We start from the raw sequence: 54,284 nt of genomic DNA on the forward strand, positions 1-54,284 counted from the left end.
GGGGGCCCGCCCCCCCCCCGCGCGTCCCGCCCCCCCTTCCCCCGGGGGGGCCGGGGGCCCCCCCCCGGCGGGGGGCGCCCCCCCCGGGCCCCGGGGTCGGTCAGCGGCTCGCGTACGGCAGCAGGGCCATCTCGCGTGCGTTCTTGATCGCGGTGGCCAGCGCGCGCTGCTGCTGGGCGGTCACCCGGGTGACCCGGCGGCTGCGGATCTTGCCGCGGTCGGAGAGGAACTTCCTCAGCAGGTCGGTGTCCTTGTAGTCGATGTACGTGATCTTCGCCGCGTCGAGCGGGTTGGGGCGGGACTTGGCGGGCTGACGGGGGTCGGGGCGACGGGCCACGGCGGCTGCTCCTCGGGTGAACGGGTCTGGCGGTGCTGTGTGTTCGGCTGATCGGGTCGTGCGGTGGTGTCTCTCCGGCGAACCGGTCGTGCGGTGGTGTCTCTCCAGTGAACGGGTCGTGCGGTGCGGCCTCTTCCGGCGAACGGGTCGTGCGGTGCTGTGTCCTCGGCTGAACCGGTCGTGTGGCGCAGTCCTTTCAGGCGGCGTCGAGCAGGGAGTCGAAGGCCGCGGGCAGTCGCTTCCAGGCTTCGGGCCCCGACGCGTACTCCGCGTCGGTCAGCAGGCAGGAATCCAGGAGGTGTTCGAGGCCGTCCCGGTCGAGTCCGGGTGAGGTGAAGACGAGGTGCTGGCAGCAGTCGCCGTGTTCGGGGTGCCAGTCGAGCGCGGCGGCCGCCCTGCGTACGGGCGGCACCAGCTCCCACGCCGCGTCCGGCAGTGAAGCCAGCCAGGGCCCCGTGCTCTCCACGCACAGCGCCCCGCCCGCCGCGTCCCAGGCCAGCAGGGTGTCCGGCCGGTCGGCCAGCCAGAACCGGCCCCGGCTGCGGGCGGCCGCGCAGCACAGGTCCTCCAGGGCCTGGTAGAGCCTTTCGGGATGGAACGGCCGCCGGCGGTGCCAGACGAAGGTGGTCACACCGGCCTCGTCCGCGTCCTGCGGCAGCAGCGCGCACGCAGGGTGCTGGGCGGCCGCGGCGGCCTCCACGTCGAACCCCGCGAGCGCGGCCCTGGCCAGCTCGGCGGATCCTGCCGGCACCTGCCGGGCGGTCGGGTGCAACTGGGCGAGCAGCGCCCGGTCCTCGTCCGTCGCCTCCTCGCTGTCGACGACGGCGAGGACGGGGGCGTACTCCAGTTGCCTGGCCCAGGTGTCGCCGACCGTGCGCCGGTCGCTCGGGGCGGCGGCGAGACCGGCCTCGGCGAGGTCGTCCCCGTTGGCGAGGCAGGGCAGCACGAGCGCGGGATCGACGGCGGTGATCACGTTGGTCACGACCAGGCGGTCGCCGCCGTGTGCGGCGATGACCTCCACCATGGCCCTCGGTTCGACCGAGTCCCACAGTTCGACGACTGCCAACGAGGTCAGCCCGCTGTGCGCCATGCGTTCCAGCTCGGGCACGAGGTCCTCGCGAAGCGCGCAGCACGCGCAGTCGTTCACCAGCGGCGCCTCGCCGCTGGAGACGGGTCCCGAGGCGTCGCGTACGAGACGGTGCACGGTGCCCTCGGCCGCCGGGGCCAGGTCGTGGTGCAGTGCCACGCTGCGCGGGACGGTCCGCAGGAGACGGTCGACGACCTCCTTGCGGGCCTCGGCGTGCAGCCCGGCGACGATCACGACGGCGAGCTGCTCCTCGCGCCTCATCGGCGGGCTCCGTAGCGGCGCTCGAAGCGTTCGACGCGGCCTGCGGTGTCCATGACCCGGGCGGTGCCCGTGTAGAAGGGATGGCTCGCGGAGGAGATCTCCACGTCGACGACCGGGTACGTGTGGCCGTCCTCCCAGTCGACGGTCTTGTCGCTGGTCATCGTGGAGCGGGTCAGGAACGCGGTGCCGGAGGCCGAGTCGCGGAAGACGACGGGTCCGTAGGCGGGGTGGATGCCCGGCTTCATGGCGGGAACCTTTCGACGGTGGTGGCGTGGGCGGCGGATGGGATGCGGGGGGGTCAGCGCTCTTCGCGGAAGTCCGCGTGGCGGCGGGCCACGGGGTCGTACTTGCGCAGCACCAGCCGGTCGGGGCTGTTGCGGCGGTTCTTGCGGGTGACGTAGGTGAACCCGGTGCCCGCCGTGGAGCGGAGCTTGATGACCGGGCGGATCTCGTTGCGTGCCATGGGCGCTACTATATGGGAACGATTTTCATTTCCAACAACACCCCTGCCCAGAAAGGCGGCCCCACCCATGTCGGCCCACTGCCAACTGACCGGCGCCAAGCCGGGATTCGGCAATTCCATCTCCCACTCGCACCGGCGCACCTCCCGCCGCTTCGACCCCAACGTCCAGCGCAGGCGCTACTGGCTGCCCGGCGAGGGCCGGCACATCCGCCTCACGCTGAGCACCAAGGCGATCAAGACGGTGGACACGATCGGGATCGAGGCCGCCGTGGCCCGGATCCGCGCCCGGGGAGGAAAGGTCTGATGGCGAAGAAGAGCAAGATCGCGCGGAACGAGCAGCGCAAGGCGACCGTCGAGCGGTACGCGGCCCGGCGGGCCGAACTCAGGGAGATCGTCCGCTGCCCCTCGACCGCCCCGGCGGACCGGGCGGCCGCCCAGGAGGAGCTCCGCAAGCAGCCGCGCGACGCCAGCGCCACCCGCGTACGCAACCGCGACAGCGTCGACGGCCGCCCGCGCGGCTACCTGCGCAGGTTCGGACTCTCCCGCGTGAGCATGCGACAGCAGGCACACGCGGGCTTCCTGCCCGGAGTGACCAAGTCCTCCTGGTAGAGGCCGGGTTCGGGCCGTCGGCGCACTCGCGCGGCCGGCCCGGCACCCCCGCACCGCCCTCACCCCACCCCTCCCCCGGACCCAGGAGTTCTCGATGGCCGTTCCCAAGCGGAAGATGTCCCGCAGCAACACCCGCCACCGCCGTGCCCAGTGGAAGGCGACCACGCCCCAGTTGGTGCCCGTCACCGTGGACGGCACCGTCCACCAGGTCCCGCAGCGACTGGTGAAGGCGTACGAGCGCGGCCTCATCCGTCCCGAGGGCTGAGCACGTCACCGCGACACCGCGATGGTGCCCGGCGGCAAGCGTGCCGGGCACGATCGCGGCGCCCGGAGCCGGTGTGCGAAAGCCGGAGCCCGGTGTGCGAAAGCCGGAGCCCGGTACGCGAAAGCCGGAGCCCGGTACGCGAAAGCCGGAGCCCGGTACGCGAAAGCCGGAGCCGTTCCCGGCGCCGGGTCGGGATCTCAGAAGGCGCGGGGGGCCATCGGTGTCTCCGCGCCGTCGATCACGGCCGTGCAGCGGGGGGTGCCGAGGCCGGGGAGGCCGGGGACGACGTGGACGGTCACCGGCAGCGGCGGGTCCGTGGGCAGTTCCCCGGTGGCGGTCCTGGGGCCGTGGCCGGGGCCGTGCAGCGGCTGGCGGTGGATCTCCTTGCCGTCGACCAGCAGCTCGATGAGCCCCGGGCGGCCGCTGTGCACGTTCACGGTCACCGAGTGGCCTCTGACGTCGAGGTGGAAGTGGTGGCATCGCGTCATCACGCGCCTCCTGGGGAACTACGTCCTCCTCCCATCCTGCCTCCGTCCGTGCCCGTCCGCTCCGCGTGCCGCTCGGGGCGCGATGCCGGACACTCCTGTGTAGGGGCCCGCGGAGCGGGCCGGCGCATTCCCCGAGGGCCGTGAAGAGGTGTCCGGCGTGCTTGAGGTTCCGGTGTGGCTGTGGGTGGCGTTCGCCGCGACGGTGATCGTGTCGCTGGCGGTGGACCTGATGTCCCACCGCACCGCGCACGTCATCGGCTTCAAGGAGGCGGCCGGCTGGAGCGCCGCCTGGGTGAGCCTCGCCATGATCTTCGGCGCCGTCGTCTTCCTCGTACTCGGCTCGAACGCCGGCACCGAGTACACGACGGCGTGGCTGCTGGAGAAGAGCCTGTCGGTCGACAATCTCTTCGTCTTCGCGGTGATCTTCGCCTACTTCAAGGTGCCCCGCGCCTACCAGCACCGCGTGCTGTTCTTCGGCGTGATCGGCGCACTCGTGTTCCGCGGGATCTTCCTCTCCCTCGGCGTGGCCGTGGTCAGCCGGTTCACCGCGGTGCTGTTCGCCTTCGCGGCAGTGCTCTTCTACAGCGCCTACAAGCTCCTCAAGGACGAGGAGGAGAGCTTCGACCCGGGAAAGAGCTTCGCCGTACGGATGCTCCGGAAGGTCATCCCGGTGCGGGAGGAGTACGACGGGGCGAAGTTCTTCGTCAAGGAGGCCGGCAAGAGGGTGGCGACGCCGCTGCTCGCGGTGGTCGCGGCCATCGAGGCCGCCGACCTGATTTTCGCCGTCGACAGCGTTCCGGCCGTGCTCGCGGTCAGCGACGACGCGTTCATCGTCTACACCAGCAACGCGTTCGCCATCCTCGGCCTGCGGGCCCTGTACTTCCTGCTCGCCGGCCTCCTGGACCGCTTCCAGTACCTGAGCAAGGGCCTGGCGGTCATCCTGGCCTTCATCGGCGTGAAGCTCATCTTCCAGGCGTCCCACAAGATGATCAGCCCCAGCATCCCGGAGATCCCCTCCCCGGTCAGCCTCGGGGTCATCGTCGTCGTCCTGGCGGCTTCGGTCGTCCTCAGTCTGCGAAGGACCGCTCCGGGCGACGCGGAGGAGCGGACCGACGAGGGCCGGGACGTCTGACCCCGCCCGTGCCCCGGGGGGATGCGGCCCACTTCCCAGCAGGACAATACGGACTTATAGTAAAAACATGGTCAAACTTGAGCGTAAGCCAAAAGCGTACGTGTGTCCGGCCTGTCAGCAGTCGGTGCCGGCCGCGATCCACCGCCACAAGACCCTCGGTGTCTACGTCCCCGAGTGGGGACCCGGCGCCTGCCAGAACCGCGACTGCGACGACTTCCGGCTGGATCCCAAGGACAAGCACCACCCGGCGAAGTAGGTTCCCCGCCTACCGTCCGCCGTCACCGGCCGGTGCCGGGCGGTACGGTCCGCCGTCACCGGGCGGTGCCGGGCGGCCGCGGGCGGGCAGGGCGATCGCCGTGCAGAGCAGTCCGTCCTGGAGGTTCCAGCGTCCGCGCAGCCGACGGCCGGTGGGCCACGGGCCGCCGACCAGGAGCTCGGCCGTGAAGCCCCCCGACGTGGCGGCACTGCCGTCGGCCGGTGCCTCCCAGGTGATCCTCGCGTCCTCGAAGGTGAGGAACCGTTCGGTCAGCGGGAACCACGCCTTGTAGACGGACTCCTTCGCGCTGAACAGCAGCCGGTCCCAGCGGACCGCCGGGTGCGTGCGCCGCAGCGCGTGCACGGCCGCCTGTTCCTGCGGGAAGGCGATGGTCTCCAGGATTCCGTCCGGGAGCGGCCCGTTCTCCTCGGCGTCGATGCCGAGGGTCAGGAAGGCGTCCGCCGGAGCCACCGCCGCGGCCCGGTATCCCTCGCAGTGCGTCATGCTGCCGACCACGCCGTCCGGCCACCGTGGCGCGCCGCGCACCCCCGGCAGGATCGGTACCGAGGCGATACCGAGGGCGGCCAGCGCCTTGCGTGCGCAGGCGCGGGTCGTCGTGAACTCGCGGCGGCGGCTGTCGACGGACGGCGCGATGTACCGCTCCTCGCCCGGATGGAGCGGTACGTCCACAAGGTCGGTGCGGGAGTCGGCGTGGTGGACGCCGTCCGGGAGCGCGCCGCCGATCATCCGCGCTCCTGTTCCTGGAGCACCGGTCGCAGCAGCGGCTGCGGCAGGCCCCTCTTGCGCCACTCGCGGGGGTATCCGAGGGAGACCTCCTTGAAGGGCACCCCGTCGTACTCGGTGTCGCGCGGAATGTGCAGGTGTCCGTACACGGCGACGGCGGTACGGAACCGGCGGTGCCAGTCCGCCGTCAGCACGGTGCCGCACCACTGCGCGAAGTCGGGGAACCACAGGACCGACGTGGGTTTGCGTACCAGGGGGTAGTGGTTCACCAGCACCAGGGGGACGTCCGGATCGCAGGCGGCGAGCCGCCGCTCGGTGGCGTCGACCCGTTCCCGGCACCAGGCCTCGCGGCTCGGCAGCGGGTCCGGGTGCAGCATGAACTCGTCGGTGCAGACCACTCCGGCGTCGTACGCGCGGGCGAGTGCCTGTTCCTGGGTGAGGTCCGGAGCCCGGAAGGTGTAGTCGTACAGCAGGAACAGCGGGGCCACCGTCACGGGGCCGCCGGCTCCGCGCCAGACCGGGTAGGGGTCCTCGGGCGTGTGCACGCCCAGCGCGCGGCAGAGTGCGACCAGGTGGTCGTAGCGGAACTGTCCGCGCAGCTGGACCGGGTCGGCCGGAGGGGTCCACAGCTCGTGGTTCCCCGGTGCCCACACCACTTCGGCGAAGCGTTCGCTCAGCAGGGTCAGCGCCCACCCGATGTCCGTGGTCAGCTCGCCGATGTCGCCCGCGACGATCAGCCAGTCGTCCTCGGACTCCGGACGCAGGTCCTCGACGATGCGCCGGTTCTCCTCGTGCGAGACGTGCAGGTCGCTGACCGCGAGCAGTCGCCCCGGGCGCGGGCCGGTCCCCCCGGCCTCCAGCGGGCCGGGGCCGTTCGCGCCGGTCATGCCCGGGCCCCCGGGTGCGGGGCGAGGCCGCGCAGCCGTTCCGTGAGCTGGGCGAGTACGGCGCGCTGCTGCGTGGCCAGGTAGAAGTGGCCGCCGGGGTGCACCAGCAGTTCGAATCCGCCGCTGGTCTCCTCGGCCCAGGTCCGTGCCTCCTCGACCGTCACCCGCGGGTCGCTGTCGCCGGTCATCGCGACGACCGGGCAGCTCAGTCGCGGTCCCGGGGCGCGCCGGTACGTCTCCACGACCCGGTAGTCGGCGCGCAGCGACGGCAGGATCATCTCCCGCACCTCCGCGTCGTCCAGCAGGGTGGAGTCGGTGCCGTTGAGCTTCTTGATCTCTTCGATCAGTCCCGCGTCGTCGCGCAGGTGGACGGTTTCGGTGCGGGTGAGGGAGGGAGCACGGCGGCCGGAGGCAAAGAACACGGCGGGCGGACGCCCCGCGGCCTGAAGGCGGCGGGCGAGCTCGTAGCCGACGACGGCGCCCATGCTGTGGCCGAACAGGGCGAGCGGGGTCCCGTCGTCCGGGCCGAGTACCGCGAACAGCTCGTCGGCCAGGGCATCGACGGACTCGGCGAACGCGTCGAGCCACCGGTCCTGGCGGCCGGGGTACTGCACCGCGAGGACGTCCACCCCGGGAGAGAGGGCCGCCGAGAAGGGGAAGTAGAAGCCGGCGGAGCCTCCCGCGTGCGGCAGGCAGAGCAGGCGCGGCGTGCCGGGCGGCGACGGGTGGAAGTCGCGTATCCACAGGGCGCGGTCCGTGCTCGACCGATTCGCCATCAGATCCCCCTGGGTCAAAGACGTGCGGTGGGTTGCACCCCGGCCGCCTCGACCGGCGGTGCGTGGTGCGGACGATCGCGCAGGGCGTGGTGCGGACGGTCGCGCGGGCTGTGGTGCAGACGGTCGCGCGGGCCGTGGTCGGCACCGGTACGTCGAGGGCCGCAGAACCGGCGGAGGGACGCGACGCCCCCGGCGGTCCGAGGCCGGCGGGCGGTCAGCCCGGAAGGCGCTTCAGTTCTCGACCACGGCACTCGTCCGGCAGGCGGTTCAGCTCTCCACCACGGCACTCGTGATGATCACGGGCTCGGTCGGCACGTCCTGGAAGCCGCTGCGGCGGCCGGTGGGCACCGCAGCGATCCTGTCCACCACGTCGAGACCCTCGACGACCTTGCCGAACACCGTGTAGCCCCAGCCCTGCGGGGTGGGGGCGGTGTGGTTGAGGGATCCGTTGTTCGACGTGTTGATGAAGAACTGCGCCGACGCCGAGTGCGGGTCGGAGGTACGGGCCATCGCCACCGTGTAGCGGGTGTTCTGCAGGCCGTTGCGCGCCTCGTTCTCGACCGGGGCACGGGTCGGCTTCTGCGTCATGTCCTCGGTGAAACCGCCGCCCTGGATCATGAAGGTCTGGATGACACGGTGGAAGACGGTGTCGGTGTAGTGCCCGTCGTTGACATAGGCCAAGAAGTTCTCGACCGTCTTCGGTGCCTTCTCGGCGTCGAGCTTGAGCTTGATGGTCCCGAAGTTGGTGTGGAGCGCGACCTGCGTCATCTTCGCCTCTTCCGCGAGCTGCCAAAATTCCACTCACCCTATCCGATCGGCCTGTACCGGCCGGGGTTTCGGGCTCGCGGTCACGGGCTCGCGGTGGACACCGCGTACACCCAGGGGCGGTCGGGGACGGTGCGGTCCACGGTGATGTCCAGGGTGGGCAGCGGGTCCTTCTGCCGGTATGTCAGTCCGGACCACTTGCGGCGGGGGGTGAAGACCCAGCCGATGGTCTGCTGGTCGTGCGCGTTGATGGTGATGTCGCCGTCCTTGAGGGCGGCGGTGGAGGTGCCGATGTCCTTCAGGAAGGTGTCGAGGTCCGCGGGGGTGGTGGCGAACCGGACGTGCATCCGGCTGGTCTTCCAGTTGTTGGTCTCGTAGTACGCGAGGTTCTGGGCCATCAGCGGAATGGGCAGCTGGTAGATGCGCCGCTGCACCTGGGAGGGCCAGCCGACGGTGAGCCCGGCGGCGGACGCCTCGCGTTCCTTGTTGCGGCCGCTGTCGCGGCTCTGCTCGGCGGAGATGAGCAGGTAGCCGGCCGGGATGCCGATCAGCAGGACGATGGTGACCGCGGTGAGCGTGCGGCGCACTATCAGATGGCGACGGGTTTCCGGCGGCCGGTTCCCGCGGCCGTCGTGCGGAGGGGTCTGGCGGGGAATCGCTGACGTCATGGGGTGGTTCCCTGTGCGCCGTCGGCGCGGGTCGTACGGTCCGCGGCGCTGGTGCCTTCCGCGGGCTGGGTGGCGTGGGTGCGGTCGCTGTCGCCTGCGACGGGCGCGGCGGTGGCACTGGTCGTGCCGGACGGGTCCGAGTCGCTCGCTGTGCCGGACGAGTCCGACGCGCTCGATGTGCCGGGCGCGCCCGACGCGCTGGTGGTGACCGGCGAGTCCGGCCGGACGGGGGTGCCGGGCGTGCCGGGCGCTTCCGGTGTGCCCGGCGCTTCCCGTGTGCCCGGCGCGGAGTGATTCGCCGGGGCCGTGGCCTTCGCCGGGGCCTGCGCGGTGGCGTCCTGGAGTGCGGCGGGGATGGCCGCGGTGCGCAGGGCCTGCGCGTAGCGCTCGTACCGCTCGTGGCGTTCGACCCGGCGGCGGTTGGTGCGGCGGAAGCGGCGGGCGACCAGTCTGGCCAGGTCGGCGGCGCCGACCATGCCCGCTTCGGGGCCGAGCTGCGCCTTGGCGATCCGGGCCTCGGGGCGGTAGCCGCGCCCCGTGAGGTGGCGTCTGAAGGCGTCCCTCGCGGGGCCGATGAGCAGGTCGTCGGCGGCGCTGACGCCGCCGCCGATGACGAAGCAGGACGGGTCGAGTGCGGCCGCCAGGTTGGCGATGCCGATGCCGAGCCACTGCCCGATGTCCTGGAGGAGTTCCACGCACATGGCGTCGCCGTCGCGGGCCAGCTCGGTGATGAGCGGCCCGGTGATCTCGTGGATGTTCCCGCCGACGCGCTCGATGAGGTGGTACGCGACCGGGGAGTCGGCGGCGGCGAGTTCGCGGGCCTCGCGGACCAGCGCGTTGCCCGAGCTGTACTGCTCCCAGCAGCCGCGGTTGCCGCACGGGCAGCGGTGGCCGCCGGGTACGACCTGCATGTGGCCGAACTCGCCCGCCACTCCGTACTTCCCGCGCTTGACCTGGCCGTCCTCCAGGATGGCTCCCCCGATCCCGGTACCCAGGGTGATCATGACGAGGTGGTCCTCGCCGCGTCCCGCGCCGAACCGCCATTCGGCCCAGGCGGCCGTGTTGGCGTCGTTGTCGACCAGCACGGGGACCGCCAGGCGGGAGGAGATCGCATCGCGCAGGGGTTCGTTGCGCCAGGCGAGGTGGGGAGCGAAGAGGACCTTGTTGCGGTCGGCGTCGACCCAGCCGGCCGCGCCGATGCCCACCGCGTGCACGTCGTGCCGGTCGGAGAGGTCCAGGACCAGCTCGACGATGGTGTCCTCGACGACCTTGGGGCTCTTGGACTTGTCCGGGGTCTCCGTGCGGAGCGTCTCCAGGATGTGGCCGTCGGCGTCCACGACGCCCGCCATCACCTTCGTACCGCCGATGTCGATCCCGACGGTGGGCACCCTGGGCGCCGTCAGGTGGGAGCGGCGTTCACGGGGTCCGACGGTGCGCAGGACGGTGGCTCTGGCGGTGCCGCGCGTGGCGAGGTCTCGGTAGGTGTTGCTCATCGGCCGGGGCCTTCGGCGAGGGGCGCCGGCCCGGGGAACCGGGAGGGGCGGCGGGGGGAACGCACGACTCGGATCGTCCCTGCGGGTCTCGGGGAGCCGGCCCGGGCGGGCCGACGGCGGACGGCGCCCGCTCGCGCCGATTCTGCCACTCCTGCCTGTGCCGGACTTGTCCGGAGGGCGGGCGTCCGCCCGCGCCGCCCCCTTCGGGGTGCCGTAGGACTCGTGGAGCGGTGGATGCGGGAGCGGGGCGCCCGTGTGCGCATCGTGGCGTGTCTCACGCCGGCGCTCCCGGGCGGGGGCCGCGGTGATCGCGGAGCGGTGCCGCGCGCGGGGGCGCCCACGACCACGGGGCCGTCCAGGGCGGCGGGCCCCCGCGACCCGGGACCGCAGGACCGGGCGGGACACGAGGCCGCCACGATCGCGGGGCTGTCCCGCCCACGGGATCGCCGCGTCCGCGGAGCCTCCCGGGCAGCCCGCGCCGCCTCCGGGGCCGCGGGTGGGGGGCGGCACCGCCCACGACCGTGGGACGGCCCCCGCTCTGCTCTGCTGCCGCCCTACTCCCGCCCCGTCACGCCGTGGAGGTTCGGGGCCGGGGCCCGCTCCAGCTCGTGCCGCAGGTCCTCCAGCTCCGTGCCGCCCGCCATCTGGCGGGTCAGCTCGTCCAGGCTGATCTCCGCCTTGAGGTGGCTGCCGGACATCGCCCCGCGCTTGAGCAGGACGAACCGGTCGCCCACCAGGTACGCGTGGTGCGGGTTGTGCGTGATCAGCACCACCCCGAGCCCGGCGTCGCGGGCGGCCGCGACGTACTTCAGGACGACGCCCGACTGCTTGACGCCGAGCGCCGCCGTCGGTTCGTCGAGGACGAGGACCTTCGCGCCGAAGTGGACCGCGCGCGCGATCGCCACGCACTGCCGCTCACCGCCGGACAGGGTGCCGATCGGCTGGTCGACGTCCCGCAGGTCGATGCCCATCCGCAGCATCTCGGACCGGGTCGTCTCCCGCATGAGCTGGACGTCCAGCCTGCGGAACGGGCCGCGCCCCTTGGTCGGCTCGGATCCGAGGAAGAAGTTCCGCCACACCGGCATCAGGGGCACCACCGCCAGGTCCTGGTACACCGTCGCGATGCCCCGGTCCAGCGCGTCCCGCGGATTGACCAGGGTGGTCTCGGCGCCCTCGATCCGGAAGGTGCCCGCGTCGTGCTGGTGCAGCCCCGCGATGATCTTGATCAGAGTGGACTTGCCCGCACCGTTGTCGCCGAGCACACAGGTGATCTCGCCCGCGTGCACCTCCAGCGACACGTCCTGGAGCGCCTTGATGTTCCCGTAGAACTTGGCGACGTGGTCGAGCTCGACCAGTGCGCCCGTACCGTCCGTACCGCGGTCGGTGGTCATGACCTTGCCTCCGCACGCTTGCGTACCCATGCGTTCAGCAGGGTGGCCAGGAGGAGCATCGCTCCGAGGAAGAACTTGAACCAGTCCGGGTTCCACTCCGCGTAGACGATGCCCTTGCTCGTCATGCCGAAGATGAAGGCGCCCACCGCCGAGCCGATCGCGGAGCCGTATCCGCCGGTGATCAGACAGCCGCCGATCACGGCCGCGATGATGTAGATCAGCTCGTTGCCCACGCCCTCGCCGGACTGGACGACGTCGTAGCTGAACAGCAGGTGCTGGCCGGACACCCAGGCGGCGAAGGCGACGCCCATGTAGAGGCCGATGCGGGTCTTGTTCACCGGTACTCCGGTGGCCCGCGCCGCGTCCTTCTCGCCGCCCACCGCGAAGATCCAGTTGCCCGCGCGGGTGCGCAGCAGGATCCAGGTGGCCACCGCGATCAGCACGAACCACCACAGGACGGTGACCTTGAGGCTCACAGGGCCGAGGGTGAGCTGCGAGGCGAAGACGGCCTTGGCGGACGCGAAGCCCTCCATGTCGCCGATGCTCTTGGTGGAGACGGTGCCGCTGATGAGTTTGGTCAGGCCGAGGTTCAGACCGGTCAGCATCAGGAAGGTGCCCAGCGTGATGATGAAGCTGGGCAGTTTGGTGCGGGTCAGCATGAAGCCGTTGAAGACGCCGACGAGCAGGGTCACCAGCAGGGAGACGAGGACGCCGACCCAGATGTTGGCGGTCATCTGGTAGCTGAACATCGAGGAGATCAGCGCGGAGCTGGTCACCATGACGCCGGCCGACAGGTCGAACTCGCCGCCGATCATCAGGAGCGCCACCGGCACCGCCATGATGCCGATCGTGGACGCCGCGTACAGCACCGTCCCGAAGCTGGAGGCGCGCAGGAAGCTGTCGGCGGCGATCGAGAAGAACAGGAACACCGCCACGGCACCGACGATCGAGCCGAGCTCGGGGCGGCCCAGCAGCTTGCGCAGCGGCGAGGTGCGGATCAGCCGTTCGTCCTGCGCGGTGTCCGCTTCCGGTGCCGGCGCCGTCGCTGTCATCGGGTCCCCCGCTTCGTGTACGCCTTCAGCTCGGCAGCGCTGTCCTTGGTGATGATCTGCGGCCCGGTCAGGACGGGGCGGCCGCCGCCGAGCATGTCCGCGTTGTAGCGGTAGAGCCAGAGCAGGTCCACGGCCTCGTACCCCTGGAGGTAGGGCTGCTGGTCGACGGCGAAGCCGAGCGTGCCGGCGGCCAGCGAGTCGGCAACCTTGGCGTTCAGGTCGAAAGTGTCGATCTCGGCCTTGCTGCCGGCCTGCTCCTTGGCCTGGACGGCGGCGTCGGCGAAGGGTGCGCCGAGGGTGACGACGGAGTCGATGTCCTTGGAGGTCTGCAGCTTGGCCTCGATGGACGCCTGGACGTCGGGCATGTTGGTGCCGTCGACGTAGAGGTTCTCGACGCTGCCCCCGAAGGACTTCTTCACGCCGTCGCAGCGCTGCTCGTGGCCGACGTTGCCGCGCTCGTGCAGGACGCACAGCGCCTTCTTCCGGTCCCGCTTGCCGAGCTCCTCGCCGACCGCCTCGCCCGCGACGATTTCGTCCTGGCCGATGTGGGTCAGCGCGCCGAAGGCCTTGGACTCGGCCGTGCCCGAGTTGATCGTGATCACCGGGATGCCCGCCTTGACGGCCTTGGCGACGACGGCCTTCATGGCGTCCGGCTTGGCGAGGGTGACGATCAGGCCGTCGACCTTCTTGTCGATGTACGTGTCGACGAGCTGGGCCTGCTGCTGCGCCTCCGCGTTGTTTGCATACAGGAATTCGATGTTGTCCTTGACGGCGGCCTGCTTGGCCCCGTTCTGCACGATGTCCCAGAACGTGTCGCCTGCACCCGAGTGGGTGACCATGGCGAAGGTCCACTTGGGGGTGTTCACCGCGGCCCTGCCCTGCGCGGCGGCCGCGGCCGCCCGCTCCTCGGCGCGCTTGCCGCCCGTGCTGCTGCAACCGGTGAGGGAAGAAGCCCCGAGCACCGCCGCGAGCACGGCGCCCAGCGCGCGTACCCCTGTCCGAACCCTTGCCACGACGTCGTGCCCTTCTCGCTGTACTCCTCGGTGCGGCCGGGCGGTATTCAGCCAGACCCCGGCCGCCCAAGTATCGGGCATGGGGGGTCGCCGTGTGGTCAGCGGGTACGTCATCGGGTGCCGCGGGCGGTGTACTTCTCCAGGGCGGGGACGTCCTCGGCGGTGACGATCGCGGGGCCCGTGAGGACGGGTCTGCCGCCGCCCAGCACGTTGCCGTTGGTGCGGTTCAGCCAGATCTGGTCGATGGCGAGGTAGCCCTGGAGGTACGGCTGCTGGTCGACGGCGAAGCCGACCTCCCGCGACTTGAGACTCTTCACGACGGCCGCGTTCAGGTCGAAGGTGTCGACCTCCGCCCCGCTGCCCGCACCGGCCTTTGCTTTCACCGTCGCGTCCGCGAAGGGGGCGCCCAGGGTGACGACGGCGTCGATGTCCTTGGCGGTCTGCAGCTTGGCCTCGATGGAGGAGGTGGTGGCGGGCATGTTGGTGCCCTCCACATTGAGGTTCTCGACGCTTCCCCCAAAGGCCTTCTTCACGCCCGCGCAGCGCTCCTCCAGGGAGACGTTGCCCTGCTCGTGGATCACGCAGAGGGCCTTCTTCTTCCCCCGTTTGTTGAGCTCCTCGCCGACGCCCTCACCCGCGACGGCCTCGTCCTGGCCGATGTGGCCGAGCGCGCCAAGGGCCTTGGAGTGCGGGGCGCCCGAGTTGATGGTGACGACGGGGATGCCCGCGGCGACGGCCTTCTTCACGGCCGCTCCCACCGCTTCGGGCTTGGCCAGGGTGACCACGATGCCCTGGACCTTCTGGTCGATGGCCGCCTCGACGAGCTGGGCCTGTTCCTTGCCCTCCTTGTGGGCGGAGTAGAGGAACTCGACGTTGTCCTTGGCCGCGGCGGCCTTGGCGCCGCTCTGCACGATGTCCCAGAAGGTGTCGCCCTCGCCGGAGTGGGTGATCATCGCGATCTTGACGCGTGGCGTGCCGGCGGCCTTGCCGCCCTCGCCCCCGGTCTGCGCGGGTTTCTCCTCGGACCCCTTGCCGCCCGAACCGCTGCACCCGGTGAGGGTGAGGGCGGCGAGTGCGCAGGTGGCGGCCAGGAGTGCCGCGTGGCGAGCGTTGCGAGTGGTGGGCATGGTGTGAAGTCCGCCTCGTCTCCCCCGCCGCCCCGTTGACGGCTGGGGGTGTTCTAACGGGGCCGCCACGACGGCGTCAATGGTTTGTCCGGACATTCTTCAAGGGCGAACAAGCGCGCACCCCAAGGGAGTTGGACTCAGCGCGGCTTTCAGGCCCGTACGAGCAGCTGGAAGTCGAAGGTGTAACGGGACGCGCGGTAGAGGTGCGAGCCGAACTCGACCGCACGCCCCGTGCCGTCGTACGTACGCCGCTCCATGGTGAGCAGCGGGGCCCCGGCCGCCTCGCAGAGCAGCGTGCCCTCCTCGACTCCGGCCGCACGTGCCCCGACGGTCTGGCGGGCGCTGTGCAGGGTGATCCCGGCCGCGCGCATCAGCCGGTAGAGGCCGGTGGCCTCCAGGGCCGTGCTGTCGAGGGTCAGCAGCCCTGCGGGCAGGTGGTTGCGCAGAAAGGCGAGGGGTTCGCCGTGGGCGAGGCGCAGCCGGTCGATGCGGTGGACCTCGGTGCCCTCCGGGAGGCCGAGCGCGGCGGCGACCTGGGGGGCGGCCCGCTCGGGCGCGTGGTGCAGGACGCGGGTGGCGGGTTGCTGTCCGGCCGCCGCGAGGTCGTCGTACAGACTGCTCAGTTCGAGCGGGCGGCGGACCCGGCCGTGCACGACCTGGGTGCCGACGCCCCGGCGCCGCACCAGCAGCCCCTTGTCGACGAGGCACTGGATGGCCTGGCGGACGGTCGGCCGGGACAGGCCGATCCTGGCGGCGAGCTCGACCTCGTTGCCCAGCAGGCTGCCGGGCAGCAGTCCGCCGTTCTCGATGGCGGCTTCGAGCTGCTGGGCGAGCTGGAAGTAGAGCGGGACGGGGCTGCCGCGGTCCACACCGAGCCGCAGGGCGACAGTGGGGGCGGTCGCTTGTTTCGGCACGGCAGCGAGCGTAGCCCGACGGCGGCGGTCCGTCACCAACTCCCGTGTGCGACGGGGCCCGTTGCCGTCGCCGCCCGTTCTCCTGGTGTCCTGATGTCCGGACAGCTTCATGTCCTGACAGCTTCCTTGACAGCGCATCACGCCTGTTGTCGAGTGAGGGCATGCGCATCGGACTCATGGGCACGGGCCGCATCGGTTCCTTCCACGCGGAAGTACTCGCGCGTCATCCGGCGGTGGAGTCACTGGTCGTCGCGGACGCGGATGCCGGACGGGCAGCGGAGGTGGCCCGCCGTGTGGGGGCCGGGACGGTCCCGGCCGGGGACTTGTGGACGTCGGGGCTGGACGCGGTGGTCATCGCGTCGGCCACGGCCGCGCACGCGGAGCAGATCGGCCGGGCGGCGCGGGCGGGGCTGCCCGCCTTCTGCGAGAAGCCGATCGCCGTCGACCTGCCGGGCACCCTGAGGGCGCTGCGCGAGGTGGCGGCAGCCGGCACGGTGCTCCAGCTCGGCTTCATGCGCCGTTTCGACGCCGGGTACGCGGCGGCCCGGGCGCGGGTCCGCGCGGGCGAGCTGGGCCGGCTGCACACGGTCCGCACGGTCTCCTCCGACGCGGCCCCGCCCCCGGCCGCCTACCTTCCGCTCTCCGGGGGCCTCTACCGGGACTGTCTGGTGCACGACTTCGACATCCTGCGCTGGGTGACCGGGCGCGAGGTGGTGGAGGTGTACGCGGTCGGCTCGGCGGCGGGCGATCCGGTGTTCGCGGCGGCGGGCGATGTCTCGACGGCCGCGGTGGTGCTGACACTGGACGACGGGACGCTTGCCACGGCGACCGCGACGCGCTGCAACGGGGCCGGGTACGACGTTCGGATGGAGCTGGCCGGGGAACGCGGCCAGCTGGCGGTCGGCCTGGACGACCGCACCCCGCTCACCTCTACGGAGCCGATGGGACCTCCCGCTCCGGTCAAGCCGTGGGCCGGGTTCCTGGAGCGGTTCGCCCCGGCGTACGAGGCGGAGCTCGATGCGTTCCTCCAGCTCGTACGGGGCGAACGCGCGAACCCCTGCGACGGGCACGAGGCACTGCGGGCGCTGCGGGTGGCGGAGGCGTGCGAGGTGTCCCGGCGGGAGGGCAGGGCGGTCCGGGTGGCGGAGGTTGCCGGAGCCTGACCGGCCAGGTCCGGGTGGCGGAGGCCCTGGAGCCTGACCGGCCAGGTCCGGGTGGCGGAGGCCCCGGAGCCTGACCGGCTCCGGCCCAGGCCTGCCGGGACCGGGGCTGCCGCTCCTCATCCCGTTCCGCCGCGCCGTGTCCCGCCCGCCGGCCGGTGTCAGTAGCCGACCGTGAACCGCTCGCCCACGTGCTGCGGCCGCTCGATCTCGTCCACCAGCGCCACCGCGTAGTCCTCGGCGCTGATCCGGCTGTTGCCCTCCGCGTCGAGCACCAGGTTCTCGGTGTCCTTGCGGTACGTGCCGGTGCGCTCGCCGGGCTCGATCGTCGCGGCGGGGCTGAGGCTGGTCCAGTCGACGTCGGTCACGGTGCGGTAGTGGTCCAGGGCGTCGCCGTGCGCGTGCATGATCTGGAGCAGGAACTCGGGCAGCCCCTCGGCGTCCCACACCTGCTTGCCGTCCGGGGTGCGCAGCGAGCCCGCGCCGCCCACCGCGATCAGCCTCGGCGCCGGGGCGCCGGCTCCTCGTACCCCTTCCACCAGGGACTTCGCCGAGGGTGCGATCGTCGCGATGTGCCCGGGCCCGTCGCCACCGCCGACCGCGCTGACCACGACGTCCTGCCCCCTGGCGGCCTCGGCCACCGCGGCGGGGTCGAGAACGTCACCGGTGCGGACGGTGAGGTTCCGGTGGGACTGCCCGTCGAGCTTGGCGGGGTCGCGGACGACGGCGGTGACCTGGTGGCCGCGGTCGAGAGCCTCGCGCAGAATGCGGCTGCCGAGGGTGCCGGTGGCTCCGAAGAGGGTGATCCTGGCCATGGGAGAGTCCTTTAGGGGGTGGTGATTCTGGTGACGCGGTGCGGGGTGCGGTTCCGCCTCTCCTTCAACATAGGAGGTGAAAGCCGTGGATGCCGGGTACGCTCCGGACACATGGTGGTGAAAAAGCGACAACCGGGTGAATCCGAGTCCGCTTCGATTCCCGAGGTCAGGTTCCACGCGCCCAGCTCGGCCCCAGCCGGTGTCGAGGTGCTGACCCTCGCCGCGCTGCGCGGCAACAGCTGCGCGGGTTCGCTCTCGGTGCCGCACCGCCCGGACTTCCACCACCTCCTCGTCCTCGACCGCGGGACCCTGCCGCTGATGGTCGACTTCGCGTCGTACCGGTTGCGGGTGGGCGAGTGGCTGTGGGTGCGGCCGGGCCAGGTGCACCGCTGGGACGAGATGCACGGGGCGGAGGGCGTACTCGTCCTGTTCGAGGCGGGGTTCCCCGATCCCGCGACCAGCGCGGCGGCCCGGCTGGACGACCCCTTCGGGCCGACGGTACGTCGCCCCTCGCAGGCGGCGGGGGTTGCCGCGCGGCGCGCCCTGGACCATCTGGATCACGAGTTCCGGTCGCTGCGGGACGGCGGTCCGCTCCCCCTGGACACGCATGTCGCCGTGCTCCGGCACCTGCTCGCCGCCCTGCTGCTGCGCCTCGCGCCGGTCGGTGAGGAGGTGGTGACCTGCGACAACCCGGATACGTATCTGCGGTTCAGGGACGCGGTGGAGCGGGACTTCGCCCGGACGAGACGGGTGGAGGACTACGCTCGCGCGCTCGGTTACGCGCCGCGCACGCTCTCGCGGGCGACGCTCGCCGCGGCGGGGGTCGGGGCGAAGGAGTTCATCGACCGGCGAGTGGTGCTGGAGGCCAGGCGGCTGCTCGCGCACAGCGACCACAGTGCGGCGCGGGTCGCCGGTCTGCTGGGCTTTGGGGACGCGGCGAACTTCGGGAAGTTCTTCCACCAGCGCACCGGGACGAGCCCGTTGGCGTTCCGCGCCTCGGCCAGGGGAGACACCGCGCGGGCTGGTGAGGTCGCCTCCGTACGGGCTGCGGAGGTCGCCCCTGTACGGGCAGGGAAGGCCACCACCGCACCGGCCCGGGAGGCCCCCGCCGCACCGGCCGAGCAGGTCACCACCGCACCGGCAGCTTCCGCACCCCCCTGATCAGCAGGCCCGGCAGCCATTCCAGCGGGCCGCCGTCCGGGTCGAGCGTCAGGTCCGGGCAGCGTTCCAGCAGGCTGCGGAGGGCGATGCGGCCCTCCATGCGGGCCAGCGGGGCGCCCAGACAGAAGTGGATGCCGTGGCCGAAGGCGAGGTGGCCCTGGGTGGTGCGGCGGATGTCGAAGCGGTCGGGCTCGGGGTAGCGGGCCGGGTCCCGGTCACCGGCTGCCACGGCCACCAGTACGGCCTTGCCCGCCGGTACGGCGATGCCCCCGATCTCCAGGGGCTCGGCCGCGAAGCGGAAGGTGGAGGTCTCCACCGGTCCGTCGTACCGGAGCATCTCCTCCACCGCGCCGTCGATCAGCCCGTCGAAGTCGGCGCGCAGCGCGGCGAGTTGCTCCGGGTGGTTGAGCAGGGCCCGCACCCCGTTGGAGATGAGGTTGACGGTGGTCTCGTGGCCGGCCACGAGCAACAGGAAGGCCATCCCGATGAGTTCGTCCGAGGTGAGCTGGTCGCCGTCCTCGTCGCGGGTCCTGATGAGTCCGCTGAGCAGGTCGTCGCCGGGCGCCCGGCGCTTCTCCTCGATCAGTTCGGCGAGGTAGCCGCCCATCTCGTTCGCGGCCGTCGTGCTCTCGTCCGCGCCGGTCGGCGCGACGATCTCGTTGGACCAGACGCGGAACCGGTCCCGGTCCAGGTCGGGTACCCCGAGGAGCTCACAGATGACGGTCATCGGCAGCGGGAAGGCGAGCGCGTCGACCAGATCGGCCGAGGAACTCCCTTTCTCCGTCATCGAGTCGAGAAGGCGGTCGGTGATCTGCTGTACGCGCGGGCGCATCGCCTCGACCCGTCGCGCGGTGAACTCCCGGGTGACCAGCTTGCGCAGCCGGGTGTGGTGCGGCGGGTCGGCCTCCAGCATGTTGGCGCTCACCGCGCTCTCCGACTCACCCGCCCACATGTCGAAGTTGCGCCAGTTCTTGCTGAGCCGGGGGTCGGCGAGAGCCTGCCTGGCCTCCTCGTACCCGACGACCAGCAGCATCTCCTCGACGTCGGCGGTACGGACGAGGTGGGCGGGGCCGCTCTCCCGCAGCCGGGCGTAGAAGGGGTAGGGGTCCGCCGTGAACTCCTCGGTGTGCTCCCGCAGATCGACGACCGTCATGGTGTGCCCCTCCCGTTGGCTCCCGCTCTCCTCGTTCACCCTACGTCGCCGCCCTCGTCGAGCAGCCCCGCGTCATGGGCCAGCAGGGCGATCTGGACACGGTTGTTGAGGTCCAGCTTGGCGAGGATGCGGGAGACGTGGGTCTTCACCGTGGGGACGCTCATGTAGAGCTCTGCGGCGATCTCCGCGTTGGAGCAGCCGCGGCCGACGGCGACGGCCACCTCCCGCTCCCGCTCGGCGAGTTGGCCCATCCGCCGGCGGGCGCGGCCCTGCCGGTCCTCGGCGCCGCCGGTGCCCGCGACATGGGTCATGAGCTGCCGGGTCACCGCCGGGGAGAGCACCGGGCTGCCCTCCGCCACGCGCCGTACGGCGGTGACGATCTCGGCCGGCGGGGTGTCCTTGAGGACGAAGCCGGCGGCCCCGGCGCGCAGGGCGCGCAGCACCTGCTCGTCGGCGTGGAAGGTGGTGAGGACGACGATCTCGGGGGCGCCGGGCTTCGCCCTGACCCGCTCGGTGGCGGTGAGGCCGTCGACGACCGGCATCCGGATGTCCATCAGGACGACGTCGGGCCGCAACTCCTCGATGGCGGCCAGCGCCTGGGCGCCGTCGGCGGCCTCTCCGACGATGTCGATGTCCTCCGCGCCACCGAGCATGAAGGTGAGTCCCGCCCGCACCAGCGGGTCGTCGTCCACGAGGAGAAGCCTGATCCTGGTCGTCATGGGCCCCACGGTAGCCAAGCGGTGATCGCGAATCCGCCGTCGGGCCCGGGGCCGTGGCTGAGCCTGCCGCCCGCGAGGGTGGCCCGCTCGGTGAGGCCGATGAGCCCCTGCCCCGAACCGGGCACCTCGGGCGGATCGCCGACGGGTGCCGGGTTGCGGATCTCGACGCACAGCCCCTCGCCCGCCCGGCCGGTGACGGTGACGGTGACCTCGGCGCCGGGGGCGTGCTTGCGGGCGTTGGTCAGGCCTTCCTGGGCGATGCGGTAGACGGTGCGGCCGGTGGCCGCGGGGACGGCGGCCGGGTCGGCGACCCGGTTGTCCAAAGTGGCCTTCGCCCCGGCCTGCCGGGACTCGGCGACGAGTGCGTCGAGGGTGTCGAGGGTGGGCTGCGGCCGGTCCTCGTCGCCGGCCCCGGGGCTGCGCAGCACCCCGATGATCTCGCGGAGGTCCTGGAGCGCCTCGTGCGCGCTGTCGCGGATCACCCCGGCGGCACGGGCGACCTCGGCGGGGGGTGCGTCGGGCCGGAATTCAAGGCCTCCGGCGTGCACGCTGAGCAGGCTGAGCCGGTGGGCCAGTACGTCGTGCATCTCGCGGGCGATGGCCTCGCGGGCGAGGCGCTGGGCCTGTTCGGCCCTGAGCACGGCCTCGGCCTCGGCCCGCACGGCCCGCTCGCGCAGGGCTTCGACGAGCTGGCGGCGGGAGCGTACGAACATCGCCCAGCCGAACACCAGCAGGTTGATCACCAGGGTGGCGACCAGCGCCACCTGCCAGGAGACGGAGGGGTCGGGCCGCAGCACCGTCTGGAGCAGTCCGGTGGCGGTCGCCGCCGCGGTGAGCGGTCCCGCCACCTTGAAGGGCTTGTGGACGGTGACGCCGAACACCGCGACGAGCATGGCTCCGGAGGAGGTGGGCGAGACGGCCGCGAGCACGATGAGGGCGAGCGCGAGGCCGGCCGGCCAGCGCCTCCTCAACCACAGCGCACAGCAGGCGAGCGCACCGGTGACCTGGTCGAAGAGCAGCACGGCGCCGGGGTTGCCGACGTCGTAGGAGGTCGTGGCGGCGGCGAGGCCGAAGGCGGCGGCCAGGAAGAACATGACGAGGTCGACGACCCAGTCGCGGGGGGTGCGCCGCACCCTCGTCCCCGGCCCCCCGCCGTCCCCGGCCGCATCTGCCCGGCCCAACGCCGACGGCAGCAGCCACCGGTACTCCTGATCGCTCATACGTCCAAAAATACGCAGCGGTGAGAGGTGCCGGCGGCCCGTGGGGCGACGGCGCGACCAAAGTCGCGGAGGTCGCGACTTTCGGCGCACCGGCGTCACGGCCCGGGAGCCCTCGGACGGATTCCGGGTGACACCGGGGAGCCGCCAGGCTGGGATGCATGAAGCGAATCCTGGAAATCGTCGGTTCCCTGCTGCTGCTGTGGGGCGTGGGAGGACTCGTCCACGAGTGGTTCGACTGGTTCAGGCTGTGGACGGTCGCGGAGAAGCTCGGCTGGTTCAAGGGGTACGAGGTCTACGCGCACATCGTGCTGACCGCGGCGGGACTGGCGTTGATCGTGGCGGCGGAACGGACGGGCAAGTCCCGCGACCGCGCCGGCAGCGGCAGCGACGGCGCCCGCTGACCGTACGGTCCGACCGTACGGGCCGCCGGTACGGTCCGACCCGCCCGGGCACGCGCCGTCCGCGCGCCACGTCCGCCGGGGCTCCGCCCGCCGTCAGGAGGTTGCCGGAGCCCTGTCCGCGGGAGGTACGGGCACCCGTTCCCGGTCCGCGGAGGCGCGGCGCCCCCACGCCGTTCCCGCGAGCACCAGGACGCCGCCCAACAGACCGGCCGCACCCAGCCGTTCGCCGCCGATCGCGATACCGACGGCCGCCGCCCAGAGCGGTTCCGTACCCAGCAGCAGGCTGACCCGGGACGGCGAGGTGCGGCGTACCGCCCACATCTGCACGGCGAACGCGAACAGGGTGCAGAACACCGACAGGAACAGCAGCCCCGCCCACTCCGCGGCCCCGAACCCGGCCGCGACGCTCCACGGCGAGGGCCCGGTCCCCGGCACGGCGGCCAGCACCGCGAACACGGCGACCGCCGCGCCGAGTTGGACCGTCGTCAGGGACAGCGCGTCGGCGCCCGCGACCGCCTTGGTCCTGGCCATGAACAGCACATGGGCGGTACGGGCCAGCGCGGCGAGCAGCATCAGCAGATCGCCCGCCGACGGCGGGGTGAAACCGCCGCCCTGGGTCAGCAGCACCACTCCCAGCACGGAGAGCCCGGCGGCTGCCAGGAACGCACGCGGCGGGGCCTTCCTCGTCACGGCCGCCTCGGCGAGCGGCGTGAAGATCATGGTGAGGCTGATGATGAGCCCCGCGTTGGTCGCCGAGGTGTGCACGACACCGTACGTCTCCAGCAGGAAGATCCCGCTGAGCACCAGGCCGAGCAGACCCGCTCCGCGCCACTGGGCGGCCGTCAGTGCCCGCAGTCTGCGCCGTCCGACGACGACGAGTACCGGCAGCACGATCGCGAACCGCAGCACGAGCACCGCGACGACGGTCTGCGCGGTGGTGATCTCCTTGGCGGCGAGGTAGCTCGCGCCCCAGACCACGGCGACCCCCAGCACGGGAAGGTCGGCGAACCCGGCGGCGCGGGCGGGCGGGGAGGGCAGTACGGCGGACGGGATGGCAGCCACGGGCGCGGTCTCCAACGGACGAAGCGGTGTGGAGACTTCGGCGGCTCGCACGCGGAACGCACACCGTACCGGCAGGACGATCTTCCCGGGAAGGAGTTTCGGCGCCCCGCCGGGCCCGGGGTCGGCGTCCGAATGGCGCCAGCGGTGGGCACGGCCGACGGCTTTCCTTGAACTCGCAAGCACCACTGAGGGCTTGCGGACCGGGGAACACCCGAGGAGAGGGACAGCGACATGTCTACGACGACGAACACGGTGACCACCACGACCAGGGCGGCGCTCGTCACAGGCGGCAGCCGCGGCATCGGGGCCTCGATCGCCCTGCGCCTGGCCCAGGACGGTGCCGATGTGGCACTCACCTATGTGGAGGGCGCGCAGGCGGCACAGGACGTGGTCCGCAAGATCGAGGCGATCGGCAGGCGGGGGCTCGCCGTGCGGATGGACGCGGCGGACCCGGATTCGGTCACCGCGGCGGTGGCGACGGCGGCCGATGCCTTCGGGCGGCTGGACATCCTGGTCAACAACGCGGGCATCGGCGTGCTCGGCCCGATCGAGGGCCTGACCCTGGCGGACGTGGACCGGGTGCTGGCGGTGAATGTGCGGTCGGTGTTCCTGGCCTCGCAGGCGGCGGCCTCGGTACTGGAGGACGGCGGGCGGATCATCTCGACCGGCTCGGCCCTCACCCGGTACGTCCGCGGTCCGGGCTGCAGCCTGTACGCGATGAGCAAGTCGGCCCTGAGCGGGCTGACCAAGGCCCTCGCCAGGGAGGTCGGCGACCGGGGCATCACCGTCAACCTGATCCACCCGGGTGCCGTCGACACGGACATGAACCCGGCGGACGGCCCCTTCGCCGAGCCGCAGCGCGCGGCCACGGCGCTCGGCCGGTTCGGCCGGCCTGCCGAGGCGGCGTCGCTGGTCTCCTTCCTGGCGAGCGACGAGGGAGGTTATATGACGGGCGCGGAGCTGGTCATGGACGGCGGCCACTCGGCCTGACGGACGGCGGAGCGGCGGCGGCTGCCGCTCAGGCAGGCCGGCGGCGGATCAGCGGCGGCGGCTCGGCCAGACCGGCGACGGATCATTGGCGCCGGCTCGGCCGAACCGGCGGCGGAGCAGCAGCGCCTGCCACTCGGCCAGACCGGCAGCGGAGCAGCGGGGGGTTGCCGCGGGCCGGTCCGGTCAGCAGCCGCCGCTCCCGTCCTCGGCCTCGGCTTCCCCGCCGTCGCCCCTCGCCGCGTGGTTCCCGCGCGGGGCCGCGATGCCGAGCAGGGCGATGTCGTCGTGCTGGCGGCTGCCGAGCCACCGTGCGGTCAGCGCCTCCACCCTCTCGATCACCGTCTCCACCGGCAGTCCGGCACAGTCGGCGAGGGTGGCGCGCAGTCGTTCGTCGCCGAGCATCTCCCTGCCGCCGGGGCCGCCCCTGGCCTCCGTGACACCGTCGGAGTAGAGCAGGCACACGTCCCCGGCCCGGAGCACGGCGCGGCAGGTGCGGGTGGTGACGGACGGCAGTGCGCCGATGAGCGTGCCCCTGGTGGGTACTTCCTCGACGGTGCCGTCGGAGCGGACGATCAGGGGTGCGGGGTGTCCGGCGGCGGACAGCCGCAGGGCGACCTCGCCGTCGCCCAGCGGGGTGGCCCCGGCGAGGACCATGGTGGCGAAGCGGCTGTCGGACTCCTCCAGCAGGGTGGCGTTGAGGAGTTCGAGGAGGCGCCCGTGGTCGCTCTCCAGGTGTCGCAGGGCGGTGAGGGTGTTGCGGATCTTGCCGGTGCGGACGGCGGCCTTGGTGCCCTTGCCGCAGACGTCGCCGAGCACCAGAAAGGTCTCGTCTCCCGGTCCCGCCCCGGGGTGGACGTCGTAGAAGTCGCCGCCGATCAGGTCGGCGGCCCGGGAGGCCCGGTACGCGGCCGCCAGGTCGAGGCCGCTGGAGCGGCGCAGCACGGGAGGCAGCAGGGAGTGCCTGAGCACCGCGGTGGTCTGTGCGCTGTCCGCGTGCAGGGCGGCCGCCGAGATCGCGGCTCCGGCGCGGGCGGCGAAGATCCGGGCGAAGAGCAGCTCTTCGTCGGTGAAGGGCGGGGCGGGGCCGCGGCGCAGCAGGACGAGGGCGCCTGCCGCGGCGCCGTTGCCGGGCAGGGGCACGACGTGGACCGCTCCCGGGGTGCCGAAGCCCTCGGGAAGCAGCCAGTGCGGCAGCGCCGCGGGCCCGACGGTTGCGGGGAGTCCTCCGGAGAGCGCCTCCGCGAGACCCGGCAGCCCGCCGTGCTCCCCGGTCAGCAGGTCACCGGGTTCCCCGGCCAGTTCGCGTTCCCCGGCGAGCCTGCCGTCGACGGCCGAGATCAGCCGGAGCCTGCCGTGCGCGGTTTCCCCGGCGGGCTCCTCCCCGGCGATCACCACGGCGGCGTCCGCCAGGGCCGCGCCGGCCAGTTCGGCGGTGGCGCGCAGCGAGGCGCGCCAGCCGGTGGCGGCCGCCAGTGCGGTGGAGGCCCCGGCAAGGAAGTCGGCCCGGTCCCGCTCCTCCTGCCAGCGGCGCTGCCAGGCCACTTCGAGGGTCACGTCGGCCAGCAGCCAGGCCGTGTGTCCGTCCGGCAGGGGCATCCGGCGCGCCGTCAGCCGGCGGGTGCCGCAGGGGCCCGCGGCCGTGGCGCGCCTGCTGTACTGGGCGGTCGCGAGCCAGCCGGGCACCTGCGGCGTGCGCAGCGTCCGGCCCTCGCGGAGCAGTGGGAACAGGGCGCGCGCCGACTCGTTGACCAGGCGGACCCGGCCGGCGGCGTCCAGCATCACGACGGCGCCGAGGCCGCTTTCCACCAGGGCGTGCGCCATCGCCGCGCCGGTGTCGACGGCCGTCGGGGGCGTGTCCCCGGCGGCGCGGTCCGTGGAGCGTGGGGAGGAAGTCACGTCTGCTCTCGAAGCCCGGCCCTCAGCCGTTCGGCTCCTGCACCCTCTCTGCGTGGTCGGCACACGACGACAATTGTTGCCGCACGGCAACAGTCTCGCGCGGGGCCCCGGCCTGGCAAGCGGAGGTCACAAGGCCTTCACATCAAACCGTGAACCATCCCACTAAATCGGTACGTTGTGCCACGACGTATGCACGGGTCCCACACACCGGATACGCTACGCGCGCGGCCGGTTAGCCCCGGGGTGTCACCGGGCGGATGCCCGCAACAGTCGGGAAGGGCGGTGCCATGAGGGGTGCCACGGGCGTCGGCCCCGACCACGCGGAAGGTGCCGTGCGGGCCCTGCACGGGCTAGGCGGAGCGGGCGGCCTTGCCGGCGGGACCCGCCACCGGCCGGTGCCGCTCAGGGAGTCCGTCCTCGACCGCGGAGCGGAACTCCCCGAGTCCGTACACCAGAGCCTCGCGCGCCGCCGCGGGCATGGCGGCGACCGCGGCCACGAGCACCTCCTCACGGCGTGCCCGCAGGTCCCGCAGATAGGTGCGGCCCGGGCCCGTCAGCCGCAGTTCGACCTCGCGCCTGCTGACCGTGCTGGCCGACCGCTTCAGGTATCCGAGCGCCTCCAGCCGGTCGCAGAGTCTGCTGACCGAGGGCGGCGCCGCCCCCAGCACCTCGCCGAGCGTGCGCAGGTTGATGCCGTCCCCACGCTCCAGGATGTGCAGGACCCGCAGCTGCGAGGAGGAGACCGGAGCGGAGGACACCGCGTCCCTGCCGCGCTCCCAGAGCACTTCGAGCAGGGCGATCACCTCGCACGCGCCCCCTGCTGCGGACGCCTGCGCGGCCACGTCCCCTGCTGCTCCCGGGACGCCGGCCGGTCCGCCCGCACCACGGCGGCGTGAGTCCTGGAGGTTCACGCTTGCCCTCCCCGTACATCCTTCGAGAAAGTGAATTCTCCGACCTTGGACAGACTCGCGTCCGTGGAACGCTCCCTGCGTGCCGCCGACCCCCACGCACTGCTCGACGTGGTGCGCTCGGTCCTGACGGACCTCTACGGCTCCCTCGGGGTCGACCTGCTCATGGCCGACTACGCCATGACGATACTGCAACCGGTCGGAGCACTCCCCCGTACCGCCGAGCCCGTATCGGCGCACACGGGAGCGCCGGGGCGGGCCTTCGGCTCCCAGGAACCGTTCCTGTGCGCGGGCTCCTTCCCGGAATCGGTGACCGCACACCTCCCGGTGACGGTCCGCGGCGACCGGCTCGGCGTCCTGTCCGTCACGCTGCCCGACAAGCCCCTCGACCCGGAGGTGCTGGCCGAGCTCGCCGACGTGGCGGAGGCGCTGGGGCATCAGATCGTGGTCGCCGAGCGCGACACCGATCTGTACTTGCAGGCGCGCAGGGCGGAGCGGCTGACGCTGGCCGCGGAGATCCAGTGGCAGCTGCTGCCGGGGCGCTCCTGTGCCCGGGACGAGTACGAGCTGGGGGCGCAGCTGGAGCCCGCGTACGCGATCCACGGCGACAACTTCGACTGGTCGACGTCGGCCGACCACCTCACCCTCGCCCTCACCAACGGCATGGGCGAGGGCATCGACGCGGCCCTGCTCACCAGCCTCGCCATCAACGCCCTGCGCAACGCGCGCCGGGCGGGCCTGGAGCTGGCGGACCAGGCGTGCATGGCCGACCAGGCGGTCTACGGGCGGCACGGGGGCGCGCTGCACCTCTCCGTGCTGCTGCTGCGCTTCCATCTGCCGACCGGTGCGGTGGAGATCGTCGACGCCGGGTCACCCCGGGTGTGGCGGCTGCGGGACGGGGTGGTCGAGTCGGTCGAGCTGGACGACCAGCTGCCGCTCGGCATGTTCGAGGACACCCTCTACACGGCGCAGTCCTGGCAGGTGCTGCCCGGCGACCGGCTGCTGTTCGTCAGCGACGGGGTGTACGACGTGGCGTCCCCCGCCGGTGAGCGCTACAGCGAGAAGGCCCTGGCGCGGGCGATCCAGGCGACCAGGCTGCTGCCGCCGCCGCAGGTGCCGCGTGCGGTGCTGCAGGAGCTGGCGGGGCACCGCGGGGAGGTCCTGGCGGAGGACGACGCCATGATCGTCTGTCTGGACTGGCACGGCCGCCCGGCGTCGTGAGGCGCGGGGCGAGGAACAGCAGTGGGGCCCACCGGTGTCGGCCGGTGGGCCCCACTGCTGCTCCGTCGGCCGGCCTGCTCGCGGCCGGGTCCGTCCGGGTCAGTCGCCGAGCTCGTGGTGGCGGGCGGCCAGCGCGGCGGCGCCCTGCTCGGTCAGCGAACCGAAGAGGCGCAGCCGGGAGATGCCGCCGTCGGGGAAGATGTCGACCCGTACCCGGGTGGCCGCCGGGGCGGAGGCCAGTATGAAGCGGTGGTTGGTGTCGGGCTGCAGCCGGGTGCGCGGCAGGATCTCGGTCCACTCCCCCGCGTCGCCGTCCCGGACCGAAAGGGCTGCCCAGCCTGCCGAGTTGCCCTTGAGGTAGGCGGTGTCGATCTCCACGGCGCGGATCTCTGCCTGCTCGACGAGGTGGTAGCTGATCCAGTCGTTGCCCTTGTCGCGGCGGCGCCGGGTCTCCCAGCCGTCGTCCATCTTGCGGGAGCGGCCCGGCTGGATGGTGTTCGTGGCGGGCGAGTAGAAGCGGTCGGAGGCGTCCTCGACGCGTCCGCCGTTCTCCAGGGCGACCAGGTCGAAGGTGCCCAGGGTGGTCAGCCACGCCGGGTCGGGGACGACCTCGCCGTACACCCGTAGGCGGGCGATGCCGCCGTCGGGGTGCTGGTTGACCCGCAGGTGCGTGAAGCGCTGTTCGGCCGAGACCGCGAAGCCGTTGGCCGCGTGTCCGCCGATCGCCGTACGCGGGACGAGGGTCGTCCACTTCACGTCGCCGGACTGGAGGTCCTCGGGCGAGGGGGATCCGGGCACCGAGGTCGCCTCGACGGAGACGGCCTGCGGGTAGTTGCCGCGGAAGTGGGCGGTGTCGATCACGATGCCGCGGACGACGCCGGGGGCGCCGAGGCGTACCAGAGCCCAGTCGTGGTCGTCCTCGGTGGGGTGCGGCTGCTCGGCCGAGACGCCGCGGCGGCGGCGGGTCTCCCAGCCGTCCATGATCTTGCCCTTGTGCCCGAAGCGCTCGGGGTCGAAGTGGGCGGGCTCGGGGATGAGCATGTTCTCGCGCTCGGCGAAGAACTCGTCGTTCGCGGCGATCACGCCTGCGCCGAGCCGGCGGTCGGCCAGGTCGGTGTGGTGGGTGAACGGGAAGGCGGCCGTGCGGTAGTCGGCGTACGGGTCGCCGCCGCCGAAGGGGCTGGCGTCACCGGTGAAGGAGGGTATCTCCGTCATGGTCTCTACTTGTTCCTTTCGAGCAGGCGGCCGGCGGGCTCGGCGAGCGTGCCCGCGTCGTTGATGCGGGCACCGCGCAGCCAGGTCTGCTTGACGACGCCGTGCAGGGTCTTGCCCGCGTACGCCGTGACCTGGTTGCGGTGGAAGAGGTGTGCGGGGTCGACCGTGAAGGTCTCCTCGGGGGCGAGCACCGCGAAGTCGGCGTCGCGGCCCGCCTCGATGGCACCCTTCTGCGTCAGACCTGCGAGGTGCGCGGGCGCCGCCGACATCCAGCGCACCACGTCGTCCAGGGAGTGGCCACGCCTGCGGGCCTCGGTCCAGATGGCGGGCAGTCCCAGCTGGAGGGAGGAGATGCCGCCCCAGGCGGTCGCGAAGTCCGGGGTCTTGAGGTCGGTGGTGCAGGGTGAGTGGTCGGAGACGATGCAGTCGATCGTGCCGTCGGCGAGCCCGGCCCAGAGGACGTCCTGGTTCTCGGCCTCGCGGATCGGCGGGCAGCACTTGAACTCGGTGGCCCCGTCCGGGACTTCCTCGGCGGTGAGGGTGAGGAAGTGCGGGCACGACTCGACGGAGATCCGTACGCCCTCGCGCTTGGCGGCGGCGATCAGCGGCAGCGCGTCACAGGACGACAGGTGCAGTACGTGCACCCGGGCGTCGAGGCGCCTGGCGAGGGCGATGAGACCTTCGATGGCGGTGTTCTCGGCGTCGCGCGGCCGGGAGGCGAGGAAGTCGGTGTACTTCTCCCCGGCCTTCTGCGGGGCCTCGGCCAGGTGGTGCGGGTCCTCGGCGTGCACGATCAGCAGGCCGCCGAGGCCGGCGACCTCCGCCATGGACCTGGCCAGCTGGTCCTGGTCGAGCTCGGGGAACTCCTCGACGCCGGAGGGCGAGAGGAAACACTTGAAGCCGAACACCCCGGCCTCGTGGAGCGGCTTGAGGTCGGCGACGTTCGAGGGGATCGCCCCGCCCCAGAAACCGGTGTCGACGTGCGCCTTGGGCCGGGCCACGTCCTGCTTGACGCGCAGGTTGTCCGCCGTGGTGGTGGGCGGCAGCGAGTTGAGCGGCATGTCCAGGAGGGTGGTGATGCCGCCGGCCGCGGCGGCCCGGGTGGCGGTCCAGAAGCCCTCCCACTCGGTGCGGCCCGGGTCGTTCACATGCACATGGGTGTCGACCAGGCCGGGCAGCAGGGCGTGCTCACCGAGGTCTTCGAGGCGGGCACCCGCGGGCAGGTCCGCGCCCCCGGGGCCGTAGGCGTCGTACGGGAGGACCGCGACGATCTTCCCGGCGGCGACGGCGACCGAGGCGGGGCGGGTCCCCTCGGGGGTGACGACGCGCTGCGAGCGCAGCACCAGGTCCGGTACGGGTCCGGCGGTCACGTCCGACACTCGGGGCTCCTTCGCGTGGATCAGCTGGATCAGGGACATCCAACGTTCTTCAACGTTCTGTTGAAGCGGAGTCTTTCTCCGGGCCGCGGTCCCGTCAAGGGTCCGCCGGGCCCGGGGCGGCCGGATGTGATCACCGACACCACTCTTGGACGTTTCCACAGGATGGAATTAGAATTCCGCTCTGTAGAACGTAGCTCTCACCATGAGGGGCATCCGGGACTACCACGGGTAGTCTGCTGCCTTGCCTGCCAGCCCCGAAAGGACCGCTCCGTGCCGACGTCCAGCGCCAGCGCCACCGACGCCTCCAAGCCTGCCGCCGCGAGTGGCGGCGTGCAGTCACTGGAGCGCGCCTTCGACCTTCTCGAGCGCATGGCCGACGCGGGTGGTGAGGTCGGGCTGAGCGAGCTCTCCGCCAGCAGCGGGCTGCCGCTGCCGACCATCCACCGTTTGATGCGCACGCTCGTCGCCTGCGGTTACGTACGCCAGCAGCCCAACCGCCGCTATTCTCTCGGGCCGCGGCTGATCCGGCTCGGCGAGAGTGCGTCGCGGCTGCTGGGGACCTGGGCCCGCCCGTATCTGGCGCGGCTGGTGGAGGAGACCGGCGAGACCGCGAACATGGCGCTGCTGGACGGCGACGAGATCGTGTACGTGGCACAGGTGCCGTCCAAGCACTCCATGCGGATGTTCACGGAGGTGGGCCGGCGGGTGCTGCCGCACTCGACGGGTGTCGGCAAGGCTCTCCTCGCCCACACCCCTGCGGACGAGGTGCGGGCGTTGCTCGCCAGGACCGGGATGCCGGCCGCCACCGAGAAGACGATCACCACTCCGGAGGGCTTCCTGGAAGCTCTGGAGCAGGTGCGCCGGGTGGGATACGCGGTGGACGACAACGAGCAGGAGATCGGGGTGCGCTGCCTCGCGGTGTCGGTCCCGAACTCGCCCACGGCCGCCGCGGTGTCGATCTCGGGACCGGCGGGCCGCGTGACCGAGTCGGCCACCGAACGCATCGTGCCGATCCTCCAGGAAGTGGCCCAGGACCTGTCGGTCGCCTTGACCAGCACGAGCCCGCCCCAGTCCTGACGACCGCGCCGGCGCTCCGGTCCTGACCGGCCTGCCCGCGCCCGCGTCTCCCCGCACACGCCTGCACCCCGGTCCTGAGGGACCGGGGCGCGGAACGTGGACGGCCGGGCGGTGCCGGACACCGGTTACCGGGGCTCCTCGGCGGCGGCCCGCCCGCCGCCGGACACCTCGGCGAAACGGCACGGCAGGGCGTCGGCGTCCTCGGCGCCGGCATCCCGGCCGCCGTCCGGCTGGAGAACATCGCCCGCTTCGTCGTCTTCCTCTCCGAGAACATCACCCGCGCCGCGGACCAGGCCCGCGAGATCCTCCACACGAGGTCCGACGGCGAGGAGCGGTCCGGCAGGACCGGCGCATGAGGCCCTACACCGCCGCCCCGGCCGTCAGGCGGCCGTCGGTCATCCGCACCGTCCGGTCGGCCACCCCCAGGTGCGCGTGATCGTGGGTGACCAGCACGGTGGCCACCCTCCGCTCCGTCGTCAGTGCCCGCAGCAGGTCCAGGACCGCCGCCCCGCGCTCGTGGTCGAGTGCGCTCGTCGGTTCGTCCACCAGCATCACCGCCGGCTCGTTCATCAGCGCCCTGGCGATGTTGATCCGCTGGCGCTGACCGCCCGACAGCTGGTGCGGAAGGCGGTCCGCCTTGTCCGACAGACCCACCGAATCCAGCAACTCCAGTGCGCGGGAACGGGCGTGGCGGGGATGGCGGCCGGACAGATGCGCCATCACCTGGAGTTGTTCGGCCGCCGTGAGCGACGGGAGCAGGTTCGGCTGCTGGAAGACGATGCCGATCCGCTCCCGCCGCAGCTCCGCCTTCCCGGCGCGGCTCAGCGGCCCCGTGTCCGTACCGTCGACGACGACGCGTCCGGAGTCGGGGGTGACGAGGGTGGCCGCGACGGCGAGCAGGCTGGACTTGCCGGAGCCCGAGGGGCCGACGACGGCCGCCAGCTCTCCCGCCGCGACCTCCAGGGCGACCGTGTCCAGCGCGGTGAGCCGTGCGTCGCCGTCCGGATAGCTGAGGGTGACGTCGTGCAGGGCGAGGGTCATCGGGCACTCCCGAGCGCGGTGAGGGGGTCGACGGCGGTGATGCGCCGGATGGACAGGGCGGCGCCGACGACGCCGAGCGCGATCATGACGAACGCGGGCAGCAGGAGCGTCGCCGCGTCGAGGACGAAGGGCACGGCCCCGCCGATCAGCGCGCCGAGCAGCGTCGCGAGGGCGGTGCCCGCCAGCGTGCCGAGGGCGAGCATCACGACCGCCTGGCCGAGCGCGTCCTTCAGGAGGTACGGGGTGGAGGCGCCGAGCGCCTTCAGGACCGCGATGTCGCCGCTGCGCTGGATCGTCCAGACCGTGAAGAAGGCACCGACGACGAGCGCCGAAATGGCGAAGAGGAAGCCGCGCATCAGCTGGAGGGACCCGTTCTCCGCCTGGTACGAGGGCAGGGCGGCGAGCGATTCGTCCAGGGTGACGGACCGGCTGCCGGTGGCCCTGTCCCCCGCCGCGTAGACATCGTCGGCGGCGCTTCCGGTCAGGGCCACCACAGTGGCCTGCTCCTTTGCCGGCGTATCGCTGCGGCCCAGCTTCTGCCAGTCGTCCAGCGAGGTCCACACGACGGGGGTGTGGCTGTACATGGCCTCGCCCTCGACGGCGGCGACCGTCTCCTCGACGGAGCCGAGGCGGAACTTGTCACCGGCCTCCAGGCCGAGTTCCTCGGCGGCCTTGGCCGACAGGACGACCTTGCCGGGGCCGAGGAGTCCGGACGCGGGAGCGATCTTCGACGCGGGTTCGACCCCGAAGGCGGTGACCGCGACCGTACGGTCCCCGGCCCAGCCGTTGACGGTGCGGATGCCGATCGGCTGGGCGCTGTCGATGCCGGGCCGCGCGGCCCAGTCCCGCCACACGCTCTCCCTCACCGAGGAGTTCGTGAACGACACCTGCCGGCCGTCCGGCGGCGCGGCGAAGGCGAGCCGGTCGGCGGGCAGCGAGGTGAGGGCCGCGGTGTTGTCCCTGGCCAGTCCGGCGGTCAGCCCCGAAAGGAGGCCGACGAGCAGGGTGATCAGGACCACGACCGAGCCCATGAGGGCGAACCGGCCCCTGGCGAAACGGAGATCTCTCCATGCGACGAACATGGTCCCCCACTGTGGTCGCGCGGGCACGGCAGCACATCGGACGGCGGATCGCCTGGATATCAACCTTTTGATTGACCGCCCTGCGGGACGCCCCCTTTAGCCTGGAAAGAACCATGGAATCCCGCCCGCTCTCCCCCGAGCTCTCCGTCGACCCCAGCCTTTCCGTCGACCCCGGGCTCTCCGCCGTCCCCAAGCTCTCCGTCGACCCCGGACCCTCCGCCGTCCCCAAGCTCTCCGTCGACCCCGCGCCCCCGGCCGTCCCCGGACCCTCCGCCGGGACCGGTCCGGCGGCCGGTGTCCTCACCTTCACGCCCGTGCTGCGCGTCCTGCGGCTCTGTCTGCACGCGCTGCTCGCCGGGCTCCTCGCGCTGGCCGCCGTGAAGGCCGTCGCGGCGGGCGGTCCGCACGCGTACGCGGTGGTGTCCGCCGCACTGGTCGTCGCCGGGGTCTACACGGCAGGGACGCTGAGCCCCTCGGTACGCCGCTCGCAGCGGGCCGCCGCGGTCTGGCTGGCCGCGCTGGGCGTCTCCTGGCTTGCGCTGCTCGCCCTGTCGCCGGACGGGCTGTGGACGGCGTTCCCGCTGTACTTCCTCCAGCTGCATCTGCTGCCGATGCGGTGGGGGCTGCCCGCCGTGGCGGTGACCGCGATCGCGGCGATCGCCGGCTTCGTCCTGCACGGCGCGCCGGTAAATCCCGGCACCTTCATCGGCCCGCTGCTCGGCGGCGCCGTCGCCGTGGCGACCGTACTGGGCTATCAGGCGCTGTACCGGGAGAGCGAGCGCCGCCGCGAGCTGATCGACGAACTCCTCTCCACCCGGGCCGAACTGGCCGAGGCCGAGCGGGCCGCGGGCACCCTCGCCGAGCGCGAGCGGCTGGCCCGCGAGATCCACGACACCCTGGCGCAGGGCCTCTCCAGCATCCAGCTGCTGCTGCGCGCCGCCGAGCGTTCGCTGCCCCCGGGCGCTCCCGCACTCGCCCACATCCGGCAGGCCCGCGAGGCCGCCCAGGACAATCTGGCCGAAGCCCGCCGCTTCGTCCGGGCACTCAGCCCGCCGGACCTGGAGCACGGTTCCCTGGCCGCCGCCCTGGAGCGGCTGTGCGCCCGCGGGACGGGAGACGGTCCCGCGGTCCAGTTCTCGGTCAGCGGTACGCCGGTGGAACTGCCCACTCCGTACGAGGTCGCCCTGCTGCGCATCGCCCAGTCCGCCCTGGCCAACACGGTGCGGCATGCGGGCGCGGGCCGGGTCGAGATCACCCTGAGCTTCATGGAGACCTCCGTGGCCCTGGACGTGGTCGACGACGGCGAGGGCTTCGACCCCCGAGCGCGGCGCCGAACCTCCGCCTCCGGCCTGAGCGCGGCTGCCGCCTCCGGTCCCCGCCACGCAACCCCCGCCGCCCCCGCCTCCTCCGACGAGTCCGAGGGCGGCTTCGGGCTGCCCGCGATGCGTGCCCGGGCCCGCTCGCTGGGCGGCACCCTGAGCGTCGAGTCCGCCGCCGGCCAGGGCACCGCCGTGGCCATCACCCTCCCTCTGCCCGCAGGAGTACGCACATGACCGGCGATCCACCCCCGGAGTTCCGTCCGATCCGGCTGCTGCTGGCCGACGACCACCCGGTGGTACGGGCGGGTCTGCGCGCGGTGCTCGACACGGAGCCGGACTTCGTGGTCGTGGCGGAGACGGCGACCGCCGAGGAGGCTGTCGAACGGGCCGCGGGGGAGGGCGTCGAACGGGCTGCCGGGGAGGGCGTCGACGTGGTGCTGATGGACCTCCAGTTCGGTCCGGGCCGGATGCACGGTTCGCAGGCCACGGCCGCGATCACGGCCCGGCCCGGCGCGCCCCGGGTGCTGGTCCTCACCACGTACGACACCGACGCCGACATCCTCGCCGCCGTCGAGGCCGGCGCCGCGGGCTACCTCCTGAAGGACGCCCCGCCGGAGGAGCTGGCGGCAGCGGTGCGCACGGCGGCGGCCGGGCAGTCCGCGCTGGCGCCCGCCGTCGCGCACCGGCTGATGGACCGGATGCGCACCCCTGCCGCGGCCCTCACCAAGCGGGAGCTGGAAGTGCTCCAGCTGGTCGGCGAGGGACTGTCCAACCAGCAGGTCAGCAAGGCGCTGTTCCTCAGCCAGGCGACCGTGAAGTCCCACCTGGTCCACATCTACGCGAAACTGGGCGTGGACTCCCGTACGTCCGCCGTCGCGGCGGCTACGGCCCGCAGGCTGATCAGACGGTAAGGAACAGAAGAGACCCATGACCTACTTCATGTACGACGTGCAGGGCAACGCGGTGGACGAACCCTCCGCCGAGACCATCCGCACCCTGGTCGTCGACGGCCTGGCGGACCCGGAGACGGCCAATCCCGAGGTGTCCCTGACGCACGGGAGCGGCTGGTCGCTGACCGCGTTCGCGGGCGGCCTGATGCTCTGGGAGAACGTGGAGGAGGCCGAGGAGGGGACGGCGCACGCGCTGACCCTCGACGACGTGGAGAAGGAGGAGGCGGCCCGGCTGTTCACCCTCCTGGCGGCGGGCGAAGTGGAGCAGATCGCGGCCCTGGCCTGGCACCAGGCGGGCTAGGGCCGATCCGGCGGACCGGCCCTAGGGGCGGTCCGGGTCGCGCTGGGCGGGGATGCCGTCGTCGAAACGGGGGGCAAGGCCGTCGTCGAAACGGGACGCGAGGCCGTCGTCGAAGCGGTCGACGGCCGCCCGGACCTGTCCGACGGAGGGTGCCAGGGCGCTCACCGAACCGATCGCCCCGGCGATGAGTAACAGCGACCGGCGCAGCCGCAGCACGTCGGGGGCGCCGCCCAGCACCATCGCCGCCAGTTCGGCGAGCTCGTCCTCGGCGATCGCCCGGTCCGACAACTGGGCCGGGAGCGCGGCCAGTTCGCGGCGGAGTCGGGCGACGACCGCATGCAGTTCCGCCACCCGGGGGTCGTCACCGGTCCTTCTCACGCACCGCTCCTCCACGCTTCGCAACAAAGCTCTCCCCTTCGCACGCCCGCACACCCAGCGCCGGTCCCGGCCGATTCTTGCCGAACGATCCCGGGCGTCGGGCACGTTAACGCTCCCGCCGCGTGAGCGCTACCGTACGGACCGTGATTCAGCCCCGGAGGTTGAGCGCCGGCCCGTCACATCACTGATGCGGTCCTGCCCCGGTACGGGCACGGCAGGACCGCCGCACACCCCCGCCGGCCTGGGCGGATCTACGGTGGCGGCAGAGCGCGCACAGCAGTGCGCCGCACCGTGGAGGGAGTGGTCATGGCGAACGGCTGCCGCGACTGCGGGACATGCACCAAGAGCCTGCTGGGGCGGGCGGGACGCAACGTGCTGTACGTGGTCACGCTCTCCTGGCTGATCAAGCCGATTTTCCTGCGGAACTGCCCGCAGTGCGGCCATGTGATGCGCCGTCATCAGCGGCGCACCGACGGCTCGTTCCAGGACTGACTGCCCCTGCGTGCGGCGGCCGGCTCTCGCGACTCGCCCTCGGCGGTGTCGTTCCCGCGACCGTTTCCGAGGTATCCAGGGACCATGTCACCCACATCGAGCACCCCGGACACCGTAGGCCTGCTGCTTGCCGCGGGAGGTGGCCGCCGGCTGGGCGGCCGCCCGAAGGCGCTGCTCGAACACCGCGGCCGGCCGCTGGTCGAGCACGCGGTACGGGTGCTGCGCAAGGGCGGCTGCGCGCGGGTGTACGTCGTGCTGGGCGCGGCGTCGCAGGAGGTGCGCGAGAGGGCGCGGCTGGCGGACTGCGTCCTGCTGGAGAACCCGGACTGGGCCGACGGCATGGGCACCTCCCTGCGCGTCGGCCTCAACTCCCTTGTCTCCGACGGCGGGTACGGGAGTGTGCTGGTCTCGCTCGTGGACCAGCCGGGAATCGGGGTAGCGGCTGTCGCCCGGGTGCTCGGGGCGGCGGGGACGGGGCTGGCGGCGGCCTCGTACGACGGAAAACGCGGGCACCCGGTGCTGTTCGGGGCGGACCGGTGGGCGGACGTCGCACGGACCGCCGGGGGCGACCGCGGGGCGCGCGACTACCTGAAGGAGCACGCCGACGAGATCACGCTCGTCGAATGCGGCGACGTGGCGCAGGCGTACGACATCGATCTGCCCGAGGACCTCGCACTCCTGGCGGGCCCCGCGCATCCCCACGGTGCCGACCGGGACTCCGGACACGCGAAGTGAGCGGCGCGGCACTCAGGGACACGATCTGTCGACCCGAAGAATCTCGACATCAACAAACCATTGAACTTCCACCATGAGGAAACTAATATCCACTGATCAGAAGCGCCTGACCGACCGAACCACATCAGACGGCGCCTGCGCCCGTACCTCGGCACCCTCGGCACTCCGTGCCGTGCGACGCTGCCCGGCGGACGCGGAGGCACCGCCCGCGAAGGAGTGACAGCTCATGTCCGCACCAGCGCCGTCCCCGCTGGCCATTGTCGATGCCGAGCCCCTGCCCCGGCAGGACGAGGTCCTCAGCGAAGAGGCCCTCGCGTTCGTGGCCGAGCTCCACCAGCGGTTCACCCCCCGCCGCAACGAGCTGCTGGCCCGTCGCGGTGAGCGGCGCGCCGAGATCGCCCGTACCTCCTCACTGGATTTCCTCCCCGAGACGGCCGCGATCCGTGAGGACGACTCCTGGCAGGTCGCTCCCGCCCCGGCGGCGCTGAACGACCGCCGGGTGGAGATCACCGGTCCGACCGACCGCAAGATGACCATCAACGCCCTGAACTCGGGCGCGAGGGTCTGGCTCGCCGACTTCGAGGACGCCTCGGCTCCCACCTGGGAGAACGTGGTCCTCGGCCAGCGCAACCTGATCGACGCGTATACCCGCAACATCGACTTCACGGACCCGGGGTCCGGCAAGTCTTACGCCCTCAAGGACAGCTCCGAGCTGGCGACGGTCGTCATGCGGCCGCGCGGCTGGCACCTGGAGGAGCGCCACCTGCGCGACGCGGACGGCACCGCCGTGCCGGGTGCGCTGGTCGACTTCGGTCTGTACTTCTTCCACAACGCCAAGCGGCTGATCGAGCTCGGCAAGGGCCCGTACTTCTATCTGCCGAAGACCGAGTCCCACCTGGAGGCGCGCCTCTGGAACGAGATCTTCGTCTTCGCCCAGGACTACGTCGGCATTCCGCAGGGCACCGTCCGCGCGACCGTGCTGATCGAGACGATCACCGCCGCGTACGAGATGGAGGAGATCCTCTACGAGCTCCGCGAGCACGCCGCCGGCCTGAACGCGGGCCGCTGGGACTACCTCTTCTCGATCGTGAAGAACTTCCGCGACGGCGGTGCGAAGTTCGTCCTGCCGGACCGCAACGCGGTGACGATGACGGCGCCCTTCATGCGGGCCTACACCGAGCTGCTGGTGCGTACGTGCCACAAGCGCGGCGCGCACGCGATCGGCGGCATGGCCGCCTTCATCCCCTCGCGCCGTGACGCGGAGGTCAACAAGGTCGCCTTTGAAAAGGTCAAGGCGGACAAGGACCGTGAGGCGGGTGACGGCTTCGACGGCTCGTGGGTGGCGCACCCGGACCTGGTGCCGATCGCGATGGCCTCCTTCGACGCGGTCCTCGGCGAGAAGCCGAACCAGAAGGACCGGCTGCGCGAGGACGTCTCGGTCGCGGCCGGCGACCTGATCGCCATCGACTCGCTCGACGCGAAGCCCACGTACGAGGGCCTGGTCTCGGCCGTCCAGGTCGGCACCCGGTACATCGAGGCGTGGCTGCGGGGCCTGGGCGCGGTCGCCATCTTCAACCTCATGGAGGACGCCGCCACCGCGGAGATCTCCCGCTCGCAGATCTGGCAGTGGATCAACGCGGGGGTCGTCTTCGAGGACGGCCAGAAGGCCACGGCCGAGCTGGCGCGGAAGGTGGCGGCCGAGGAGCTGGCGAAGATCCGTGCCGAGATCGGCGAGGAGGCCTTCGCGGCCGGGAAGTGGCAGCAGGCCCACGACCTGCTCCTGAAGGTGTCCCTCGACGCGGACTACGCGGACTTCCTGACGCTCCCCGCGTACGAGCAGCTGGCCGGCTGATCCGTCCCCTTGGCCCCCGGGGTGGACATCCCGGGGGCCAAGGGGAACAGCGCGGCCTGCCGCCGCGGACCCGGCTCAGCGGACCGGTTCCGCCAGTTCTCCGCGCAGCCGCTGGGCGCGCAGCACCAGTTCCAGCTCGAAGCGGCGGTCCGGGTCGTCCACTTCCTCGCCCCACAGCTCACGGATCTGCCGCATGCGGTACCGCACGGTCTGCGGGTGCACCCCGAGCCGGGCCGCCACTTCCGGCGCCCCGCCGCGTGTCTCCAGCCACGCCAGCAGCGTCTCCGCCAGCCTGCGGCCCTGGGTGGGGCCGCAGTGCGCCAGCGGGGCCAGGCAGCGGGCCGTCAGGTCGCCGATCAGTTCCTCCGGAGGCAGCAGGACCAGGGCCTCCGTGTATTCCGTGCAGTGCAGCAGCCCGCCCGCCGGCAGCAGGCCCCGTTCCATCAGGCCGACCGCGGCCGACGCCCACCGCAGCGACTTCGCCGCCTCGGCCAGCGGGACGGTGGGGCCGATCGCCCCGGTCCAGCCCGTGGTCGCGCGCCGCAGCTGCTCGGGGCGGCCCGGCAGCGAAGGGTCGGGCACCACCATCAGGGGCTGCTCGCACTCCATGTCGAGCAGCACCTCCTCCCCGACCGCCGGTGCCACGCTCTCGCGCGAAGGGCGCAGCAGCACGCCCACCGCGACCCGCTCCGGCAGCGTCCAGCCGATCCGCGCCGCGTGGGTGGCGAACTCGGCCAGCGAGGCGGCCGCCTCGCCCTCGTCCCTGGCTTTGCGTTCGCGCAGGATCGCCTGGGCCAGCTTCCTTTGCAGTCGCAGACGTTCGCCTGCCTGGCGGGCCGCGGCCTCGGCGAAGCCGCGCACCGACTCGTCGACGAGGCCGTCCAGGAAGGCGAAGCCCGCCTCCGCGAGTTCGTACATCGCGGGCGGCGGGATGCTCACCTGCTGTCCGATCTCGGCCAGCCGCCGCCAGGCGAGGCGCACCCCGAGCCGGTAGACGGCCTGGAGCGAGTTGAGGGAGCGGCCGTGCATGCCCTCGCCGCGGCCGAATTCCTGGAAGACCTCCAGGTGGAGGTGGGGCCTGGTGCCGTCGCCGCGGGCCAGGTGCCGGACGAAGTCCTCCAGGGCGCGGCGGATTCCGACCAGGGCCATCAGGTCGCCGTGCTCGTCGACGAGCAGCGGCATCCTGGGGTGCTCGCGGCAGATCTCGTCGAGGATCTGCTGGGCGAGCGAGGGCACTTCGGCCAGTGCCCGGTCGGCGAACTGGCGTATCTGCAGGCGCGGTACGTCCGCCCAGGCCGAGGGCTCCGGCATGCCGTCGCCGGGCCCCGCGGTGCCCGCGGCGCTGTCTCCGGGGTCCCGGCCGGTCACCGCTCCGCCGCCGGGCACACCGGTCACTCCGCCTCCGGCCACCTCATCACCCGCCACTCCGTCGCCCGCCACCGAGGGGGAAAGTTCGCTTGCGGTCATTTGCGTGGTGTCGCCGTCTCATAGCTGATCAGGGGCACATTGGGCTGCTCCGGGGTGGCGTTCAGCAGGGCTACGATGCCGAACGCCGCGCCCACCGCGAGTGCGGCGGCAGCGAGCGAAGTCAGTAGCGCGGCGATAAGTCTGGGCATGGCGGGTGGCCTCTCTGACGCTGGTCCCCACCGGCAGCCTGACAGCAGGCCCACAGTGTCATCAGTAGATTGACAGCAAGTCAAGAGCACGCCTACGGTTCCCGGCCCATACGCACCGTGCACGTTTCCCGCCTCCGCGTTACTCTCCGCGTCACCTCCTGAGGCACCGGCGTCACTCTCCGTGGCGCCCCGCCGGGCCTCCGGGTCACTTCCGCACCACCCGACGCGCGACCCTCACCCCTCTTCTCCGACCGGTTCCCCTGGAGCGCCCGTATGCGTCGCACTGCCTCTCCCCTGTCGCTTGTCCTGCTCGGCACCGGCGTGTTCCTGCTCGTGCTCGCACCCCTGCTGGCCTGGTACGTCAGCCCACGCGCCAAGAGCACCCCGATAGACATCGACACCACGACGGTGTTCACCGGCACCGGCAGCTACTTCGACACCAAGAAGATCAAGACCGTCTCGGACAAGCCGCTGACGATCACCCGGCAGGTCCGCGGCGACGTCGCTGACAGTGAGCGCAGTGGCCGCGCCGTGTGGGACGTGTCGACGTCGATCGACACCGAGGAGACCCTGCCCGCGGCCGACACCTCCAACTCCCTGCAGTGGACGCTGGAGCGCTGGGTCACCGACCGGCGCACCAACGAGCCCGTGCACTGCTGCAAGGAGACGCCCACCTTTGACGGCGAGGCCTACCTGAAGTTCCCCTTCGACGTCCAGAAGCGCTCGTACCGCTGGTGGGACGGCACTCTCGGCTCCACCGTCACCCTCCGCTTCGCCGGCACGAAGAAGATCCAGGGGTACGAGGGCTACCTGTTCACCGGCTCCGTTCCGGCCACCAAGACCGGCACCCGGATGGTGCCGGGGCGCTTCGTGGGTCTGCCGGAGCGCGGTCAGGTGCTGGGCGAGGAGTGGTACGCCAACCACGGCATCGAGCTGGTGGTCGACCGGCGCACCGGGCGCATCGTGAACGCGGCGATCGGCCCCCGCAAGACCGTGCGTGCACCGGGCTCGAAGAAGGACTCCATGGTGCTGCTGGACAGCCGCCGGATGGAGTTCTCCGAGAACACCCAGCGGGCGCAGGTGGCTCTGGCCGGGGCCGACAGCGACAAGCTGCGGCTGGTCGGGCAGACCCTGCCGATGGGCGGCGGAGCGGCCGGATTCGTCCTTGCGGCGACCGGGCTCGTCTTCGTCGTACGGGGCCGGCGGACAGCACCGTAATCGGGCGACTCGCTGACGCACTTCACATTGTGATGAGGAATCGGTGGCATTCAGTGCCGAAATTGTCACCCAGGTGAGTAGCCGCGTCGAACGGTGTGGCGAAAACTACCTACCCACCCCACCGCACACACCGTTCCTGCACTCAGACGTTCCTCCAGGCACTGCACCCTCGAACCCTCGACACGAGTTGGAGCTCGGATGCCCCAGCACGTACCCCCCACCCTGCACGCGGCGAAACCCCTCCGGTCGCCCCGGCCGCCGGACACCACGCAGACCCACGAACCCCCCTCGCACCCGCGCAGAATCGTCTTCCTGTCCCGCCGTGACCTGGACAACCCGGCCGCCGGCGGTTCGGAGCTGCTGATCGACCGGCTGGCCGACGGGCTCACCACGCTCGGCCACCAGGTGACCCTGCTGTGCGGCGGCCCGGCCGCGTACCGCAACTACCGGGTCGTCTCGGCAGGCGGTGACCTCGGGCACTTCCTGCGCGCCCCGAGCGCCTTCAACCGGCAGGTCGGCGGCTGCGACCTGCTGGTCGAGGTCTGCAACGGGCTGCCCTATCTGACTCCGCTGTGGCACCGGGGCCCCACCCTCTGTCTGGTCAACCACGTCCACACCGAGCTGTGGGGCATGCGCTTCCCCGGCCCCGCGGCTGCCCTCGGCCGCCGCCTCGAACACTGGGCGCTGTCCGCGGCCCAGCGCGACAACCTCCTGGTCGCCGTCTCGGCGTCCACCGCGAACGCGCTCGGCGCGCTCGGAGTGGACCGCGAGCGGATCAGGGTCGTGCACAACGGGGTCGAGGAACCCGGCGTGCAGACCCCGCGCGCGGCCGAACCGGTCTTCCTCGCGATGGGCAGGCTCGTCGAGTACAAGCGCATCGATCTGCTGCTGCGGCTGTGGGAGCGGGTGCGCCCGGTGACCGGCGGCAAGCTGGTCATCGTCGGCGACGGTCCCGAACGGGAGCGGCTGGAGGCCATGGCCGGCCCCGACGTGATCTTCAAGGGGTACGTCTCGGAGGCCGAGAAGCACCAACTGCTGTGCGCTTCCTGGCTGTTGCTGCACCCCTCGGCCGTCGAGGGATGGGGTCTGGTGGTCACCGAGGCGGCGACCCGGGCCACCCCGTCGATCGGCTTCGACGTCCCCGGGCTGCGGGACTCCATCGAGGACGGCGTGACCGGGGTGCTGGCGCGCGGCGAGAGCTCGTTCGCCGCCGCCTGGTGCGCGCTCACGCTCCACAGGGAGCGCCGCGAGGCGATGGGACGGGCGGCCGCCGCCCGTGCGGAGTCCTACCGGTGGTCCAGTACCGTCGGCCAGTTCCGTGCCGTCGCGGCGGAGGCCGCGTCCCGGCACGCGCAGTCCCCGGCCCGGACCCCGAAGCCGCCGGCGCCTCGTCCCGCGCCTTCCGGAGCACACCCCGCTCCGGCCAGGGCCGCGTCCGCGGTCTCGCCCCCCGGCACCGCAGAGGCGGCCACGCTGCGATGAAGAACGTTCGCCCCACCACCCTCAAGGACCCTTCGTTCCGCCGCTCGGCCGCCCTTTTCCGTGCCTTCATGCGCGAGCAGCACGACCCCGAACACTGCTACACGCTGCTGGCCAGGGACGCGGTCGGCCAGGTGCAGCGGTACGTTCCCCTCGAAGGACGGGTGGTCGTCGACATCGGCGGCGGCAGTGGTCATTTCGCCGAGGAGTTCCGGCGGCGCGGGGCGGAGTGCTACCTCTTCGAACCGGACACCAGGGAGCTGACGGCCAAGGGCGGCAAACCGCCCGAGGGCGCGGTGGTGGCGGACGGCTATCTGCTGCCGCTGGCCGACGGCGTGGCCGATGTGTGCTTCTCCTCCAACGTCCTGGAACACGTCGACGATCCGCAGACGTTCCTGAGCGAGATGGTGCGGGTGACCCGCCCCGGCGGGCTGATCTACGTCTCGTTCACCAACTGGTACTCGCCGTGGGGCGGCCACGAGTGGGCCCCCTGGCACTACCTGGGCGCCGAGCGGGGGCGCCGCCGCTACGAGCGGCGGACCGGCCGACCCGCGAAGCACACGGTCGGCGAGAACCTGTTCCGGGTCCACATAGGTCCCACGCTGCGCCAGGTAAGGGCGCGCGACGATGTCTCCGTGGTGTCGGCGCGGGCCCGCTACTGGCCCCTGCTGCCCACCCTTGCCCCCAGGATTCCGGTGCTGCGCGAGTTCACCACCTGGAACCTCCTCCTCATCCTCCGGCGGTGCCCATGACCAGTACGCTCCCGGCTCCGCCCCTTCCACCGTCGCACGCCGCGCCGCCACCCGGCGGGCCCCGGCGGGGCGACGACGACGGGCCCCGGTCCCGCCGCTGGCTGTTCGGGTTCTGGGCCGCCGTCCTGGTCGCGTTCCTGGCGGTCGCGCCGGGGCGCATGACCTTCGAGACGAAACTGGGGGTGGCTGCCGACCCGTTCAAGTTCATCGCGGACCTCGGTGAGCTGTGGCATTCCCGGGCCGGTTTCGGCGGGATCTTCGACCAGTACGTGGGCTATGCCTTCCCGATGCTTCCGTACTACGCCCTCACCGACCTCGTGCAGCTGCCGGTCTGGCTGGCCGAGCGGCTCTGGCTGTCGCTGGTGGTGAGCGCGGCGTTCTGGGGTGCGCTGCGGCTCGCGGAGCGGCTGGGTGTCGGTTCGTCGCCGGCCAGGCTGCTCGGCGCCGCCGCGTACGCGCTGTGGCCGACGTACACGATCGTCATCGGCTCGACGTCGGCGGCCGCCCTGCCCGGCGCCCTGCTCCCGTGGGTCCTGCTCCCTCTGGCCAACCCGCGCTTCAGCGCACGCAGTTCGGCGCTCCGCTCGGCCCTGCTGATTCCCTTCATGGGCGGGGTGAACGCCGCGTCCACGCTGGCCGCGCTGCTGCCCGTGGGCCTGTACCTGCTGAGCCGCCCGGCCGGGCCGCGGCGCCGCACCCAGATCATCTGGTGGGTGCCCGGAGTCCTGCTCGCCACCCTGTGGTGGGTGGTGCCGCTGCTGATGCTGGGCATCCACGGCGAGAACTTCATGCCGTACGTGGAGCAGGCCGAGACCACCACCGCCACCATGTCCGCCACCGAGCTGCTGCGCGGCGCAGGCAACTGGACCGCCTATCTGCACTTCGGTGACGCCTGGCTGCCCGCCGGCTGGACGGTCGCCACGTCCGTGCTCGCGGTCCTCGGCTCGGCGTGCGCGGCGGCGATCGGTCTGGCGGGTCTCGCCCGCCGCGATGCGCCCGAGCGCCGCTGGCTGCTGCTCGTCGTGGTGTCGGTCGTCCTCGTCACCCTTGCCGGGTACGGCGGTTCGCTCGGCGCGCTCTTCCCCGGCACCGTGCAGGACTGGCTGAACGGCTGGCTGGTGCCGTTCCGCAACATCTACAAGTTCCAGTCGGGCCTGGCGCTGGTCCTGGTACTGGGTCTCGCACACGCGGTGTCCGTGGCCACCGAGCGGCGCGGCGCAAGGCGGCTGCCGGGGCGCAGGTACGTTCCCGCCGTCGCGGCCCTGGTCGTGCTGCCCGGCCTGCTCCTGCCGTACGTCAACGGCAGCATCCTGCAGCCCGGCGCGTTCAAGGCGCTCCCCGGCCACTGGGAGCAGACGGCCGACTGGCTGAAGAAGAACTCCGCCGACAACCGCGCCCTGGTCGTCCCCGCGACCGCGCACGGCATCCAGACCTGGGGTTCGACCATCGACCAGCCGCTGGACGTGCTCGCCGAATCCCCCTGGGCGCAGAGGGACTTCGTTCCCTTCGGCACACCGGGCAACCGGCGCGCCCTGGACGCCGTCGAGCAGGCCCTGATGTCGGGCAGCGAAGTCCCCGGCCTCGCCGACTACCTGGGCCGCGCGGGCCTGCACTACGTCGTGGTGCGCAACGACCTCGACCCCGACCAGATCGGCTACGTACCGCCGCAGACCGTGAAGCGGACCCTGGAGTTCTCGGGGTTCCGGCGGATCACCGGATTCGGCCCCGTGCTCACCGGCGGCCGGATTCCGGACGACACGCCGGTTCAGGTCGAGGGCCTGTACCCGAGGCAGCAGGCGGTCGAGGTGTACGAGCCGCCGGCCACGGCACAGAAGCCGGGGCGTGCCGGACTGAAGCCGGTCGCGGACACGGCCGTGGTGAGCGGCGGCCCCGAGTCGCTGCTCCAGCTCTCGGCGGACCCGGTGATGCGCAACCGTGCGGCGGTCCTCACCGGGGACAACTCGCCCGGCCTGGAGACTCCTTCGCTGCGGGCGGTGACCGACGGGCTGCGTCGCGCCGACACCCGTTTCGGGCTCGTCAACACCAACACCTCGTACACGTACACCGCCACGGAGCGCAATCACCCGGGCAGCGTGCAGGATCCGGGGCGCGAGCCGCGCCAGATCCTGCCGACGCAGGGTGCGCGGCACCAGACGACGGCGGTGCTCAGGGGAGCCAAGTCGGTGACGGCCTCCAGCAGCGGCAACTGGCTCTTCCACCTTCCGCAGTACGACCCGGTGAACGCCTTCGACGGCAACCCCGACACGGCGTGGGCCGAGGGCAGTCCGGCGAAACCGGCGGGGCAGTGGCTGCGCGTCGACTTCACGCGGCCCGTCAGCGTGCCGTCCTCGATCCGGGTGACGCCGCTGCCGTCCGACGGGATGCGCGCCGCGCCGACCGTGGTCCGGGTGGAGACCGACCTGGGCAGTGAGACCAGTCCGCTCCAGCCCAACGGGCAGCCGCAGAGCGTCAAGGCGCCTGCCGGGGATGCGAGTTGGCTGCGTCTGACCATCGAGGAGGCCCAGCAGGGCCGGCCGGGGCTGATGGGTGCCGGCTTCACCGCGGTGGACATCCCCGGTGTGCAGGTGACGAAGCTGCTGGCACTTCCGGAGGACGGGGACAGCAGGGACGGCGGGAGCGGCGACGCCGATGTGGTGTCGATGCACCGGGGCAGCGACCCGGGCGGGCTCTCGCCGGTGTCGGCCGAGGTGGGACTGCACCGCCAGTTCACCATCCGCCAGGACGGCGCGTACTCGCTGCGGGCGACGGCGCTGCCGGTTCCCGGGGACGCGCTCGACCAGTTGCTCTACAGCCAGGCACCGGACCAGCGCAGGCAGTTGACGGCCACGGCCGACTCGACGGCGAAGCTGGGCTCCTCGCTCACTCCGCGCAACCTGGTCGACGGTGACCTGACCACCTCGTGGATCTCCGGCAACAAGTCCGTGCTGCACCTGCGCTGGCCCGAGAAGCGGGCCGTGGGCGAGATCGTGTTCGCGGCGGCGGGCGGCCTGTCCACCCGTCCCGAGCAGGTCGAGATCAGCTCGCCGGACGGTGCGGCGACGGCCTCGGTGGACCAGAACGGCCTCGCCCGTTTCGAGCCGATCCGCACGGACCGCCTCGACATCACCATCACCAGGGTGGCTCCGCTGACCATTCACAACCCGGTGGCTGAAGGGGAGTTGCAGCTCCCGGTCGGTCTGAGTGAGGTGTACGTCCCGGCGCTGGAGGACTACCGCGTGCCGCAGCCGAGCCCGGAGCGGACCTTCTCGCTGCCGTGCGGGCGGGGACCGATCCTGTCCATCGACGGCACCCTGCACGCGACGAGCGCTCGCGGCAGCGTCCGGGACCTGACGGAGCGCCGGCCGATCGAGGTGGCCCTGTGCGCGGGCGAACAGAGCGACGGCACGGCACAGCTCGCGCCGGGCACCCACCGGGTGGAGGCCGGGGACGTCGGGCCGCTGGCCATCACGGACATCACCCTGCGCAGGAACGGCTCCACCGGCAGCTCACCCGAACCCTCCGTGCGGGAGTTGAAGCTCGGCGACTGGACAGGTGACGACCGTACGGCGACGGTGGGCGCGGGCAAGGCCTCGTACCTCCAGATGTACGAGAACGAGAACGCCGGCTGGCGGGCCACCCTCAACGGCAAGGACCTCGCGCCGGTCCGCCTGGACGGCTGGCAGCAGGGGTGGCTGGTCCCCGAGGGCGAGGGCGGCACGGTCCGCCTGGAGTTCGAACCGGCCCGCTGGTACGTGGGCGGGCTGATCGGGGGCGGGGTGGCACTGCTGGCCCTGATCGGGCTGGTGGTCTGGTCCCGCCGGGACCCGGCGCCCGCCGAGGAGACCGGAGCCGCGCAGCAGGCACCGGCACCCGGCCCCGTGCTGGGGCTGGCGGCACTGACCGTGGTCATGGTGCTGGTGGCCGGGCCGCTGGCCCTGCTGGTCCCGGCACTCGCGGCGGTCGCCCACTTCCGGCACACCCTGCTGCCACCGATCGCGCTGGCCGCGATGGCGGGAGCGGGAATCGCGGCGGCGTGGGGTGCGGGAATGCCGGCCTCGGCGGAAACGGGCGCCTTCGGCCCGCTCGCCCAGGCACTGGCTCTGACCGCCGTGGTCGCGGCGGTGGTCACGATCGGTGACGGCTTGCGCAGGCGCGGACAGGAGGGTGCACCGGATGGTGCGTGAGGCCACCGCTCGGGCCACAGCCCGCCCCCGCCCGTGGCGCACCATGCCACGGGCGGGGGCGGGCCGCGCCCGTGGTGGCCCCGGCCCGGGGCAGGCCCCCGGCGGCCGCGTACGGCTCACCGGCCCGGGTCGCGCCCGAGGCGGGTGCACGCCTCACCCGGGACGGGGTCGAGGCGGGTGCACGCCTCACCCGGGACGGGGTCGCGCCCGCGGCGGACACACACCGCAACCGGGCAGCCCCGGGGGTCGCCCCGCCAGGGCCCCTGCGGGCCCCGCACCCCGCGGCGGACACACACGTCGCACAGGTCCGGGCGGCGCTCACGGGAGTCACCCATCGCACCCGGCGTCCGGTCGCACCCAAGAGGCGGCCTCGCCGGAAGCACCCCGCAGCGCTCGCCCCACCACGCCGAAGGCAGCCCGCAACGCTCGCCCCACCACGCCGGAAGCACCCCGCAACGCTCGCTCCGACGCGCCTAGGGCACCCCGCGGCGCTCGCCCCTGCGCACCGGAGGCGTACCGCAGTGGCCGCCCCACCACGCCAGAGGCACCCCGCATCGCTCGCCCCGACGCGCCGGCGGCGTCCCGCGGCGCTCGCCCCTGCGCACCGGCGGCGTACCGCAGTGGCCGCCCCACCGTGCCGGAAGCACCCCGCAGCGCTCGCCCGTCCGCACCGGCGGCGTACCGCAGTGGCCGCCCCACCGTGCCGGAAGCACCCCGCAGCGCTCGCCCGTCCGCGCCGGCGGCGTCCCGCGGTGGCCGCCCGTCCGCACCGCGGGTGACCGGCCCCACTCCACCCTCCGAGGGAGATCGGACCTCATGACCACCATGCACACTCCCCGCACCGCCAGGACCGCCCCCTCCACCACCCCTTTCTCCGTCGTGGACGAGATCACCCGCCACTGTCTCGACTCCCACGAGCCCGAGACCGTGCACATCGAGGTGCACCTGCCCGCGGCACCCGACCACGCCCGCCTGCGCACCGCGTTCCTCGAAGCGCTGCGCCGCCATCCGCGCATCCTGATGCGCGAGGCCCCGGGCCCCTGGTACCGCCGCAGGTACGAGTGGGAGCTGACGGCACACCCGGACACGGACGCCGTCGTGACCTTCCCCGAGCCCTCCCCCGACGCCCTCCCCCGGGCCCGCGCGCGTGCCCTCGCCCAGGCACCACCGCTGTCCCTCTCCCCGCCCATCCGCCTGGAGGCGATCGGCAACGTCCTGGTCCTGGTGATCAACCACACCGCCCTCGACGGCCCCGCCTGCCTGCGCATCCTGGCCACCGCCGCTGAGCTCTACGGCGGGCGGGACAACTCCCCGGCGACGTCCGCAGCCCCGGCCCGGCCCGACGCGCACCCCGAGCAGCCGGCCCCCTCACCGGGCTGGGCGCCCGTCGCCCGCGTGGCACCGGGGTCTCCGCCGCCCCACGGCGACGGCAACGGAATCCTGGTCGCCGACCTCCCCGTGCCGCCCCGCCCCCGGGGCGCCCTGTACACCGTCAACGACCAGCTCCTGGTCGCCACCGCGCGCATGATCTCCGACTGGAACCGCGAACGTGGCGGACCACCGCGTCCGTTGCGCATCACGATGCCGGTGGACGACCGTTCCCGGGGGATGGACATGCCCATCGGCAACGGCACACGGCTGGTGGAAGTGCCGTACACGGACGCGGAGCTGTCCGACGACACCGAGACCTTGCTGCGCCGCACGGCCCAGCGCACGCGCGCCCTCAAGGCCCTCTCACGCCCGCAGCTGGGGCACGGCGCCACCCTCCTCACGGCGCCCGTCGTCCCCGTCGCCGTACGGGCGGGCCTCACCCGGCAGATCCGCCGCGCCCTCGCGCCGTGGACGTCGACCACCCTGCTCAGCAACATCGGCCGGGTCCCCTATCCGATGGACTTCGGCGACGGGGTGGGGCGGGCGACCGCCGTGTGGTTCTCCGCGCCCGCGCGGATGCCGCGCGGCCTGACCGTGACCACCGCCAGCACCCACGGCCGGCTGCACCTCGCCCTGCGCTGGTCGGGGGCCCTCCTCGGCCCCCAGGACGGCGAGCACCTGCGCGACCTCTTCGAAAAGCACCTCAACTCCACTGCCGAGGAGGGTCGTTCCTCGTGAAGGCCACGACCGATGACACGACCGGGCCCGACGCCAACACCACGACCGGGCCCGCGGCCGAGCCCGCAGCACCCGGCACCGCGTCCGGCACCACACCCGAGCCCGCGACACCCCCCGCACCCGGCACCACACCCGCACCCGCACCCGAGCCCGCGTCCGCACCCGCCACCGAGCCCGCACCGGCACCCGGCACCCCCGCCCGCCCCGCCCGCCTCCGTGACTTCTACGAGAACCCCGCCGTCCCGGTGGCCTCCGGCGACGCCCGCAGCATCCGGCAGGCCAGGATGCTGGCCGGTGCCCTGGCCGGCACCTCGGGCGCCACCGTCCTCGACATCGGCTGCGGCGACGGCAGGGCGGCCGTCACCGCCGCTCCGTTCCTCACCGGGCACCGCATCGTCGGCGTCGACTGGTCGCAGGACGCGCTGCGGCGGGCGAGCGCCGCCTTCGCCTCCGCACCCGGCGAACTGCACGCCGTACGGGGCGAACTCACCGACGGGGGACTGCCGTTCGCAGACGGCGCCGCCGACGCCGTCCTGTTCAGCGAGGTCGTCGAGCACCTCGTCGACCCGGACAGCGCCCTCGACGAGATCCGCCGGGTGCTCGCTCCCGGCGGCCATCTGATGCTCTCCACGCCCAACCTGGCCGCCTGGTACAACCGGGCGCTCCTGCTCGCCGGAGTGCAGCCCGTCTTCTCGGAGGTGAGTCTGCGCGGCATCCACGGCCGCCCCGGCCGCGAGGTCGTCGGACACCTCCGGCTCTACACGGCGCGCGCGCTGCGCGAGTTCCTCACGGCGTCCGGTTTCGACGTCGTACGGATCGCGGGCGCACCCTTCCACGGTGTTCCGCGTCCGCTGCGCGGGCTCGACAGGCTCGCCTGTGCCACCCCCTCCGCCGCGTCGATCCTCCTCGTCCACGCCCGCCGCCGGCGCGAGCCCGGCACGCGTACCCCCGACGGCGACCGGAGCGGGTGATGTGGTGGGGCGTCGTGGCGGCGCTGCTCGCGAACGTCCTCTACAGCGGCGGCTTCGTCCTGGAGAAGCGGGCCCTGACGAGCCTGCCGGGGCTCGACATCCGGCGTCCGGCCCGCGCGGTCCGGCTGCTGGTGGGCAGCCCGCTGTGGATCGGCGGTTCGCTCGCCCTGGCAGGCGGGTTCGTGGCACAGCTGGTCGTCTACCGCACCCTGCCGATGACCGTGGCCCAGGCCCTGTTCATCTCCGGTCTCGTGCTGCTCCTGCTGTTCTCCTCCCGCGCGCTGGGCGAGCGCACCTCGGGCCGCGAGCGCTGGGCCATGGCGGCGATCGTGGCGGCCCTGCTGATGGTCGTCCTGTCGCTGAACGACGGTTCGGAGCCGATCGGCACCTACTCGCCGCCCGCGTTGATCCTGCTGCTCAGCGGGGTCTCGCTGGGCGCCGGTGTCTGGGTGTACGTGGCCGCCGACCGCCGGGACACCCGCAGGCGGACCGCCGCCGGGCCCCGGCACGCACGGAAATCGGGCCGCCCCACCAGCGGTGTTCCGTACGGGGTGGCCGTCGGCCTGGTCTACGGGGTCAGTTCCCTCGCCATCAAGGGCGTCTCCGCCCACCTGGACGCCCACGACCTGCCGGGCACCCTCACCGCCGTCCTCTCCTCCCCGTACCCCTATCTGCTGCTCGTCACGGGCGCGACCGGCCTCGTCCTCTCCCAGACCGCGCTGCAACGCTGCCGCGCCTCGCTCGTCGTTCCGGTGTGCACGACCACCTCCTGCCTGTACACCGCGACCCTCGGCAGCCTCGCCTTCGGGGAGAGCCTTCCGGACGACCCGCTGCGCCTCGCGCTCCGGGTGGCGGGCGCGGTCCTGGCGGTCGCCGTCCTGCTCGCCCTCCCCTCCACCACCGACCGCCCCGTCCCCGAAAAGGAACTGAGCCATGAATCCCGCTGACCCGCTCCTGCGCATCCTCGCCTGCCCGCTGGACAAGGGCCCCCTCACCCTCCTGCCGGCGGAGGACGTCCTGTACAACCCCCGCCTGCACCGCCGCTATCCGATCGTCGACGGCGTCCCCCAGCTGCTGCCGTCCTCCGGCGAACAGGTGGACGAGACGGAGCACCACCGGCTGACCAGCCTCCCGTAACCCGCCACCCGCGCCTGCGCTCCCCCGCACAATGAGCGCATGGTCGATGGAGGCAGGGTCGCTGTGGTGGGCGGATCGGTGGCGGGCTGTGCTGCGGCCCTCGCCGCCCACCGGGGCGGCGCCGAAGAGGTCACCGTGTACGAGCGCACCGATGGAAGGCTGGCGGACCGGGGCGTCGGCGTGGCGATGCACGACGCCCGGTACGCGGAACTGGAGGCGGCCGGTTTCCTGGACGCGGGAATGCCGTGGGTGCAGCTGACCCACCGCCAGTGGTACGTACGGGACGACGCGCACCCCTCGCCCCTCGGCCGTCCGCTGGCCGCGATGCCGTTCGCCTTCCGCACGTACAACTGGGGTCCGCTCTGGCGCGAGCTGCGCGCCAGGGTCCCCGCGTCGGTGGACTTCCGCACCGGGACTGCGGTGAAGCAGCTGCGGCTCACCACCCGGGGCGTCGAACTCGACGGCGAGGAGTACGACGTCGCGGTCGGCGCGGACGGCTACCGCTCCCTGGTCCGGACGGCGGCCTGCCCGGACGCCGCTCCCCGGTACGCGGGCTACCTGGC

Annotated in this window: 55 protein-coding genes and 2 pseudogenes (1 of these 57 running past the window's edge); 27 read left to right on the forward strand and 30 right to left on the reverse strand. The window is 72.5% G+C overall.

Features of this window, described 5'->3' with window-relative positions:
* Positions 1-100: 100 nt before the first annotated feature.
* The 4 genes from rpsR to rpmG all read right to left on the reverse strand — a co-directional run bounded on the left by rpsR (position 101) and on the right by rpmG (position 2,148).
* Positions 101-337, reverse strand: a complete 237-nt coding sequence (gene rpsR / locus ACFWVV_RS11170; RefSeq protein WP_384346807.1) for a 30S ribosomal protein S18 — start codon at positions 335-337, stop codon at positions 101-103.
* Between the two features lie 196 nt (positions 338-533).
* Positions 534-1,685 (reverse strand): CobW family GTP-binding protein, encoded by a 1,152-nt coding sequence (locus ACFWVV_RS11175; RefSeq protein WP_384346804.1) that lies wholly within the window; start codon positions 1,683-1,685, stop codon positions 534-536.
* The gene (locus ACFWVV_RS11180; RefSeq protein ID WP_384346801.1) at positions 1,682-1,930 is read right to left on the reverse strand and encodes a type B 50S ribosomal protein L31; all 249 of its coding nucleotides are present in this window, start codon (positions 1,928-1,930) and stop codon (positions 1,682-1,684) included. Before ACFWVV_RS11180 ends, ACFWVV_RS11175 begins: the two co-directional genes overlap by 4 nt.
* Before the next feature lie 53 nt (positions 1,931-1,983).
* The gene (gene rpmG / locus ACFWVV_RS11185) at positions 1,984-2,148 is read right to left on the reverse strand and encodes a 50S ribosomal protein L33 (RefSeq protein WP_384346798.1); all 165 of its coding nucleotides are present in this window, start codon (positions 2,146-2,148) and stop codon (positions 1,984-1,986) included.
* A 67-nt stretch (positions 2,149-2,215) separates the two neighbouring features.
* Here rpmG and rpmB point away from each other — a divergent pair, with 67 nt between their 5' ends.
* The 3 genes from rpmB to rpmF all read left to right on the forward strand — a co-directional run bounded on the left by rpmB (position 2,216) and on the right by rpmF (position 3,022).
* Entirely contained in the window at positions 2,216-2,452 is a 237-nt protein-coding gene (gene rpmB / locus ACFWVV_RS11190; RefSeq protein ID WP_384346795.1) for a 50S ribosomal protein L28, read from the forward strand.
* Positions 2,452-2,757, forward strand: coding sequence for a 30S ribosomal protein S14 (gene rpsN, locus ACFWVV_RS11195; protein ID WP_384346792.1), 306 nt, complete (start codon positions 2,452-2,454; stop codon positions 2,755-2,757). The genes rpmB and rpsN overlap by 1 nt, the downstream gene beginning before the upstream one ends.
* 94 nt (positions 2,758-2,851) lie before the next feature.
* Positions 2,852-3,022, forward strand: coding sequence for a 50S ribosomal protein L32 (gene rpmF / locus ACFWVV_RS11200; protein WP_384346789.1), 171 nt, complete (start codon positions 2,852-2,854; stop codon positions 3,020-3,022).
* 197 nt (positions 3,023-3,219) lie between these two features.
* On the opposite strand, the gene ACFWVV_RS11205 is transcribed toward rpmF, so the two are convergent.
* On the reverse strand, positions 3,220-3,510 hold the full coding sequence (locus tag ACFWVV_RS11205; RefSeq protein WP_384346786.1) for a hypothetical protein: 291 nt from the start codon (positions 3,508-3,510) through the stop codon (positions 3,220-3,222).
* Between the two features lie 157 nt (positions 3,511-3,667).
* Here ACFWVV_RS11205 and ACFWVV_RS11210 point away from each other — a divergent pair, with 157 nt between their 5' ends.
* A complete protein-coding gene (locus ACFWVV_RS11210) occupies positions 3,668-4,642 on the forward strand; it encodes a TerC family protein (RefSeq protein ID WP_384346783.1) in 975 nt (324 codons plus the stop codon).
* A gap of 67 nt (positions 4,643-4,709) precedes the next feature.
* Positions 4,710-4,898, forward strand: coding sequence for a hypothetical protein (locus tag ACFWVV_RS11215; protein ID WP_384346780.1), 189 nt, complete (start codon positions 4,710-4,712; stop codon positions 4,896-4,898).
* Between the two features lie 9 nt (positions 4,899-4,907).
* Here ACFWVV_RS11215 and ACFWVV_RS11220 read toward each other — a convergent pair whose 3' ends face one another.
* The 11 genes and pseudogenes from ACFWVV_RS11220 to ACFWVV_RS11270 all read right to left on the reverse strand — a co-directional run bounded on the left by ACFWVV_RS11220 (position 4,908) and on the right by ACFWVV_RS11270 (position 15,728).
* Positions 4,908-5,645, reverse strand: coding sequence for a 4'-phosphopantetheinyl transferase (locus ACFWVV_RS11220; RefSeq protein ID WP_384346777.1), 738 nt, complete (start codon positions 5,643-5,645; stop codon positions 4,908-4,910).
* A complete protein-coding gene (locus ACFWVV_RS11225) occupies positions 5,642-6,529 on the reverse strand; it encodes a metallophosphoesterase family protein (protein WP_384346774.1) in 888 nt (295 codons plus the stop codon). The genes ACFWVV_RS11220 and ACFWVV_RS11225 overlap by 4 nt, the downstream gene beginning before the upstream one ends.
* Complete coding sequence (locus ACFWVV_RS11230; RefSeq protein ID WP_384346771.1) at positions 6,526-7,305, reverse strand: thioesterase II family protein; 780 nt, start codon at positions 7,303-7,305, stop codon at positions 6,526-6,528. Before ACFWVV_RS11230 ends, ACFWVV_RS11225 begins: the two co-directional genes overlap by 4 nt.
* Before the next feature lie 267 nt (positions 7,306-7,572).
* A complete protein-coding gene (locus tag ACFWVV_RS11235; RefSeq protein ID WP_384346831.1) occupies positions 7,573-8,073 on the reverse strand; it encodes a peptidylprolyl isomerase in 501 nt (166 codons plus the stop codon).
* 80 nt (positions 8,074-8,153) lie between these two features.
* On the reverse strand, positions 8,154-8,738 hold the full coding sequence (locus ACFWVV_RS11240; RefSeq protein ID WP_384346768.1) for a sugar kinase: 585 nt from the start codon (positions 8,736-8,738) through the stop codon (positions 8,154-8,156).
* Between the two features lie 362 nt (positions 8,739-9,100).
* Positions 9,101-10,231 (reverse strand): annotated as a pseudogene (locus ACFWVV_RS11245) (ROK family glucokinase); the annotation flags it as partial.
* Positions 10,232-10,785: 554 nt separating this feature from the next.
* Positions 10,786-11,622: an ATP-binding cassette domain-containing protein gene (locus tag ACFWVV_RS11250; RefSeq protein WP_384346765.1), complete on the reverse strand. Its 837-nt coding sequence runs from the start codon at positions 11,620-11,622 to the stop codon at positions 10,786-10,788.
* Complete coding sequence (locus tag ACFWVV_RS11255) at positions 11,619-12,674, reverse strand: ABC transporter permease (protein ID WP_384346762.1); 1,056 nt, start codon at positions 12,672-12,674, stop codon at positions 11,619-11,621. Before ACFWVV_RS11255 ends, ACFWVV_RS11250 begins: the two co-directional genes overlap by 4 nt.
* Positions 12,671-13,687 (reverse strand): sugar ABC transporter substrate-binding protein, encoded by a 1,017-nt coding sequence (locus ACFWVV_RS11260; RefSeq protein WP_384346759.1) that lies wholly within the window; start codon positions 13,685-13,687, stop codon positions 12,671-12,673. The genes ACFWVV_RS11255 and ACFWVV_RS11260 overlap by 4 nt, the downstream gene beginning before the upstream one ends.
* A gap of 110 nt (positions 13,688-13,797) precedes the next feature.
* Complete coding sequence (locus ACFWVV_RS11265) at positions 13,798-14,814, reverse strand: substrate-binding domain-containing protein (protein ID WP_384346756.1); 1,017 nt, start codon at positions 14,812-14,814, stop codon at positions 13,798-13,800.
* A gap of 149 nt (positions 14,815-14,963) precedes the next feature.
* Positions 14,964-15,728: a GntR family transcriptional regulator gene (locus tag ACFWVV_RS11270; RefSeq protein ID WP_384346753.1), complete on the reverse strand. Its 765-nt coding sequence runs from the start codon at positions 15,726-15,728 to the stop codon at positions 14,964-14,966.
* A gap of 161 nt (positions 15,729-15,889) precedes the next feature.
* On the opposite strand from ACFWVV_RS11270, the gene ACFWVV_RS11275 reads away from it, so the two are divergent.
* Complete coding sequence (locus ACFWVV_RS11275) at positions 15,890-16,891, forward strand: Gfo/Idh/MocA family oxidoreductase (protein ID WP_384346750.1); 1,002 nt, start codon at positions 15,890-15,892, stop codon at positions 16,889-16,891.
* Between the two features lie 158 nt (positions 16,892-17,049).
* Here the strand turns inward: ACFWVV_RS11275 and ACFWVV_RS11280 are convergent, their stop codons facing one another.
* Complete coding sequence (locus ACFWVV_RS11280) at positions 17,050-17,703, reverse strand: NAD(P)-dependent oxidoreductase (protein WP_384346747.1); 654 nt, start codon at positions 17,701-17,703, stop codon at positions 17,050-17,052.
* 111 nt (positions 17,704-17,814) lie between these two features.
* Here ACFWVV_RS11280 and ACFWVV_RS11285 point away from each other — a divergent pair, with 111 nt between their 5' ends.
* Positions 17,815-18,864 (forward strand): helix-turn-helix domain-containing protein, encoded by a 1,050-nt coding sequence (locus tag ACFWVV_RS11285; RefSeq protein ID WP_384346744.1) that lies wholly within the window; start codon positions 17,815-17,817, stop codon positions 18,862-18,864.
* On the opposite strand, the gene ACFWVV_RS11290 is transcribed toward ACFWVV_RS11285, so the two are convergent.
* Genes ACFWVV_RS11290 through ACFWVV_RS11300 form a run of 3 tightly spaced genes read right to left on the reverse strand, consistent with a single transcriptional unit; the run spans position 18,830 to position 21,956 of the window.
* Complete coding sequence (locus ACFWVV_RS11290; protein WP_384346742.1) at positions 18,830-20,017, reverse strand: cytochrome P450; 1,188 nt, start codon at positions 20,015-20,017, stop codon at positions 18,830-18,832. The genes ACFWVV_RS11285 and ACFWVV_RS11290 overlap by 35 nt on opposite strands.
* 35 nt (positions 20,018-20,052) lie before the next feature.
* Positions 20,053-20,736, reverse strand: coding sequence for a response regulator (locus ACFWVV_RS11295; RefSeq protein WP_384346740.1), 684 nt, complete (start codon positions 20,734-20,736; stop codon positions 20,053-20,055).
* On the reverse strand, positions 20,733-21,956 hold the full coding sequence (locus ACFWVV_RS11300) for a sensor histidine kinase (protein ID WP_384346737.1): 1,224 nt from the start codon (positions 21,954-21,956) through the stop codon (positions 20,733-20,735). Before ACFWVV_RS11300 ends, ACFWVV_RS11295 begins: the two co-directional genes overlap by 4 nt.
* A 158-nt stretch (positions 21,957-22,114) precedes the next feature.
* Here ACFWVV_RS11300 and ACFWVV_RS11305 point away from each other — a divergent pair, with 158 nt between their 5' ends.
* A complete protein-coding gene (locus ACFWVV_RS11305) occupies positions 22,115-22,357 on the forward strand; it encodes a hypothetical protein (RefSeq protein WP_384346734.1) in 243 nt (80 codons plus the stop codon).
* 93 nt (positions 22,358-22,450) lie between these two features.
* Here the strand turns inward: ACFWVV_RS11305 and ACFWVV_RS11310 are convergent, their stop codons facing one another.
* Positions 22,451-23,410: a DMT family transporter gene (locus ACFWVV_RS11310; RefSeq protein WP_384346828.1), complete on the reverse strand. Its 960-nt coding sequence runs from the start codon at positions 23,408-23,410 to the stop codon at positions 22,451-22,453.
* Between the two features lie 240 nt (positions 23,411-23,650).
* On the opposite strand from ACFWVV_RS11310, the gene ACFWVV_RS11315 reads away from it, so the two are divergent.
* Positions 23,651-24,409, forward strand: a complete 759-nt coding sequence (locus ACFWVV_RS11315; protein WP_384346731.1) for an SDR family NAD(P)-dependent oxidoreductase — start codon at positions 23,651-23,653, stop codon at positions 24,407-24,409.
* Positions 24,410-24,592: 183 nt separating this feature from the next.
* On the opposite strand, the gene ACFWVV_RS11320 is transcribed toward ACFWVV_RS11315, so the two are convergent.
* Together ACFWVV_RS11320 and ACFWVV_RS11325 are read right to left on the reverse strand one after the other, a co-directional pair.
* The gene (locus ACFWVV_RS11320; RefSeq protein ID WP_384346728.1) at positions 24,593-26,305 is read right to left on the reverse strand and encodes a SpoIIE family protein phosphatase; all 1,713 of its coding nucleotides are present in this window, start codon (positions 26,303-26,305) and stop codon (positions 24,593-24,595) included.
* A 350-nt stretch (positions 26,306-26,655) separates the two neighbouring features.
* Positions 26,656-27,147, reverse strand: coding sequence for a MarR family transcriptional regulator (locus ACFWVV_RS11325; RefSeq protein ID WP_384346825.1), 492 nt, complete (start codon positions 27,145-27,147; stop codon positions 26,656-26,658).
* 114 nt (positions 27,148-27,261) lie between these two features.
* Between ACFWVV_RS11325 and ACFWVV_RS11330 the strand changes: the two genes are divergently transcribed.
* On the forward strand, positions 27,262-28,434 hold the full coding sequence (locus tag ACFWVV_RS11330; RefSeq protein ID WP_384346725.1) for a PP2C family protein-serine/threonine phosphatase: 1,173 nt from the start codon (positions 27,262-27,264) through the stop codon (positions 28,432-28,434).
* A 99-nt stretch (positions 28,435-28,533) separates the two neighbouring features.
* Here ACFWVV_RS11330 and alc read toward each other — a convergent pair whose 3' ends face one another.
* Both alc and allB read right to left on the reverse strand, forming a co-directional pair.
* A complete protein-coding gene (gene alc / locus ACFWVV_RS11335) occupies positions 28,534-29,649 on the reverse strand; it encodes an allantoicase (RefSeq protein WP_384346723.1) in 1,116 nt (371 codons plus the stop codon).
* A 5-nt stretch (positions 29,650-29,654) separates the two neighbouring features.
* Positions 29,655-31,067, reverse strand: a complete 1,413-nt coding sequence (gene allB / locus ACFWVV_RS11340) for an allantoinase AllB (RefSeq protein WP_384346720.1) — start codon at positions 31,065-31,067, stop codon at positions 29,655-29,657.
* Positions 31,068-31,298: 231 nt separating this feature from the next.
* Here allB and ACFWVV_RS11345 point away from each other — a divergent pair, with 231 nt between their 5' ends.
* Together ACFWVV_RS11345 and ACFWVV_RS11350 are read left to right on the forward strand one after the other, a co-directional pair.
* Entirely contained in the window at positions 31,299-32,105 is an 807-nt protein-coding gene (locus ACFWVV_RS11345; protein WP_384346718.1) for an IclR family transcriptional regulator, read from the forward strand.
* Between the two features lie 167 nt (positions 32,106-32,272).
* Positions 32,273-32,461 (forward strand): annotated as a pseudogene (locus ACFWVV_RS11350) (MarR family transcriptional regulator); the annotation flags it as partial.
* A 4-nt stretch (positions 32,462-32,465) separates the two neighbouring features.
* On the opposite strand, the gene ACFWVV_RS11355 reads toward ACFWVV_RS11350, so the two are convergent.
* Together ACFWVV_RS11355 and ACFWVV_RS11360 are read right to left on the reverse strand one after the other, a co-directional pair.
* Complete coding sequence (locus ACFWVV_RS11355; RefSeq protein ID WP_384346715.1) at positions 32,466-33,146, reverse strand: ABC transporter ATP-binding protein; 681 nt, start codon at positions 33,144-33,146, stop codon at positions 32,466-32,468.
* Complete coding sequence (locus tag ACFWVV_RS11360; protein ID WP_384346712.1) at positions 33,143-34,228, reverse strand: ABC transporter permease; 1,086 nt, start codon at positions 34,226-34,228, stop codon at positions 33,143-33,145. Before ACFWVV_RS11360 ends, ACFWVV_RS11355 begins: the two co-directional genes overlap by 4 nt.
* A 113-nt stretch (positions 34,229-34,341) precedes the next feature.
* On the opposite strand from ACFWVV_RS11360, the gene ACFWVV_RS11365 reads away from it, so the two are divergent.
* Genes ACFWVV_RS11365 through ACFWVV_RS11375 form a run of 3 tightly spaced genes read left to right on the forward strand, consistent with a single transcriptional unit; the run spans position 34,342 to position 36,798 of the window.
* On the forward strand, positions 34,342-35,781 hold the full coding sequence (locus tag ACFWVV_RS11365; protein ID WP_384346709.1) for a sensor histidine kinase: 1,440 nt from the start codon (positions 34,342-34,344) through the stop codon (positions 35,779-35,781).
* Complete coding sequence (locus tag ACFWVV_RS11370; RefSeq protein WP_384346706.1) at positions 35,778-36,458, forward strand: response regulator; 681 nt, start codon at positions 35,778-35,780, stop codon at positions 36,456-36,458. The genes ACFWVV_RS11365 and ACFWVV_RS11370 overlap by 4 nt, the downstream gene beginning before the upstream one ends.
* A 16-nt stretch (positions 36,459-36,474) precedes the next feature.
* A complete protein-coding gene (locus ACFWVV_RS11375; protein ID WP_384346703.1) occupies positions 36,475-36,798 on the forward strand; it encodes a hypothetical protein in 324 nt (107 codons plus the stop codon).
* A gap of 21 nt (positions 36,799-36,819) precedes the next feature.
* Here the strand turns inward: ACFWVV_RS11375 and ACFWVV_RS11380 are convergent, their stop codons facing one another.
* On the reverse strand, positions 36,820-37,176 hold the full coding sequence (locus ACFWVV_RS11380) for a DUF5955 family protein (RefSeq protein ID WP_384346700.1): 357 nt from the start codon (positions 37,174-37,176) through the stop codon (positions 36,820-36,822).
* Between the two features lie 306 nt (positions 37,177-37,482).
* Here ACFWVV_RS11380 and ACFWVV_RS11385 point away from each other — a divergent pair, with 306 nt between their 5' ends.
* From ACFWVV_RS11385 to aceB, 3 genes are all read left to right on the forward strand, one after another.
* Positions 37,483-37,668, forward strand: coding sequence for a hypothetical protein (locus ACFWVV_RS11385; RefSeq protein ID WP_384346697.1), 186 nt, complete (start codon positions 37,483-37,485; stop codon positions 37,666-37,668).
* Between the two features lie 84 nt (positions 37,669-37,752).
* The gene (locus ACFWVV_RS11390; protein ID WP_384346694.1) at positions 37,753-38,403 is read left to right on the forward strand and encodes an NTP transferase domain-containing protein; all 651 of its coding nucleotides are present in this window, start codon (positions 37,753-37,755) and stop codon (positions 38,401-38,403) included.
* Between the two features lie 226 nt (positions 38,404-38,629).
* The gene (aceB, locus tag ACFWVV_RS11395; RefSeq protein ID WP_384346691.1) at positions 38,630-40,255 is read left to right on the forward strand and encodes a malate synthase A; all 1,626 of its coding nucleotides are present in this window, start codon (positions 38,630-38,632) and stop codon (positions 40,253-40,255) included.
* A 75-nt stretch (positions 40,256-40,330) separates the two neighbouring features.
* Here the strand turns inward: aceB and ACFWVV_RS11400 are convergent, their stop codons facing one another.
* Together ACFWVV_RS11400 and ACFWVV_RS11405 are read right to left on the reverse strand one after the other, a co-directional pair.
* Positions 40,331-41,566, reverse strand: a complete 1,236-nt coding sequence (locus ACFWVV_RS11400) for a helix-turn-helix domain-containing protein (protein ID WP_384346822.1) — start codon at positions 41,564-41,566, stop codon at positions 40,331-40,333.
* 152 nt (positions 41,567-41,718) lie between these two features.
* Complete coding sequence (locus ACFWVV_RS11405) at positions 41,719-41,871, reverse strand: hypothetical protein (protein ID WP_384346688.1); 153 nt, start codon at positions 41,869-41,871, stop codon at positions 41,719-41,721.
* Positions 41,872-42,144: 273 nt separating this feature from the next.
* Between ACFWVV_RS11405 and ACFWVV_RS11410 the strand changes: the two genes are divergently transcribed.
* The 9 genes from ACFWVV_RS11410 to ACFWVV_RS11450 all read left to right on the forward strand — a co-directional run.
* A complete protein-coding gene (locus ACFWVV_RS11410) occupies positions 42,145-43,089 on the forward strand; it encodes a DUF3068 domain-containing protein (protein WP_384346685.1) in 945 nt (314 codons plus the stop codon).
* A gap of 198 nt (positions 43,090-43,287) precedes the next feature.
* The gene (locus tag ACFWVV_RS11415) at positions 43,288-44,571 is read left to right on the forward strand and encodes a glycosyltransferase family 4 protein (protein WP_384346682.1); all 1,284 of its coding nucleotides are present in this window, start codon (positions 43,288-43,290) and stop codon (positions 44,569-44,571) included.
* A complete protein-coding gene (locus tag ACFWVV_RS11420; RefSeq protein WP_384346679.1) occupies positions 44,568-45,320 on the forward strand; it encodes a class I SAM-dependent methyltransferase in 753 nt (250 codons plus the stop codon). Before ACFWVV_RS11415 ends, ACFWVV_RS11420 begins: the two co-directional genes overlap by 4 nt.
* Positions 45,317-49,504, forward strand: coding sequence for an alpha-(1->3)-arabinofuranosyltransferase family protein (locus ACFWVV_RS11425; protein WP_384346677.1), 4,188 nt, complete (start codon positions 45,317-45,319; stop codon positions 49,502-49,504). Before ACFWVV_RS11420 ends, ACFWVV_RS11425 begins: the two co-directional genes overlap by 4 nt.
* Before the next feature lie 816 nt (positions 49,505-50,320).
* Positions 50,321-51,613, forward strand: a complete 1,293-nt coding sequence (locus ACFWVV_RS11430; protein WP_384346674.1) for a condensation protein — start codon at positions 50,321-50,323, stop codon at positions 51,611-51,613.
* Between the two features lie 245 nt (positions 51,614-51,858).
* The gene (locus tag ACFWVV_RS11435) at positions 51,859-52,584 is read left to right on the forward strand and encodes a class I SAM-dependent methyltransferase (RefSeq protein WP_384346819.1); all 726 of its coding nucleotides are present in this window, start codon (positions 51,859-51,861) and stop codon (positions 52,582-52,584) included.
* Positions 52,584-53,531, forward strand: coding sequence for a hypothetical protein (locus ACFWVV_RS11440; RefSeq protein ID WP_384346671.1), 948 nt, complete (start codon positions 52,584-52,586; stop codon positions 53,529-53,531). Before ACFWVV_RS11435 ends, ACFWVV_RS11440 begins: the two co-directional genes overlap by 1 nt.
* Positions 53,518-53,721, forward strand: a complete 204-nt coding sequence (locus ACFWVV_RS11445) for a Trm112 family protein (RefSeq protein WP_384346668.1) — start codon at positions 53,518-53,520, stop codon at positions 53,719-53,721. Before ACFWVV_RS11440 ends, ACFWVV_RS11445 begins: the two co-directional genes overlap by 14 nt.
* Positions 53,722-53,760: 39 nt before the next feature.
* Positions 53,761-54,284, forward strand: the beginning of a protein-coding gene (locus ACFWVV_RS11450; protein ID WP_384346665.1) for an FAD-dependent monooxygenase. Its footprint extends 667 nt past the window's final position; the window shows 524 of its 1,191 coding nt (coding positions 1-524); its start codon is at positions 53,761-53,763; its stop codon lies off the right edge, out of view.

It is taken from the genome of Streptomyces sp. NPDC058663, assembly GCF_042716745.1.
In the GTDB taxonomy this organism is placed as follows: Bacteria; Actinomycetota; Actinomycetes; order Streptomycetales; family Streptomycetaceae; genus Streptomyces.

Excerpts from the sequence above, each read along its gene's own strand:
- ACFWVV_RS11175 (WP_384346804.1), bottom strand. The coding sequence starts at position 1,685 with ATGAGGCGCGAGGAGCAGCTCGCCGTCGTGATCGTCGCCGGGCTGCAC.
- ACFWVV_RS11180 (WP_384346801.1), bottom strand. The coding sequence starts at position 1,930 with ATGAAGCCGGGCATCCACCCCGCCTACGGACCCGTCGTCTTCCGCGAC.
- rpmG (WP_384346798.1), bottom strand. The coding sequence starts at position 2,148 with ATGGCACGCAACGAGATCCGCCCGGTCATCAAGCTCCGCTCCACGGCG.
- rpmB (WP_384346795.1), top strand. The coding sequence starts at position 2,216 with ATGTCGGCCCACTGCCAACTGACCGGCGCCAAGCCGGGATTCGGCAAT.
- rpsN (WP_384346792.1), top strand. The coding sequence starts at position 2,452 with ATGGCGAAGAAGAGCAAGATCGCGCGGAACGAGCAGCGCAAGGCGACC.
- rpmF (WP_384346789.1), top strand. The coding sequence starts at position 2,852 with ATGGCCGTTCCCAAGCGGAAGATGTCCCGCAGCAACACCCGCCACCGC.
- ACFWVV_RS11205 (WP_384346786.1), bottom strand. The coding sequence starts at position 3,510 with ATGACGCGATGCCACCACTTCCACCTCGACGTCAGAGGCCACTCGGTG.
- ACFWVV_RS11215 (WP_384346780.1), top strand. The coding sequence starts at position 4,710 with ATGGTCAAACTTGAGCGTAAGCCAAAAGCGTACGTGTGTCCGGCCTGT.
- ACFWVV_RS11220 (WP_384346777.1), bottom strand. The coding sequence starts at position 5,645 with ATGATCGGCGGCGCGCTCCCGGACGGCGTCCACCACGCCGACTCCCGC.
- ACFWVV_RS11225 (WP_384346774.1), bottom strand. The coding sequence starts at position 6,529 with ATGACCGGCGCGAACGGCCCCGGCCCGCTGGAGGCCGGGGGGACCGGC.
- ACFWVV_RS11230 (WP_384346771.1), bottom strand. The coding sequence starts at position 7,305 with ATGGCGAATCGGTCGAGCACGGACCGCGCCCTGTGGATACGCGACTTC.
- ACFWVV_RS11235 (WP_384346831.1), bottom strand. The coding sequence starts at position 8,073 with ATGACGCAGGTCGCGCTCCACACCAACTTCGGGACCATCAAGCTCAAG.
- ACFWVV_RS11240 (WP_384346768.1), bottom strand. The coding sequence starts at position 8,738 with ATGACGTCAGCGATTCCCCGCCAGACCCCTCCGCACGACGGCCGCGGG.
- ACFWVV_RS11250 (WP_384346765.1), bottom strand. The coding sequence starts at position 11,622 with ATGACCACCGACCGCGGTACGGACGGTACGGGCGCACTGGTCGAGCTC.
- ACFWVV_RS11255 (WP_384346762.1), bottom strand. The coding sequence starts at position 12,674 with ATGACAGCGACGGCGCCGGCACCGGAAGCGGACACCGCGCAGGACGAA.
- ACFWVV_RS11265 (WP_384346756.1), bottom strand. The coding sequence starts at position 14,814 with ATGCCCACCACTCGCAACGCTCGCCACGCGGCACTCCTGGCCGCCACC.
- ACFWVV_RS11275 (WP_384346750.1), top strand. The coding sequence starts at position 15,890 with ATGCGCATCGGACTCATGGGCACGGGCCGCATCGGTTCCTTCCACGCG.
- ACFWVV_RS11280 (WP_384346747.1), bottom strand. The coding sequence starts at position 17,703 with ATGGCCAGGATCACCCTCTTCGGAGCCACCGGCACCCTCGGCAGCCGC.
- ACFWVV_RS11285 (WP_384346744.1), top strand. The coding sequence starts at position 17,815 with ATGGTGGTGAAAAAGCGACAACCGGGTGAATCCGAGTCCGCTTCGATT.
- ACFWVV_RS11290 (WP_384346742.1), bottom strand. The coding sequence starts at position 20,017 with ATGACGGTCGTCGATCTGCGGGAGCACACCGAGGAGTTCACGGCGGAC.
- ACFWVV_RS11295 (WP_384346740.1), bottom strand. The coding sequence starts at position 20,736 with ATGACGACCAGGATCAGGCTTCTCCTCGTGGACGACGACCCGCTGGTG.
- ACFWVV_RS11300 (WP_384346737.1), bottom strand. The coding sequence starts at position 21,956 with ATGAGCGATCAGGAGTACCGGTGGCTGCTGCCGTCGGCGTTGGGCCGG.
- ACFWVV_RS11305 (WP_384346734.1), top strand. The coding sequence starts at position 22,115 with ATGAAGCGAATCCTGGAAATCGTCGGTTCCCTGCTGCTGCTGTGGGGC.
- ACFWVV_RS11315 (WP_384346731.1), top strand. The coding sequence starts at position 23,651 with ATGTCTACGACGACGAACACGGTGACCACCACGACCAGGGCGGCGCTC.
- alc (WP_384346723.1), bottom strand. The coding sequence starts at position 29,649 with ATGACGGAGATACCCTCCTTCACCGGTGACGCCAGCCCCTTCGGCGGC.
- allB (WP_384346720.1), bottom strand. The coding sequence starts at position 31,067 with ATGTCCCTGATCCAGCTGATCCACGCGAAGGAGCCCCGAGTGTCGGAC.
- ACFWVV_RS11355 (WP_384346715.1), bottom strand. The coding sequence starts at position 33,146 with ATGACCCTCGCCCTGCACGACGTCACCCTCAGCTATCCGGACGGCGAC.
- ACFWVV_RS11360 (WP_384346712.1), bottom strand. The coding sequence starts at position 34,228 with ATGTTCGTCGCATGGAGAGATCTCCGTTTCGCCAGGGGCCGGTTCGCC.
- ACFWVV_RS11365 (WP_384346709.1), top strand. The coding sequence starts at position 34,342 with ATGGAATCCCGCCCGCTCTCCCCCGAGCTCTCCGTCGACCCCAGCCTT.
- ACFWVV_RS11370 (WP_384346706.1), top strand. The coding sequence starts at position 35,778 with ATGACCGGCGATCCACCCCCGGAGTTCCGTCCGATCCGGCTGCTGCTG.
- ACFWVV_RS11375 (WP_384346703.1), top strand. The coding sequence starts at position 36,475 with ATGACCTACTTCATGTACGACGTGCAGGGCAACGCGGTGGACGAACCC.
- ACFWVV_RS11385 (WP_384346697.1), top strand. The coding sequence starts at position 37,483 with ATGGCGAACGGCTGCCGCGACTGCGGGACATGCACCAAGAGCCTGCTG.
- ACFWVV_RS11390 (WP_384346694.1), top strand. The coding sequence starts at position 37,753 with ATGTCACCCACATCGAGCACCCCGGACACCGTAGGCCTGCTGCTTGCC.
- aceB (WP_384346691.1), top strand. The coding sequence starts at position 38,630 with ATGTCCGCACCAGCGCCGTCCCCGCTGGCCATTGTCGATGCCGAGCCC.
- ACFWVV_RS11400 (WP_384346822.1), bottom strand. The coding sequence starts at position 41,566 with ATGCCGGAGCCCTCGGCCTGGGCGGACGTACCGCGCCTGCAGATACGC.
- ACFWVV_RS11405 (WP_384346688.1), bottom strand. The coding sequence starts at position 41,871 with ATGCCCAGACTTATCGCCGCGCTACTGACTTCGCTCGCTGCCGCCGCA.
- ACFWVV_RS11410 (WP_384346685.1), top strand. The coding sequence starts at position 42,145 with ATGCGTCGCACTGCCTCTCCCCTGTCGCTTGTCCTGCTCGGCACCGGC.
- ACFWVV_RS11415 (WP_384346682.1), top strand. The coding sequence starts at position 43,288 with ATGCCCCAGCACGTACCCCCCACCCTGCACGCGGCGAAACCCCTCCGG.
- ACFWVV_RS11420 (WP_384346679.1), top strand. The coding sequence starts at position 44,568 with ATGAAGAACGTTCGCCCCACCACCCTCAAGGACCCTTCGTTCCGCCGC.
- ACFWVV_RS11425 (WP_384346677.1), top strand. The coding sequence starts at position 45,317 with ATGACCAGTACGCTCCCGGCTCCGCCCCTTCCACCGTCGCACGCCGCG.
- ACFWVV_RS11430 (WP_384346674.1), top strand. The coding sequence starts at position 50,321 with ATGACCACCATGCACACTCCCCGCACCGCCAGGACCGCCCCCTCCACC.
- ACFWVV_RS11440 (WP_384346671.1), top strand. The coding sequence starts at position 52,584 with ATGTGGTGGGGCGTCGTGGCGGCGCTGCTCGCGAACGTCCTCTACAGC.
- ACFWVV_RS11445 (WP_384346668.1), top strand. The coding sequence starts at position 53,518 with ATGAATCCCGCTGACCCGCTCCTGCGCATCCTCGCCTGCCCGCTGGAC.